The organism is Micromonospora sp. NBC_00362 (assembly GCF_026342155.1).
Classification (GTDB): domain Bacteria; phylum Actinomycetota; class Actinomycetes; order Mycobacteriales; family Micromonosporaceae; genus Micromonospora; species Micromonospora hortensis.
This window is the reverse complement of record NZ_JAPENH010000001.1, coordinates 3,321,914-3,378,781: the sequence shown is the minus strand read 5'-3', so window position 1 is coordinate 3,378,781 and position 56,868 is coordinate 3,321,914. Positions and strand designations below refer to the sequence as shown.

Here is a 56,868-nt window from a genome sequence, read left to right as displayed (position 1 = left end):
CGGCCTGGCGGAAACGCCGCGGCGGCAGGATGGCCCGGAGCTTGTCGGCAGCGTCAGCGAAGTCCGAGATCGTGGTGACGCAGCCGTGGCCGAGGTGGGCGAGCCGGATGACACCAGACCGCTCGACCACGAGTGCCTGGGACAGCGGGACGGTGTGCACGTTCCCGTCGTCATCCACTGTGGAAATCGCGTCGATGCCGATGACCAGCTTGCCCTTGTTGCGGAGCCGCTTGGAGAACGGCGGCCTGACGACCTCACCTGCGGGCACGAAGCGGGTGGTCGGGCAGGAATCCTCGGTGGCGCGAGGAAGGTCGGGTTTCGACCCGTACGGCACGACGATCATGGCGCTTGAGAGCCAGCCCGACACCATGTCCCGTGTCGCGTCCGGAGTAAGCCCAGTCAGCTCGCTGAGTGATTCCGAGCCGTAGATCTCAGCCGTGCCGAGCAGCTCCTGGTGGGCAAAGGATTGCAGCTCGTTGATCGACTGCATCCATTCGTTGTCGCCCTCAATGGCCATGCGCTGCGTTGGCACCCGGTCGGCGATCTCCACTCGATCGATTCCATCGGCGGCAAGCCGTTGCAGCTCGGCCCAGAGCAGCTCCGCCGCCACGGTGGCGTCGAAATTCTTGCCCTTCCTGCCGAAGTCTGGTGTGACCCTCAACCCGAGCTCGTGCCGCGTACCGTCGACGACCTCGCACATGAATTCCGCACCGGTGGCGACCCCGGCCTCGTCTACTGCCTCAGCGACTCGCGACCGCAGTGCCCACATCAGATCGACAGCTTCCGCGCTGGGTTCGACACCGACCGTCAGCGCGACGCCGCGGACCTCGTCGGCGTACCAGATCGGCCCCATGTGGTTGTTGACGAGTGGCGTGCTGCGGGTGACTCGCGGCCCGGCGGGCAATGGCAGTCGCATCGCCTGAGGCGGTTCGCCCGTCAGGGTGAGTACCGCGTTGCCGCTGGTGAAGAACCTTTCGACATGCCGTCGGATCTCGTCCGCCGTGAAGAGCTTGTAGTCCACTGCGGGCCAGCGCGACAGGCCGTATCCGCTCGGCCCGAAACGCCGCGACAGCAGCGCTCCCCACGGGTCGCGCAGACCATCTTCGATGTTCGAGACGTACCGGCTGTCCGCATTGAGGTCCGCGACCGCGTCTGACAGATCCTCGGGCGGAAGATTGCTGATGGCCGAGCAGATGGTGGCGAGATGCTCCGCTACCTGATCCGGTGGGCCGCCTGCGAGGAATGACGTGTCGTTCATCCACACGTTGTCCTCGTGCTTCTCCGCGACGTGATCCTCCGTCCAGTCCACCAGGTGCTGCACGAGATGGGTCAGGCCGATGGAGTCGATCTCTTCGTCGCGGGCACCGCACCCAAACGTCAGCGACGCGGCCAAGGTGCCAGGCACATCGCGGTGGATGACAGTAACTCCGTCTATCTCCTCGCGTCGCATGAGCGGATCGTAAGGTGACCGGTCAAGGCACGGGCTGAGGCGTTCGACAGTCAGAGGACGCGGTGCCGTTGGTGCGTCAACTGATGGTGTCGCCGTACTCGCGTACCCCGTCGACGTCCAGCGTGATCCGGTCGTTCTCGGTCCACTGGCCGGTGGCGGCGAGCCAGCTCGGGTCATCGCGTTCGTCGATACTGCTCCAGCTGTGCCGATGGTGCCGCAGTTGGATCGGCCCGGTCGACTTTCCCGGCGCGAGCGTGCCGTCGGTGAAGGTCAGCTCCACCCAGCCGGGGACCGGCGTTCCCGGGATCGGGTAACCCGGCGGCGCTGGCGTCGTCATCCCGCTGGGCGGCCCGCCCGGCGGGATGAAGAACTGCACGGTCTGCCGGATCCGATCGCAGCCCAGTGCTGCCCAGTCGCAGTTCGGCACCAGCGAGGTGTTGGCGCCCTCGAAGCGCAGGTGGTAGCGCACCCGCACCGTGCTCAGGTCGAGCGGCCCGGTGCCGGTGTTTGTCACCTTCAGGAGGTGCTGGATCTGGTTGTTGGTGGGCGACCAGTCCAGGTTGAGGTAGCTGACCGTCGCCTGACCGGACGCGGTGCGCACTGTGGTGGTGGGCGAGGTGTCGGAGTAGCCGCCGAGCGCACGGGCGGCAACCGCGATCCGGTACGTCGTGCCGGGTGCGAGATCAGTCAGCGTGATCGTGGTGTCGGTCGTGGAGCCGAGGAAGCGGTACGTGTTCGGGCCCAGCGGCACCTGCACCTCGTAGTTGATCGGCTGCTCGGCGCCGGGCTCGACCCAGGCGGAAGGCGTCCAGCTGAGGGTGAGCTGATGTGGTTCGTTTGCCACCACAGTGGGGGTGCCCGGGGTGCTGATCGCCGGCCCGTCGGCGCGGGCGGCGTTGACGGCGAGCAGGCTCGCCAGCGCGGCGAGGGCGATGGTGGCGGCGACACGGCGAGCAGGCATGACCGAATGGTATGCACAAGCATCGATGCCTGCGCATCGTCCGTCAGTCCAGAGACGTCGAACGCAGGTCCAGTCCGTTACGCGACGTAGTCGGCTTGGAGATAATGCCTGGTCACGCTGCTACCTAGCGTGAACCCGTCATCACGAACGGCCTCGACGTCGGCGTCGCACCTGCCGCCCCGTCGGCCTCAGACGGGAGAAACACATGCATGCTCAGAACAAGGGCCGGCGTTACGGCGCCCGCGCCTCCGTACTCGTGCTCGGTCTTGTCGCCACCGGAGCGGTGCTCGTCCCGGCGAGCCCGGCGTCCGCCGCGGTCCCCGGTCTGGTGCGGGTCGCCGCGACCAGCGTCAACAACTCGACCGACTACCACAGCGTCACGGCGACCTGTCCGGTCGGGAAGGTGCTCACCGGCACCGGCTACGAACTCAACGGCGTCACCGGCGAGGGCATCGTCGACGACCTGCGCCCCAACGGTGGCGTCGCCACGGCACCGACAGCTGTCACCGTCGGCGCCTACGAGACCGAGGCGTTCGCGGGCAACTGGTCGGTGACGGCGTACGCGATCTGCGCCAACCCGCTGCCCGGCCTGGTCCGGGTGGCCACCACCAGCGTCAGCAACTCGACCGACTACCGCAGCGTCACGGCGACGTGCCCGGTCGGGAAGGTCCTGACCGGCACGGGCTACGAGCTGAACGGCGTCACCGGTGAAGGTGTCGTCGACGACTTCCGGCCCAACGGTGGCGTCGCCACGGCACCGACAGCTGTCACCGTCGGCGCGTACGAGTCGGACGCCACGGCCCTGAACTGGTCCGCCACCGCGTACGCGATCTGCGCCAACCCCCTCGCGGGCCTGGTGCGCACCTCGGCCGTGGGGGCCAGCAACTCCCTCGACTTCCGCAGCGTCACCGCGACCTGCCCGGTCGGGAAGGTGCTGACCGGTGCCGGCTACGAGCTGAACGGGGTGACCGGCGAGGGCATCGTGGACGACTTCCGCCCCAACGGTGGCCCCGCGACCGCGCCGACCTCCGCCGCGTCCGGCGCGTACGAGGAGGACGCGTTCGCCGGGAACTGGTCCGACACGGCGTACGCCATCTGCGCCCTGCCGTAACGACGTTCCTCCGGTGTGGTCGCCCTGGCAGCATCGGGGCGGCCATGCCGTTTGTCCGTTATAGAGCCGAATGTCGCATCCGGATGGTTTAGTGGGGGCGGTAATCCGCAGACCAACAATGGTCGCTCGAACAATGGGCTGCTCACTTTCATGTCTCCGATTCGCAGGTCCCGGTCGTGGTGGTTCGGCTTCGCGGCCTCGGTGCTGGTCGCCTGCCTGGTCACCACCACAGTTGTCGCGCCCGCGCCGGCCCAAGCCGCCGTCAACCAGGTCGCGCTCACCGTCATCTCCGACGGCGCCGCGCCCTTCGACAGCCTGGACAGCGGTGCGAACAACGGGCGGGTACGCACCAAGGACGTGCTGACCTACGGCTGGGGGTACTCGTCCGATGGTGCCGGCGCGGGGTCGGTCACCTTCGTGCAGACGCTGACCGCCCCGTCGCTGGTCCGCTTCGACACGTCGAACCTGGCCCAGTGCACCGGCCCGGGCGGCGGCAACCTCAGCACCGACGGGCAGACGCTGACCTGCGCCGTCGCCGTGGACGCGACGGGCGCGGGCACCGTCCCGATCAGCGTCACCATCGGCGGCAGCGTGCCGAACGGGACGACCATCGGGGCTTCGCTCACCGCCAACGGCGGCGCCCTCAACGGCGGCACCCGGAGCACCACAGTGGTCGCTCTTCCCCAGCTCAACCTGCAGGCCAACCTCTTCGGCACCCCGACGCCCGCGTCGGTCGGCGGGGCCAGCGGCAGCGGGTACGCGTTCAGCTTCGTGGTGACAGTGCCGACCACCGCCAAGGGCACCGAGTTGGTGACCGCGCCACTGACGTTCACCGCCGACCTGAGCACGATCTCCGCCAACGCGGTCCTCGTCGCCGACTCCTGCGCCCCGGTCAGCAACGGCGGATACGGCGTGCCGTACGGCCGGATCGGGATCGTCGCCAACGCCACCGCGTCGAACTCGGTGGTCAACTCCGGCACCGTCGGGTGCACCCAGACCGGACGCACCGTGTCGATCACGATCACCGGCGCCGACCTCGCCGGGCGGACCAGCCCGACCTTCGGTGCCCAGGGCAACACCCTGCCGAGCACGCTCAGCTACCTGGCCTCCGGCACCTTCACCGTCTTCGTGCCCAGCGGCGACAGCACCTCGACGATCCAGTCCACCATCCAGTACCGGGGCTTCGACCCGACAAGCGTCACCGGGCAGTCCAACTTCGGCGCCGGGTACGAACCGGGCGGTGAGCCCGCCGCCGCCACCTGCACCTACGTCGCGGCCAACGCCACCCGAGCGAACGACAACTGCTTCTCGACGACCTTCGGACCCCGATCGGCCGGATACAACGGGTACTTCTGGACCACCGACACCCCCGCTGGGCTTCCCGCCGGCAACGCGACGAACGGGACCGCTGGCGACGGGATCGCCTCACCCGGGCAGACCTACTACGACCGGCTCCAGCTCTACTCCACCAGCGGACCGGCCCTTGTCGGCGCCGCGATCTGCGACAAGTGGAACCCCGCCGAAACCCGCATCGTCGGGGCCGGGCGGGCGTACCGCAACAACACTGTCGTCGCCGCCAGCGAATACCTCGTCGAGTACGGCGTGCTGAACCTGCCCGACGACAACGCCCGGCGGACCACCTCCTGCGCCACCGGAAGCTGGTACGGCTCGATCGAAGCCGCCGGCGGCGCCGCAGTGGTCAACGCCGTCCGCTTCACAGCCACCTGGACCATCGGCAACGGCGAGGTGAGTTACTTCCACCCGCAGTTCCAGGTCCAGCCCAACCCGACCGGCACGATCATCGCCAACTTCGACAGCGGACGCCTCGGCGGTGCCGAAACCTGGGGACCCTCCTACTACAACCGGGTGACCAACAACCCCTCGTACACCGGGAACCGGCTGACCCTGACCGACGGTGTGCTGCGGGTGACCCAGTCGAACGGACTGCCGGTCGGCCAACAGTTCCTGGCCGCCGGCAGCACAGTCACCTACACCCTGACGCCCACCGTCACCCGGGCGACGTCGGCCACCTCTCCGGTCGGCGGGGTGACCATCACCGACACCCTTCCCGCCTGCATGAGCTACGTCGCCGGCAGCGCCCGCTACGTCTCCGGCGCCGCCACGCTGGCCGTGGAGCTGACCGCCGCGCAGCACGGCGCGGACGGCATCCCGTGCACCGGCGACAGCGGCGAGACCGGGCCGAGGCTCCTGCTCAAACTCGGTGCGACCACCCCCGGCGTCACGATCCCGGCGATCACGTTCCAGGCCGTCGCGCTGCGCATCGCCTCGGACAACACCGCAGCGACCAACCTCGCGGTGATCAGCTCGGACGCGGCCGTCGCCATCGACCTCGCCCGCCGCACCACCAGCAACACCATCGCGGTACGCAACCAGACCCAGTTCGCCCTCTCGGAGTCGACCTCCACCCCGCAGGTCACCGCCGGCGATCCGATCAACTTCACGCTGGCGTACCGAAACATCAGTGGGCTGACAGTGCCCTCGCTGGTGCTGTTGACCGAGCTGCCGTACAACGGGGACGGCCGCTCCGCGTTCACCGGAACCCTCGCCTACACGGGCAGCGCCGCGCCGGCCGGCGTGCAGGTCCAGTGCACCAACCGGGCGCACGGCACCATCACCCCCAACCCCGGCGACTACACCCCGACCTGCGGGCCGGACACCACAGCGCTGCGCATCGTGGTCAGCAACCTGGCGAACGCGGCCGTCGACTCGGTGCGGATCACCCTCACCCCGAGCGGTAACGCGAGCGGGGACCGGTACGTGAACACCAGCACCGGCAGTTACACCCCCAGTGGCACGACGACGCCGGTGGCGTTGCCGACCACCGAGATCACCCAGGTCACAGTGGTCTCCTCCGGCATCAGCGGTCGGACCTGGAACGACGTGAGCGCGGACGGCATCCGCCAGGCTGGTGAACCGGCCGTGTCGGGCTTCCCGGTCACCCTGTCGGGCACCAACGACCAAGGCGCGTCGGTCACCCGCTCGACGACCACAGCGACCGACGGCACGTACGCCTTCACCGGGCTGCGGGCCGGCAGCTACACGGTGACCTTCTCCCCGGCCGCGCTGCGGGCCGACCAACGCTTCTCGCAGCGGTCGCAGGGCACCAACAGCGCCGTCGACTCCGACGGCGACCCGAGCACCGGCAGCACTGCACCGCTGACCCTCGGCACCGGGGCCAACCTGAACGACATCGACCAGGGCATCCGGCTGCTGCCGCCCGCGATCAGCATCACGGCGGCCAACGCCGGATCGGGTTCGGCCACACTGAGCTGGACCGCTCCCGACTACGTCGGCAGCCCGATCGTGTCCTACACGGTCACCCCGTACGTCAACGGTCAGGCGCAGAGCGCGCGCACCTTCGACGGCACCGCCACCACCCGAACGGTGACCGGGCTCACCCCGGGCACCACCTACACCTTCACGGTGGCGGCGACGAACGTCGTCGGTACCGGCCCGGCCTCGGCGGCCTCCGCGCCGGTCCGGGTGAACGCCCCACCGAGCCTGTCGTTCCCGGCCCCGCCAAGAGGGCAGGAGACCATCGCGTACAGCGTGCAGTTGGTAGTGACCGGCGGCACCGCGCCCTACGCCTGGACGGTGAGCGCCGGGACGCTCCCGCCGGGGTTGACCCTCGGCCCGACCACCGGGCTGCTGGCCGGCACCCCGACCACCCCGGGCAGCTACCCGTTCACGGTGCGGGTCACCGACGCCAGCGGGCTCTCCGCCACCCAGGCCGTCACCGTGCAGATCGAGGCCCTCGTCGGGCTCACCATCAGCGTGCCCGAACAGTCGGCGCTCGGGACGATCTCAGCGGGAGACGGTGACTTCTCCGGCCAGCTCGGCACCGTCACCGTGACCGACGACCGCGGACCGGCGGCCGGGTCGTGGCAGGCGACGGTGACCGTCACCGACTTCACCACCGATGCCGACACCGCGATCATCGGTCGGGGCCTGGTCAGTTACTCGTCCGGGCCGGCCACCGCCAGCAGCGGCAACGGCGTCTTCATCCCGCAGCCGGGGATCGGCCTGCCCGCGTCGCAGGTCGCCGCGGGCTGGTCCGGCACCGGCCCGAACGTGGTGTCGTGGAATCCGTCACTGCGGGTGGCCCTGCCGGTCGAGCGGGTCGCCGGCACCTACACGGCGGTGGTGACCCACTCGGTCGGGTAGGACGGTGGACCCAGTGCTCGTCCGGCTTCACGGGTTCCAGTAGACGAGGACGCTGGCCTGGTCGAAGCGGCGCTCCTTCAGGTCCGCACGCTGGATCACCCAGTGGATGCTCGCGCCGCCCTGTCTGCCGCCGTGGAACTCGGCCAGCACAACCCAGTCACCAGGGTCGGGTGTCCCACCATCGCGCCCCGACCCGTCGTCGCCGGAGCGGCCCGAGGGGTTGGCGCCCAACCACGCGGGGTTGAAACCGTTGCAGTCAGTGCCGTAGCCGCCCAACAGCAGCGGCGTCGTCCCGTCTTCATAGGAGAACGGGCCGTCGGGCACCTTGCCCAGGACGTCCTTCCACACGTCGGTCAGCTCTTCGAACGGGGGATCTCCCGGCAGCGGCGGAGACCACGGGGGCCCCGGGATCGTCTTGACGTAGGGCAGCGAGATGTCGACAGTGAGGTGCAGATCGCCCTGCGGGATCTCCGCGTAGACCTCGGCGAACTCCTCGTCGTCCGGTGGGAAGCCCGGCGGGTACTGCTCCCGTTCCTCGACCGCCACGCCTGCCGGCACGTACCTGACCTCGCCCCAGCCACTTTCCTCGGGCCAGCCGAACAGCAGCAGTTGGCCGTCGGACGGCAGTGGAAGGTCGGTCACGTCTGCCGGAAGGGCAGCGCAGTCGATGGTGGCGATCAAGGGGTACTCGGGGTCCTCGGCGTCGGCCGGAAGCATCACCGGCCCACGGATGGCGCCCACTACCGGCCCGTCACCCCTCTGCGTCAGGAAGGCGGACGGGCGGGCGAGCCCCAGCCAGCGCTCCACGTCGGCGGCGGGGATGCCGCGGCGCAGCGCCCCGGCGCGGACCTGATCGATGATTTTCACGTTTCGGGGAAGCACGGGAGCACCGTAGGTCAGCAGTGCGACGTTTCTCGACCCCGCCGGATGCTGGCTGCCCGCAAGAAAGGCGCACCTGCAATCGATACCGCGATTTGCCGTCGGCGGGCGGCAGGGGGAAGCACCCGACCATAGCGTCCGAATCGCAGGGTTCCGCGAGCGCGCGATCTGAGGGAGGCGACCATGCAGACGACCGAAGGTGTGGTGTTACCGGGGGAGCGGACCCCAGTCACAGTGAACGTCGACCGCTGGCGGGCGGGGCTACCGCCGCAGGCATGGCCCGAGGGCCTTCCGGTAACCGGCGTGATCTGGCGGCGCGACGTCTTCGCGGTGGCCGACGCGTACCGGGCGGGGTCCGCGAGCCCACGTCAACTACTGACGGCAGTGCTGGTCTGGGCCTACGGACCCATCGGGTACGGCCCGTGGCGCGCCGCCAGGTCGCTCGACGCCGATCCCGACGGCAAACGCCTGGCGTACGCGCTGGAAGAGGTGTCCACGCCAGCGCCCGACGAGGCCGCGCTGTGTACGGCGTACCGCCGCTTCCGCGACCCCGATCACGCTCGCCTGCCCTGGTTGGGGCCGGGCCTGTTCACGAAGGTCCTCTACTTCGTCGGCTACCGGCGAGGGGTGGGCGGCGTGCAGCCCCTGATCCTCGACCGTGTCGTGGCCGGCCTGCTCCCTGCCGAGGCGGGTGTCGGTCGGCGCAACGGCTGGTCGTCCGAGCAGTGGCTGGCCTACCTGCGGTGGGCGGCCGAGCAGGCTCGGGCCCGGGGAGTGGAGCCGGACGCGGTGCAGATGGCGGTCGTGCCCGAGAGGTGAGGTGGCTATCGGGCGCCGCGGAGGCGTGCGTCGAGCGCGTCGAGGTCGGGGACGAACCAGATCTGCCCGCCCTGGTTCGACTCGTGCACCAGGGCGCGCAACGCTGAACTCTCCGCGAGCTGCGCCGAGATGTCGCCGACGACGGCCAGCCGCACCCGGTAGTTGACGAACTTCTGCATCACGTCACCGGCGAAGCGGGTGCCCAGCGTGAAGAAGCGCGCGTCGAGTCGGTTGGCCGGCACGGCCACCACCTGGGCGCCGAGGAACGCCGCCCCGATCAGGTCCAGCGCGTCCTGCTCGGTGGCCACCGGCGGCCCCGCCGGGTCGCAGACCAGCACCGGCACTCCGGCCCGTTCCTGGATCTCGTCAGGCATCGTGAACCTCCCGGTCGAGCAGGCCGTTGTCGGCGTTGAGCACGGCGTCGAGCAGGTGCAGCAACTCGGCGGTGGCGGCCGGGTCACCCAGGATGATGATCTTCAGGCGGTGGCGCTGCTCGTCGTGCACGGTCTGCACCCGCAGCGGGTTGGCCTGGTCGTGGCCGGTGTTGGCGCTGGTGAGCACGAGCGTGCCGAGCCGGTCGGCGGCGGCCCTGTCGACACCGTCGATCTGGACGATGCTCGACACCTCCGCCTGTCTGGCGACGCCGGGCGTGGTCGGGGCCTGGCCGGTCAGCGCGTCGAGATCGCTGGCGGCGATCCGGTACTGCTTGCCGATCCGCACCCCGCGCAGCCGGCCCGAGCGGATGTAGCCGCGCACGGTGCGCACATGCAGGTTGAGCCGGTCGGCCACCTGCTCAACTGAGTACACTTCTTCCGTCATCGCTCCCTACGCTACCCGAATAGGGAAGCATAGGGAGCGATGGGATCGACTCGTTTACGGCATCAGCTCCAAAGGCTCCGAACACACCTGCGTCAGCGAGACCCAGCGAGGCGTTCGGCCGGTTAACACGCCCGCGCTGTCGGACGGTTCCAGTACCGTCTGGAAACCATGAACGCGCTCGGCGACGCCATCATCGGGCGGGATCACCCCGCGGGTCTGCTGCGCGCCGAGCTGGATCGCGCCACCACCAGCCACGGCGGTCTCGCCCTGGTCACCGGCGAGCCGGGCATCGGCAAGACGACACTCGTCACGTCGGCGGCCCGCGAGGCCCGGCAGCGAGGCGCGCTGGTGCTCGGCGCCGCCTGCTGGGATTCCGACAGCGCCCCCGGCTACTGGCCGTGGGTGCAGGTGCTGCGTGCCCTACGGCGCTCCGCCGACGACTGGGCGGTGGCACGGCAGTCCGCCGAGCCGGCCCTCGCGGCCCTGCTCGGCCAGTCCGGCGCCGGCGGCGACCAGGCCGGTCGCCTCGTCAGTTGGGCCGGCATCGACCCCGGCCCCGACGCCGCCGACCAGGAGGCGTTCGCGCTGTACGACGCGGTTACCGCAGCCCTGGTCGCCGTCTCCCAGCACCGGCCGGTAGTGGTCGTCCTCGACGACCTGCACTGGGCCGACCCGGCCTCGCTGCGGTTGCTGAGCTTCGCCGCCCAGCACACCTGGTTCGAGCGGCTCCTGCTGATCGGCACCTACCGCGACGCCGAGGTCGAGTCGGGCGAGCATCCGCTGCGTCCGCTGCTGATGCCGCTGGTCGCGAAGGCCACCACGATCACCCTCACCGGTTTCACCCGCGACGAGGTCGCCGCACTGATGACCCGGACCGCCGGCCGGGAGCCCGAGGCCAGCCTTGTCGACGAGGTGCACCGGCGCACCGGTGGCAACCCGTTCTTCGTCGAGCAGACCGCGCGGCTGTGGCACGCCGACGACGCGGTCGGCACGATCGCACCCGGCGTACGGGAGGCGGTGCGCCGCCGCCTGGCCCAACTGCCCGCCGCCGTGGTGGAGGCGCTGACCGTCGCCGCCGTACTGGGTCGCGAGTTCCACCGTCAGGTCCTCGCGGCCTGCGCGGCCGCACCCGCGGCGCAGGTCGACCGGCTGCTCGACCGGGCGGTGACCGCCCGACTGGTGGTCGCCCGGGGCGGTGGCCGCTTCGCCTTCGCCCACGACCTGGTCCGCGAAACCCTCTACGACGGGCTGACCGACGACGACCGGCGGGCCCGGCACGGCGCTGTCGTCAGGGCGGTCGACGACCTGCGGGAGCTCACCGACCGGCTGATCCCGGCCGACCTCGCCCGCCACGCCTACCTGGCCGGCCCCGCGCTCGACCGGGCCCGGGTGGCCACGCTGCTGGTCGCCGCCGGGCGGGACGCGTTTGCCCGGCTGGCCGGCGACGAGGCGGCGGTGCACTTCCGCCGAGCCCTCGAGGTCGTCGAAGACCCGGCACAACGAGTGCGGATCCTCGTCGAGTTCGCCGAGTCGCACTATCACCACGCCCGCCGCGAAGAGGTCACCCGACTACTGACCGAGGCCGCCACGCTGGCCCGTTCACTCGACGAACCGGTGTTGCTGGCCCGGGTCGCGCTCACAGTGAACCGCTCCCGCCAGGTCGATACCGCCCAGTCGCTCGAGGCGGCGGAGTTGGTGCGCGAGGCGTACCGCCGGTTGATCGGCGAACCGGACGCCAGCGCGCCGGTCGGCGCCCTGGTCGCGGACCTGATCACCGCCAGCGAGACGATCGCCCGTCGAGGGCAGGACGATGAGGCGCTCACCTTCAGCCTCTGGGCCCGCCACGACACGACCTGGGGGCTGGGCACCGCCGCGACCCGAGCCGCGCTCACCGCCGAGATCCGAGACGTGGCCCGGCGGACGGGCGACCGGGAGACCGAGCTGTGGGCCACCTCGCTGCGCTGGGTGGCGCTGCTGGAGCTGGGCGACCCTCGCTTCGCCGAGGAGCTCACCACCTTCGTCGACGCCGAACGGCAGGGTGACTTCGCCCGGCACCGGATGGCCGCGGCCGTCGACAGCGGGATCATCGCGGCGTTCCAGGGTGACTTCGCCACTGCCGACGAGCGGTTCGCCATCCTCACCGACCAAACCGACCCGGGTCACACCGACTTCGGGTTCATGGGCCACCACCTGCGCTGGTCCCGCCTGCTGCTCCAGGGTCGGGTCGCCGAGGCCGCCGTGCTGGTGGACGGGCTGGCCCCGATCGACTACCCCTACCGGGAGCTGCTGCGGGCGATCACCGCGGCCGAACGGGGTGACGGCGAGACGGCGATCCGGCTGACCGCCGGCATCGAGGTCGGCGCCATCCGGTACCCGCGCCCGGTGTCACCGCTCTGGCTACGGTTACGCGCGCAGGCCGCCGCCGCGTCCGCCGACCCGAAGCGCTGCGACGCCGCTCGGGCCGCGTTGGCCCCGCACCGCGGAGAGTGGACGGTAGGGCTCTTCGGCTGCGACATCAGTGGCCCCGTCGACCACTGGCTGGCGCTGATCGACGCCGCCCAGGAACGCTGGGACGACGCCATCGCCGGCTTCGCCGCCGCTCGGGACTCCGCCGACCGGCTGGGCTCGCGACCCTGGTCGCTGCTCGCCCGCACCGGCCTCGTGAACGCCCTCGCCGGTCGAGGTCACCCGGGCGACTCCGCGACGTCGACCGCGTTGCGCGCCGCCGCCATCCAGGAGGCGACAGCCCTCGGCATGACGCAGGTGCTCCACCGGCTCGCCGCCCCGACAGCCCTCGACGCCGACGTCCCGGCCCAGGCCGCCGGGTCGGCCCAGGCTGCCGCGCCTGGCCAGGCTGCCGGGTCGGGCCAGGCTGTCGCGCCCGGCCGGGCCGCGCCGGTCGCGGCTGCGGTCGAGGGGTACGAGTTTCGGCGCGACGGGCCGGTCTGGCAGCTCGCGTACGAGGGTGTCGTCGTGCACCTGCCCGACGCCAAGGGCCTACACGACCTGCACCTGCTGCTCAGCCGTCCCGGCAGCGACGTGCCCGCCGTGGAGTTGCTCGACCCGGCGGCCGGGCCGGAGCTGGTCGCCGCCCGCCGGTTGGGCGCCGACCCGGTCCTCGACGATGAGGCGAAGGCCCGCTACCGGCGGCACCTGGCCCGCCTCGACGAGGAGATCGACCGGGCCGCCGCCCGCGACGACGACCAGAAGGTGGCCAAGCTGGACGCTGAGCGGGGTGCGTTGCTCGACGAGCTGCGTGCTGCGGCCGGGCTGGCCGGCCGAAGCCGCCGACTGGGCGACGAGGCCGAACGGGCCCGCAAGACGGTGACCGCGCGAATCCGCGACACGTTCCGCAAGCTCGACGACCGGCACCCGGCGCTGGCGAGCCACCTGCGCGACGCCGTCTCCACAGGCACCACCTGCCGCTACCTGCCCCCCGGGCCGCTGCCCTGGAAGCTCTAACCCCACCCCACCCCACCCCGCTCCACCCCACCCCAGCCCTCCGCGATCTTGCACTTTCGGTCGCCGGTTCAGGTGGATTCGCCACCTTTGTCGGGACAGTAAGTGCAAGATCGCGGGGGCGGGGCGGGGCGGGGCGGGGCGGGGCGGGGCGGGGTGGGGTTAGCGGCGGTTGTACCTGTACATGGTCAGGGTGCCGAAGACCAGGACGAAGCCGGCGCTCCAGAGCAGCAGCCACATCGTGGCCGACGGGTCCGACTCGCCGCTCATCGCTCCGCGGATCGCGGCCACCAGTTGCGTCACCGGGTTGACCTTCACGAACGCCTGGAGCCAGCCGGGCATGGTGCTCGGCTCGACGAAGACGTTGCTCAGGAACGTCAGCGGGAACAGCACCATCATGCTGACCCCCATCACCGACTTCTCGCTGCGCAGGATCAGGCCGAAGAACGTCCACACCCAGGAGAACGCGAACGAGAAGACCACCAGCAGCCCGATCCCGACGACAGCCCCGACCACCCCGCCTTCGGGGCGGAACCCGAGCACCAGCCCGAGCCCCAGGATCACCACGGCGGCGAGGATGTAGCGCAGCACGTCGCCGAAGATCATGCCGACCAGGGCGGCCGGGCGCCAGATGGGCAGCGTCCGGAACCGGTCGAAGATGCCCTTCTCGATGTCGGTGTTGAGGCCGATGCCGGTGTACATGGTGATCATGACGACGCTGGTCACCATGATGCCGGGCAGGAAGAACTGCAGATACTCGCGCGGGCTGCCGGCGAGGGCGCCACCGAACAGGTACGTGAACATCAGCACCATGATGATCGGGAACGCGGTTACGTCGAAGAGCTGCTCCGGCACGTGCTTGATCTTCAGCATGGCCCGCCAGCCGAAGGTGAGCGACGCGCCCAGCGCGCTCGGCCGGGGCGGTCGGGAACCGGGCGCGAGCACTGTCGCCAGCGCCTCGGCGGACGGGACGTAGACGGTCGGCGCCCGTTCGGTAGTGGTGGTGGTGGTGTCGCTCATCGGGCTGCCTCCAGCTCGTCGTCGCGCTCGTCGGTCGGCACGGCGGGGTGGTCGGTCAGGGCCAGGAAGACCTCGTCCAGGCTCGGCTGGCCGAGGGAGAAGTTGTCGACCACGATGCCGGCGCGGGCCAGGTCGCCGAGCACGCGAGCGGCCTGGGAGCTGGCGTCGAGGTCGGTGCCGGCCTCGCCGACGCGGGCGGTCAACGCCACCGGATCGGCGGCGAGCTGCACCGGTACGTCGAGTGCCTCCCGGAGCACCCGCTCCGCCTCGGGGCGCTGAGCGGGGTCGCGCAGTCGCAGGTGGACGGTGCCGGAGCCGATCGACGACTTCAACTCACCAGGGGTGCCCTCCGCGATCACCCGGCCGTTGTCGACGACAGCGATCCGTCCCGCGAGCTGGTCGGCCTCGTCGAGGTACTGGGTGGTCAGCAGCACCGTCGTGCCGTGCGACACCACCGCCCGGACGATCTCCCACACCTGGTTGCGGCTGCGCGGGTCGAGGCCGGTCGTCGGCTCGTCGAGGAAGAGCAGATCCGGGGTGTTCAGGATGCTGGCGGCGATGTCGATGCGTCGCCGCATCCCGCCCGAGTACTTCTTCACCTGGCGGTCACTCGCCTCGGTCAGACCGAACGCGGCCAGCAGGGCCGCGGCGCGCTCCCGAGCGGCCGGCTTGCGCAGGCCGAGCAGGCGGGCGAGGAGCACCAGGTTCTCCGTGCCGGTCAGGTCCTCGTCGACGGAGGCGTACTGGCCGGTGAGGCTGACCCGGGAACGGACCTTGTCGGCCTCGGTGACCACGTCGTGCCCGAAGACCCGGGCCGAGCCGCCGTCGGGTCGCAGCAACGTGGCGAGCACCCGGACCGCTGTGGTCTTGCCCGCGCCGTTCGGGCCGAGCAGACCGTAGACGGTGCCGGCGGGCACCTGGAGGTCGATGCCGGCCAGCGCCCGGGTGTCCCCGAACGAGCGGGTGAGCCCCTCGGCCTCGATGGCCAGACCGGTGGTGCGTCTACTCATGATCCTTACCTTTCGTGTTGGACGTGTTCAGGAGACGTAGGGTCGAGCCGCCCGGCCGTCGCGCAGTGCCAGACCCCACCAGCGCAGCTGGTCGAGCAGGACGCCGACGTCGCGTTGCCGTTCGTCGGTGCACTGGGCGGTCGGCTCGCCGGCGAGCAGGTCGATCCCGACGACGTCGCGCACCGTCATCGCGTGCAGTGCGGTGAAGACGGTACGTAGTTGGTCGACCGCGTGCTGGCCGGTGGAGCGACAGCCGTACGACACGAAGCCGACCGCTTTGGCCTGCCATTCGTCGTACGCGTAGTCGATGGCTTGTTTCAAGGGCGCCGGGAAGCTGTGGTTGTACTCGGGGGTGACCACGACGAACGCGTCCGCCCGGCCCACCTCGCGGACGAACGCCCGGATGGACGCGGTCGGCTCGGCGGGGTAGGTGGCCGGGAAGTCGTACTCGGTCAGGTCAACGACAGTCACCGCCAGGTCGTCGTGCCGCACGGCCTGCTCGACGAACCAGGCCGCCAGCCGGTCGCCGACCCGTCCCTCCCGGGTGCTGCCGACGATCACGGCGATCCGCAACTGTGCCATGGGCCACCTCCCTTCCACACTGAAGGCGCGAGGTGACGTCACGCGCCCGCTAGATCCGATCTAGCGGGCGCGGTTCGGGGCGAAATGTCGGTGGGATCCGCTTGACTGGGGGTCGACGAACGGGGGCGCGATGGCACAGGTACGCATCGAGCCGTGGCACGAGGACGACCTCGACCTGCTGCGGCAGCTCAACTCACCGGACACCCGCAAGCACACCGGCGGCCCGGAGACCGACGAGCAGGTGCTCGCCCGGCACGACCGTTACGTGCACTTCTCGGGCACCGAGCAGGGCTGCATGTTCACGCTGGTGCTGGCGGACGGGGTGCGGGCGGGCAGCGTCGGCTACTGGGCCCGCGAGTGGCGCGACCAGCCGGTGTACGAGCTGGGCTGGGCGGTGCTGCCCGCGTACCGGGGGCAGGGGCTGGCGACCGCGGCGGTGCGCGCCGTGGTGGACGTGGCTCGCGCCCGACGGGACCGGCACTACGCCCACGCCTACCCCTCGGTCGACAATCCCGCCTCGAACGCTGTGTGCCGCAAGGCAGGCTTCACGCTGCTCGGCGAGACCGGTTTCGAATACCCGCCGGGGCAGATGATGCGGGCCAACGACTGGCAGCTCGACCTGACCGCCCCACCGACGGTGAGCTGAGGTCGGCGGGGCGGCCGGTGACAGGTCACCAGGTGGTGTCGAGGCGGTGCCGTTGCTCGGCGGTCAGCTCCAGGTCGACCGCTGCCAGGCTCTCCTCCAACTGCGCCACCGACGAGGCGCCCACCAGCGGAATGGACGGCAGCTCCCCGCCCAGCAGCCAGGCGAGCACCACCTGGTTGACGGTAGCGCCGCTCTGCTCAGCCACCTCCCGCAGCGCGGCCAGTCGCCGTGGCGCGCTCGGCAGGTCGTACGCCGAGCTGAGGGGCTTGTCCGCCCTGGTGAACGCCCCCTTGAGCAGCGGTGAGTACGCCACCAGGGTCAACTCGGGCTCGGCCCGCAGGTAGCTGAGCAGGTCACCGCTGACACCGCCCGGCTCGCCGTCCGGGTCCAGTTCGCTGATCAGGTCGGTGCGGTTCGGCAGGTAACTGCGGTGGTACTGGAGCACCTCGTACCCCGGCAGGCCGGCGGCGGCGGCCAACGCGCGGGCCCGCTCCACCCGCCAGGCCCGGTGGTTGCTGGCGCCCAGCAGACCCACGGTGCCCTCGGCGACCAGCTCGGCGAAGCCCTCCACGGTCTCCTGGAGCGGCACGGTTCGGTCCTCGATGTGCGCGTAGAGCAGGTCCAGCCGCTCCACCCCGAGCCGTTCCCGGCTGCGCTCCGCGGACTCACGGATCACCTTGGCGGAGAGGCCCTCGGCGTTGTCCAGGTAGCTGGTCCCCGGGGCCAGCGGTCGGGCGCCCAGCTTGGTGGCGATGACGATCTCGGCGCCGACGCCCCGGCTGCGCCGCCACCGGCCGAGCAGCTCCTCGCTCTGCCCGCCCTGCCCGCCGTCCACCCAGAACGCGTAGTTGTCCGACGTGTCGATGAATGTGCCGCCGGCCTCGACGTACCGGTCGAGGATCGCGTACGAGGTGGCCTCGTCGGTGGCGCTGCCGAAGAGCATCGCGCCGAGGCTGAGCACGCTGACCTCGCGCCGGGTCGCCGGGTCGGCGCCGATTGTGCGGTACCGCATGGGGGTCTCCTCTCGTGCGCCCTACCGGTGGGCGCACGAGTCACAGTGCCGGCTGGAGCGCACTCCAGGTCAAGCGCTCAGTGGCGGACCTGCGGGCCGCCTACGGCCGTTACCCGGCCGACCCGGCGATCCGTGAGCTGGTCACCGAGCTGCTCGGTATCTCGCCCCGGTTCGCGCGGCTGTGGGCGGAGCACGACGTCGCGGGTCGCGCCCTGACCTGGCCGGCAGCCGACCAGCCCGTCCCCGTGGTCGGACCGCCGGTAGAGCACGCTGTGCCGCTCCCTGGTGCGCACCACCAGACCGGAGCGCAACAGCACCCCCAGGTGGTAGGAGACGGTGGCCGGGGCCAGCCGGTGGCGCTCGCTGAGCTGCCCGGTGGACCGGGGCACGTCCAGGTCCGCCAGGATGGCCGCCCGGCTCGCACCGACCAGGTCACCGAGCCGACCCGCCCGGCGCTGGTCCGCCCGTCCGGCGCCGACCGGGTAGACCAGCACGGCGTTGCCCTCGTCGCAGAGCTGGGTGGACACCTGGGGCCAGGCCAGCGCGGACGGCGCGAGCACCAGCTCCGCGTCGGTCAGCGCCGTGGTGATCCGGTACGAGCTGTCGATGGTCAGCGACCTGCCGGTCCAGCCGACCTTCGGGTGCAGGCCGTTCAGCATGCTGCCCACCCCGGCGGTGGCCATCGCGGTGGCCCGCACGGCCAGTTCGGCCTCCAGCGTGGCCCGCACCGCCGGCCACTGCTCGGCGAGCGAGGTCCGCCAGAAGTGCCGCAGCCCATCGGTGACCCGCCGGGCGAGGGTGCCGTCCTCGACCGCCGCGCGGACCCGCGTCGGCATCGGGCCCGTCGGGAACCGCTCGTTCACCTGCGTCGCCACCTCGTTGGCAGGGGTCGCCGCCATGGCCGCCAACTGCTGCTCGAAGATCGCGTCGAGCGGGCCCAGCGGCGGCTTCGGCGTGAGCAGGTCCGGCGTGTAGCCGACCCGGCCGGGCGGGGTCACCAGCTCCGCGACCAGGGCTACGTCGGGGTGCCGCAGCGCGGCGCGGGCGGCCGGACCGGGATCGCCGTGCACCGGATGCCCGAATCGCGAGAGCGCGGCCCGCAGCCAGGACGTCACCTCCCAGGCCGGCGAGATCGCCAACCGGAGCCGGGCGAGGCTCGAACCGTCCAGATGCGTGACCATCACAGCGCGGATCGTACAAGCGGTGGCATCGATGTGCCGTCCGCATTCGAGTGGGTTCGAATCACTGGCCGACTGCGTCGCTGGCCGGGTTGGCTGCGACGGCAACACCACCCCTCCTGAGGAGAAACCGATGCGCCCACCCGCCTCCGCCCGTCCCGCCGGCCGGCTCGGCCGCACGATCGCCCTGCTCGGGCTCACCGCCGGCCTCCTCGCCGCCGCTCCTGCCGCGGTGTCGGCCGCCACCCCCGGCCCGGGCGACACCACAACCGGGGACGCGACGGCCCACGGCTGCGAGCGCGCCTTCGACCGCGCCGTCCGGGCGTACGTGGAGACCACCGCCCGGCGCGACCTGGACGGCTTCGCCGCGCTGCTGCACCCCGAGGTCACTTCCGTCTTCGCCTCCGACGGAGAGGTGCTCGACGGCAAACGGGCCACCGTGGACTGGCTGCGCGGGTTCTTCGCCGACGATTCCTGGACCCAGTCGTTCAGTGTGGCCAAACGGACCGTGGTGGGCTGCCGGACCGGGTTCGTGCTGTTCGACTCCGTCTACGCGGTGCCGGCCACCGGCACCAGGGTGCCGCTGTTGATCGGGGTCAGCTACACGTACCAGCACGGCCGGTGGCTTGTGCTGCAGAACCAGGACTCCGTGGGTCGCGTCTGACCAGGGGGGTCGCATCGGGGGGAGGGGCGGGCGCCACCGCTGCGGCGCCCGCCCCTCGGCGGCCCAGGTCAGTTGGGCAGGTAGGCGAAGGTGTCCGGGTTCGGGCCCTGCCGGCCCGCCTCGCCCTTGTCCAGCGCGGTGATCCGCTCCATCGCGGCGTCGTCCAACTCGAAGTCGAAGATCCGGGTGTTCTCCTCGATCCGCTTCGGGGTGGTCGACTTCGGGAAGATGATGTCGCCGCGCTGCACGTGCCAGCGAAGCACCACCTGCGCCGGGGTCCGGTCGAGCTGCCCGGCGATGTCGACGACCGTCGGATCGTCGAGCACCTTGCCCTGCGCGATCGGCGACCACGCCTCGGTGAGGATGTTGTGCTCACGGCCGTAGGCGCGGACCTCGTCGTTGGTGAAGTACGGGTGCGCCTCGATCTGGTTGACCGCCGGCACGACGCTCGCCTCGGCGGCCAGCCGCTCCAGGTGCGACACCTGGAAGTTCGACACGCCGATCGAGCGGGCCCGGCCGTCGCGCTGGAACTCCTCCAGCACCTTCCAGGTCGAGACGTAGTCGCCGTCGTAGAGGGTGGGCAGCGGCCAGTGGATCAGGAACAGGTCGATGTAGTCCATCTTCAGCGCCGCGAGCGTCGAGTCGAACGCCCTGCGGGCGTCGTCGGGGCGGTGGAAGGCGTTGTTCAGCTTGCTGGTCACGTAGACCGAACCCCGGTCGAGGCCGGACACGCGTACCGCCTCGCCGACCTCGGCCTCGTTGCCGTACATCTGCGCGGTGTCGATGTGCCGGTAGCCCACCTCGAAGGCGGCGGTCACCGCCGCGACAGTGTCCTTCGGCTCGATCTGGAACACCCCGAAGCCGAGCTGCGGAATGGTGGTGCCGTCGTTCAGGCTGATGTCGGGAATCGTGATTGCCACTGCGGCTCCTTCTCGTCTTCGTTTCCTGTCATCCATACCCGGGTGGGTGGACGATCCACCGCCCAATCGGGGGTGACGAACGCGACGGCCCGTCGGTTCACCCGGTCGTGTCGAACAGCACCGGCCACGGCCGTGCGGCCGGCACCGACGTCGCGGCCGGCGCGGGAGCTGTGGGCTCGGCGTCGGCCAGCACCTCCGCGGCGAGTTGGCCGAACATCGCCGCCGCCGGGTGCGCCGACCGATCCGGCCAGGCCGCCGAGGTGCGCTTGGTCAGCGGCGCGTCGCTGATCGGCCGCCAGGCCATCCGGGGTTCCCGGCGGGCCACCGCCGCCGGTTCCACTGCCACCCCGCCGCCGGCCAGCACCAGCCCGCACAGGAACTCCGGGTTGCGGGCCGGACGCACCCGGGCCGGGCGCCACCCGTGCTGCCGGCACACCGCCAGCAGGTGGTCGTGCCAGCCGGGGGCGGTGGCGCGGGGAGCGGCCACCAGGTCCAGACCGGCCAGCGACGCGAGCGTCACCTCGCGGCCGCGGGCCAGCGGCGAGGTGCGCGGCAGCAGCACCCCCAGGGGTACGTCGACCGGGGCGCCGAAGCGCAGCCCGTCCGCCGCCACCGGGTGATGCACGAGCCCCACGTCCAGGGTCCGCTCGGTGAGCATCCGCACCTGCTCGGCAGTGGTCAGCTCGTGCAGTTCCACGTCCAGGCCGGGCGCCCGGGTGGTGAGCCCGTCCAGCAGTGAGCGCAGCGTCACGGCGGGCGTCTCCGGTGGCACCCCGGCGCGGAGTACGCCCAGCTCACCGGCGCGGATCTGCCCCATCAGGCTGCGGAGCCGACCCTCGCCGGCGAGTAGTTCCTCCGCCTCGCCGAGCAGCAGCTCCCCGGCGGTGGTGAGGCGCACCTGCCGGCGGGACCTGTCGAACAGCTCGACAGTCAGCTCCCGTTCCAGCCGCTGGATCGACTGGCTCAGTGGCGGCTGGGCCATCCCGAGCAGCTCCGCGGCCCGCCCGAAGTGCAGTTCGTGTGCGACCACCACGAAGTGCCGCAGGTGCCGGAGCAGATCCACGGCCGGGACCCTACGCCAGCGCGACCACTGCGGCGCTGGATACCGTGCTGGCGTGGACGTGGAGGAACGGATCGAGGCCATCTTCGCCGCCGTCGGGGTGACGGCCAGCCTGCACGTCGTGGAGCTGGACGCCGTCGACCTGAGAGTCGTCGACGACGGCGGACCGGTCGGCGGGCCCGGTGAGGTCGGGGTGCGGGCCGACGAGCAGGTGGTGATCGCCTCGATCTTCAAGATCCTGCTGGTGTTGGAGTTCGCCCGGCAGGTCGAGGCCGGTCAGCTGGACCCGACCGAGCGGGTACTGGTCACCGCCGCCGACCGGCTCGGTGGGTGGGGTCTGGCCGGCTGTGACGACGACGCCGAGGTGTCGCTACGCGACCTCGCGTACTTCGCCATGTCGGTCACCGACAACACGGCCGCCGATCTGCTGCTGCGCCGGGTCGGCCCGGACCTGCTGCCGATGCTCGCCGTCGAGCTGGGGCTGACCCGTACCCGCGTCCTCGGTGGCCCTCGGGAACTGGTCGAGATGATGCTCGCCGACGTGGGCGCCCGGACCGAGGCGGAGTTCGCCCGGATCTTCCCCACGCTGCCGGCGGACCGGGTCCGGGCGATGCGGGTCTTCGACCCCGCGCACACCACGTCCAGCACCGCCCGGGAGATCACCCGGCTGCTCACGCTGATCTGGCGGGACGAGGCCGGGCCGGCGGCGGCCTGCGCGATGGTCCGCACCTGGATGGCCCGGCAGATCTTCTGGACCCGGCTGGCCGCCGGTTTCCCGCCCGGCGTCCGGGTCTCCGGAAAGACCGGCACCCTGCCCGGGTTCCACCTGGAGGCCGGGGTCGCCGAATACCCCGACGGCCGCAGGTACGCGATCGCCGTCTTCGCCCGCGCCGAACAGTTGACTGCGCGCCGCATCGACGTGGACCTGGCGATGGGGGAGGCCGCCCGGACGGCCGTCGAGGCGCTGCGCGGCGACTGATTTCGCGACCCTCCGGTGCCGCCGCACCCCCGCTGAGCAGGACCGATATCCGCTGGCGTATCAAAGCTGACGGCCCTTGATCTTGGACTGGCGCCCGGTGCCACTGGTTGGCTCGTGGTCGACACATCACCCGACCACGGGGAGTAGATCCGCATGCCCAGTCTCGACCGCCGACGCTTCCTGCGCGACGCCGCCGCCACCACCGCCCTGGTCTCCGCCGGTGGCCTCGCCGCCGGCGTCGCCACCCCGGCCCAGGCCGTACCCTCGACCGCCGCGCCCACGCCGACCGCTCGCCGCAAGGGCGCGGTCAGCTTCCGCTGGTGGGGTACGGCCGGCTGGCGCGTCGACATCGGCGACCGCACCGTTCTCGTCGACCCGTTCCTCAGCCGGATCGACACCGGGCTGTTCACCGGGGCGTTCAAGACCGATACCGCGTTGACGGTGCGCACCGACGTGATCGACCCGCGGGTCGACCGGGCCACGACGGTGCTGGTCACGCACACCCACTGGGACCACTTCATGGACGTGCCGTACATCGCCGAGCGCACCGGCGCACGGGTGTTCGGCACGCTGACCGCGTACCACCTGGGGTTGGCCTACGGGCTGCCGTCGACGCAGCTCAGCGCCGTCAAGGGTGGGGAGGTGCTGGACTTCGGCGACCACAGCGTCGAGGTGGTCGGCTCACTGCACAGCCGCAACCCGTCGTACTCGGTGGCCTTTCCCGGGGTGCGGGTCAGCCCGCCGCCGCAGCCGGCCACCATCGCCGACCTCCCGGAGGGCGACACGCTGGGCTACCTGCTGCGGGTCGACGGCGGACCGTCGGTCTACTTCACCGGGGCCAGCGACGTCGCCGAGCGGAACCTCACCGGCCTCGCGCCCGACGTGGCGATGGTGGCCATGCAGAACGCCACCACCACCGGCGACTACCTGCCCCGCCTGCTGGCCGGCCTCGACTACCCGAAGGTCGTGGTGCCGGTGCACTACGACAACTTCGAGACGGCGTTGCGGAACCCGCCGCCGGTCGCCCCGACCGATCGCACCCGGCTGAACGAGATGATCGCGGCGGTGCGCAGGATCTCGCCGCGCAGCCGCGTGCTGGTCCCCGAGTACGAGACCGCTTACCACTTCTGAGCAGCGTCGGTGGGGGTCGCCGAGCAGTGGCCCCCACCCCGGTCAGGAAGCGGTCATCTCCGCGAGGGCCCGCACCGACTTCCAGTTGCGGGAGGTGGCCACCACGCCGAGCTTCTTCTCCAGGTACGCGTTCGTGAACTTCGACCGCCCGTAGCCGCCGTCGACGTAGTGCAGGAACACCTCCCGGCCGGACACAGTGAACGACACGTTCTCGCCACCGGGCACAGCCAAAGCGTCCATACTGGACTTGCTCGGTGCGGTGGCGAGGAAGGCCACCAACAGTCGCGTCGGGTCGTCCTCCCGGTCGGCGTACGGGTTGCCGCCGGCGATCGCCGCCAACTCGCGGCCGCTGCGCACCAGCACCGGCACTGTCAACGCCAGCTCGTCGGTGAGCGCCCGCGCGATGCCGGCGGCCAGCTTCTCCGCGTCGCGCACCGAGCTGCCGAAGGCCACGTTGCCGCTCTGCAGGTACGTCGTGACGTCGGCGTGCCCGAGGTCGGTGACGATCCGGCGCAGGTCGGCCATCGCCAGTCGGGTGGTGCCGACGTTGATCCCACGCAGCAGGGCGACGTACCGGGTCATCCCGTCCTCCTCCGTCCACATGGGTCCGGCGTCAGCCTAGCGGTGTGAGCGGAGCTGTCGGACGGGATCGATAGGCTTCCACCGCCGGTCGCCACCCAGCGAATCACCGGTCTTTCCTGGAGGTCAACTCGCCCACGTCGAGACACGACCTCGCTACCCCGACCGGTGGGGACCCACAAGGCCCGTCTCGTACGCGACGATGACCAGTTGGGCGCGGTCGCGTACCGCCAGCTTGGTCAGCAGCCGCCCGACGTGCGTCTTGACGGTGGCCTGGCTGAGGTTGAGGTGCGCGGCCAACTCCGCGTTGGACAGGCCCCGGGCGATCAACGCGAGCACCTGCCGTTCCCGGTCGGTCACCCCGTCGAGGCGCCGGGGCAGCGGCCTGGTCGGCTCCGGCTGCCGGGCGAACTCGTCGATCAGCCGGCGGGTCACCGTCGGCGCGAGCAGCCCCTCTCCGGCGGCGACCACCCGGATCCCGGTCAGCAGGTCCGCCGGTGGGGTGTCCTTGAGCAGGAACCCGCTGGCCCCGGCGCGCAACGCCCCGTAGACGTACTCGTCGAGGTCGAACGTGGTCAGGATGATGACCCGGGTGTCGGCCGTCGCCGGGTCGGCGCAGATCCGCCGGGTCGCCTCGATGCCGTCCATCTCCGGCATCCGGACGTCCATCAGCACCACATCCGGCCGGTGCTGGCCAGTCAACGCGACAGCCTCCACACCGGTGCCCGCCTCGCCGACAGTGGTGCAGTCCGGGCTGAGGTCGACCAGCAGCCGGAAACTGCCGCGCAGCAGCGCCTGGTCGTCGGCGATCAGCACGCGGATCACGCGGCCACCCGGTAGGGGAGGCTGGCCGTCACCGTGAAGCCACCGTCGGAGCGGGGGCCGGCGCGGAACTCCCCGCCGTGCAACGCCACCCGTTCCCGCATGCCGATCAACCCGTGCCCCTCCCCGCCGAGCAGGACCGGCCGCTGGCCGTCGTCGGTCACCTCCACCCGCACCTCGTCGGGCCGGACGGTCACCGTAGCCCGGCAGGCGGCCGGCGCCGCGTGCTTCACCACGTTCGTCACCGCCTCCTGCACGATCCGGTACACAGCGAGGCCCACCGACTCCGGCACCGCGCCGGTCGGCTCGTCCCGCCGCACGTCGAGCTGAACGTCGACGCCGCCGATCGCCGCCTGCCGGGCGAGGAGGGGCAACTCGTCCAGCCCTGGTGTCGGCGCGTACGGGCTGTCCTCGCGGAGCACGCCGAGCACCCGACGGACGTCGGTCAGCGCGGTGCGGCCGGTCTCCTCGATGACCCGCAGCGCGGCGCCCGCCTCGCGGGGGTCGGCCTCGGCGACGTGATTGGCGACGGCCGCCTTCACCACTATGAGACTGAGCGTGTGCGCGACCACGTCGTGCAGTTCACGCGCCACCCGCAACCGCTCCTCGGTGGCGGCCTGACGGACCAGCTGATCACTCTGCCGGGTGGCGAGGGCGCGTCGCTCCCGGATCAGCCAACCGATCACCCAGGCCGGCGCGACCATGACTGTGGCGTAGACGACACCGCCGGTCCGCGACCAGAGGTCGCCAGCTGTCAGCGCCAGGCCGACGCTCACCAACGCCAGACAACCGGCGGCGCAGAGCATCGACCGGCGGGTGGGCGTCAACACGGCCACCGTGTAGAAGGACAGGCCGATGGCGAACGCCGGAGCGGCGGCCGCGAAGTTGGGTATCACCCCGGTGATCAGGGCAACGGTGGTGATCGAGCTGATCACGACGGCCACCGTCATCGGCCACCGTCGCCGGACGGCCAACGGCAGCCCGAGGGCCATCCCGACCAGCACCGACACCCAGAGCGGTTCGCGTACGCCGCCGTGCAGCGGCGATTCCAGCGCGGCGTACGGGCAGAGCAGCCCACCGACGGCCACCGCCAGCAGGGCGTCCACCCTGTACAGGTCCACCGGCCGCATCCGTCGGGTGAGCAGAAGAGCGGTCATCCGTCGAACGGTAACGGCCGACTGGGCTGGCCGCGTCCGCCTGCGGGTGGTCATCCCGCAGGACGACCCGCCGGCGGTTGCGGGCCGCCGCGTCCACCCGGGGGAGGGCCGGAAAGTGCCCGCCCCGGCACGACGCGCCGCACCCCCGGCATTCGGCACGGTAACGGTCATGACCACAGACACGGTGACCCTGACGGGGCTGCGCGCGGTGTACGGCACCGGGACCCGGCGGGTGACGGCGCTCGACGGCGTGACCACAAGCTTCGCGAGCGGCACGTTCACTGCGGTGATGGGCCCCTCCGGCTCGGGGAAGTCCACACTGCTGCACTGCGCGGCGGGGCTGGACCGTCCGACCGAGGGGACCGTCACGATCGACGGCACCAGCCTCAACGACCTCGGTGAGGACGAGCTGACCCGGCTGCGGCGGGACCGGATCGGCTTCGTCTTCCAGGCGTTCAACCTCGTGTCCACGCTGACCACCGCGCAGAACGTCGAGTTGCCGTCGCGTCTGGCCCGCCGCCGCCCGCCGGCCGGGGACGTGGCCGCCGCCCTCGACGCCGTCGGCCTCGCCGACCGGGCCGGGCACCGGCCGAGTGAGCTGTCCGGCGGGGAGCAGCAGCGCGTCGCCGTGGCCCGAGCGTTGATCACCCGTCCGGCGGTGGTCTTCGCCGACGAGCCGACCGGGGCGTTGGACAGCGCGTCCTCCCGGCAGGTGCTCCGGCTGCTGCGAGCGCTCGTCGACGACCACGGGCAGACCGTCGTGATGGTGACCCACGATCCCGCCGCCGCCGCGTACGCCGATCGGGTCCTCCTGCTGGCCGACGGCCGCGTCGTCGACGAGCTGACCGGCCCGATCACCGCCGCCGTCGTCGCCGCCCGGATCGCCGAGCGGGAGACCGTCGCGGAGTCGTCGTGCTGAGCGTCCGGCGGTCGGCGAGCGCGTTCGTGGCCGTCGCCATCGGGGTCACGCTGGTCGCGGCGGCCACCCTGCTGCTCGCTTCCGGCCGGCCGCAGGTGCCGGACCGGCTGACGCGGGCGGCGGTCGTGGTGCAGAGCCCGGAGGCGGGTGCGTCAGCTGACGAGTTCGTGCCGACCCGGCCCTGGTCCGCCAGCGCGGCGGCGGAGTTGACCGGCAGGCTGGCCGGTCTGCCGGACGTGGTGGCGGCGGTGCCGGACCGCACCTTCTACGCCCAGCCGCTCGTCGACGGCCGGCCCTCGGCCGCCGACACCCGGCGGGAGGACTCCTACCAGGGGCACGGTTGGTCCAGCGCCCAACTCGGTGGGCTGCGCCTCACCGCCGGCGAGCAGCCCCGCCGGCCCGGCGAGGTGGTCGTCGACAGGGCGCTCGGACTGCGCGTCGGCGCACCGGTCACAGTGCTGACCGCGGCGGGCCCGGAGTCGTACACAGTCACCGGTCTGGTCGACGGACCCGGCGTCCATGTCGCGGACGAGGTCGCCGCCGCGCTCGCGCCCGGCGTGCGGGCCATCGGGCTGGTGCTCGCCCCGGACGCCGACCCCGAGCGCGTCGCCACTGCGGCTCGCGGAGTCGTCGCCGGGGACGGACGGGTGCTCACCGGTGCCGCCCGTGGTGCGCTGGAGCCGCGCGGCGACGCCCGTACCCGGTGGATCGGCATGCAGGTGCTCACCGCCACGGCAGCCCTCGCCGGCTTCGTCACTGTGTTCGTGGTCGCCTCCACCTTCGCGTTCACCATCGCGCAGCGCCGCCGTGAGCTGGGCCTGCTGCGCGCCGTCGGCGCCACCGGACGCCAGGTCCGCCGCATGGTGTACGCCGAGGCGCTCGCCGTCGGCGTGTCGGCGGGGCTCGTCGGCCTGCTGGTGGGCGCGGCGCTCGCCCCGTTGCTGGGCCGGCTGCTGGTCGACGTCGGCTACGAACCGTCGACCTTCCGGGTCCGCTACGAACTCTGGCCGGTCGCGGTCTCGCTCACCGCCGGGCCGGTGATCGCGTTGCTGGCCGTCTGGTCGGCGTCCCGCCGGGCGGCGCGGGTCCGCCCGTTGGAGGCGTTACGCGAGGCTGCTGTGGAGCAGCGACCGATCGGGCGGCTGCGCGCCGCCACCGGGGTGCTGCTTCTCGCGGCGGGGGCCGCGCTCAGTGTGGGGACGGCGACCGCCGACGAGGCGCGGGTGGGGGCGCAGTACGCGCTCTACGCGGTGATGGCGCTGGTGGCCGGCACCACTGTGCTCGCCCCGGTGGTGGTCGGGCCGCTGGTGTGGCTGCTGCGTTCTCCGGTGCGCCGCCCCGGTGGCGCGATCGGGATGCTGGTCCGGGGCGGGGCGTTGACAGCGACCCGGCGGACCGCCGCCATCGCCGCGCCGGTGCTGCTCACTGTCGCGTTCGCGGTGCTGGTGTCCGGAATGGTGCGCACCAGCACCGCCGCGTACGCCGCGGGTCGGGCGGACAACGTGAACGCCGGCTGGATCGTCGTGCCGGACCGTGCACCCGGCCTGTCCGATCGGGCCGTCACCGCGACCGGTGGCACCGCCCTCCTGCCGACCACCGTCTACCGCACCGACCCCGGAACGTCGCCGCCGAACCGGCCGATGACCGCGCTCGGCGTGGACCCGGAGGGCTTCGCCGCCGCGAACCGGGTGCTCACCGTCGTCGCCGGTTCACTGAGTGATCTGAGGGGTGACGACACGGTGGTGGTAACCGCCTCGGCGAATCGGCTGCCGTCCGAGCCGTACCCGGTGGTGTTCGCCGACGGGACGACTGTGTCGTTGCGCGTCGTCGCCGTGGTCGACGACACCTCGATCCCCGGCGACCTGCTCGTACCCCGGGCCGTGGTGCGGGCGCACGACCCGTCGGCGCTGACGTCGACCGTGTTCGTCCGGAATCGCATCGATCCACCGGTCGGCGCGCGGATCCTCGACGTCCCGGGCTGGGCGGCCGAGGCGGACGCCGCCGAGGACCGGCTCGTCTGGCTCTTCACACTGCTGCTGATCGGGGTGTCCGCCGGCTACGGCGCCATCGCGGTGGCCAACACGCTGCTGCTGGCCGCCGCCGGCCGCGCCGCGGACCTGCGGCTGATCCGGATGGCCGGGGCGACCCGACGGCAGGTCATCTGGCTGGTCACGGCGGAGTCCGCACTGGTGGTCCTGACCGGCGCGCTGCTGGGTGGTGCCGTCGCGTTCGTCGGTCTGCTCAGCATCAGCGCCGGCCTCGCCGAGCAGGTCGGTGCCCCCGTCGACCTGGTGATGCCGTGGTCGGTGGTCGCCGGTGTGGTGGGGCTGTGTCTGTTGCTCGCGGTGCTGTCCAGTGTGCTGCCGACGTGGCGGCTGCTGCGCCACAGTCCCGTCCGGTCACCGGTCGGCGGATGACCGCGCCCTCCCGCACTGGCGGTTGGGCCGCTACCGTCCACTGATGCGATTCGCGCGGCCGGTCGGGCTGCTCCTCTCCGCCGCCGCCGTCGTGCTCTGGGCGTACGGCATGACCACGTGGCAACCGCTGACCGAGCCGCTCGGCCCGTGGTCGGAGCACCTGCCGGGCAACAACACCTACTGGGCGCGCGACCTGCGGTTCATGGCGATCATGGCGGTGCCGCTCGGGTTGGTGCTGGCCGGGCGAGGGCTGATGCGGTGGGGCGGCCCGGCGGTGGTGCTGGGCGGCTGCTGGGTCGCCGCCGACGTGGCGATCGACCGGGCCGACCCGATCGGCTCCGACGCGACGGTGCTGCTCGCCGTCGCCGGGTGCGCCGTGCTCGGCGTGGTCACGGCGCTTCTGCTCTGGTGGGAGCGCCGCACGCTGCCAGCGCGGGAGCCTGGTACGTCGTCGGGACGGGAGCGCGGCACGCCTCCGGCTTCCGACCGGCGGGTGCTGACCGGGGCGGCCTGCGTGGCCGGGGTGCTGACGCTGGTGGCGGCCGCGATGGAGTCACCGACCGACCGGGAGCCGGAGCTGAACCAGGGTGCCCTGGTCACCGCGGCGCTGCTGGTGGCAGTGGCAGTCGGTGCCGCGCTGGCGGCGGCTCCGGCGCGGACCCGGGTTCGTGTCGGGCTGGCGGTCGGCCTCACAGTGGTGGCCCTGCTCGGCGTCGGGCTGGTCCGTGCCACAGCGCCCGGCACACGACTCCTGCCGGAGGTCGCTCTCGGGGCGGTGCTGCTCACCGGGGTCACACTGCTGGCGTGGGACTGGCCGGGCGGTCGGCCGATCTGGTGGCACCACGCCCTGGCCGCGCTCATCGCGCTTGTGGGCCCGGTGGTGTTCCTGGTGGCCACTGCCATTCCCATGATGATCATGATGCCGGTCGGCGCGACGTTCACCGCCCTGGCCGGCAACAGCCCGATCCACGCCGCCGACTCCGATCTGCTGGCCTCCCTGGCCGGGCTGCTCTCCGGGCTGGGTATGGCAGTGCTGCTGGCGCGGCCCAGCGTCGAGGATCGTCGGCAGCTCCGCTAGCTCATTCGACGACCGGCAGCACCACCTCGTTGCGGCGCAGGAACCACGGCTTCCACGGCGGGTCGAAGCGCGCGTACCGAATCGCGCCTGTCGGTTGCAGCCCGGCCGCGGTCACCGACCGGCCAAGCATTGTGGCCCGCTGGCTGAACGCCTGCTCCGTCCACCGCCCGGAGAACCGCATCGCCGCAGCCAGCCGCGCCGGAACCGCGTGGATCCGCACCCGGGCGTCCACCGGTTCGGGCAGGGTGGCGGTGGTGAAGCTGGCCGGCATGACGAACTGGATCAGGTACGCGCCCGGCCACTCACCCTCGATCTGCACCACCGGCACGGTCATGGCGATCTTTTCCGAGCCGCCGGCCGCCGCCATCGCCGGAGCGGCGGAGCCGATCGGGTGCCGGGCCCGATTGGCGCCACCGATGTACGCGGCCAGCGGCCGGAACGCCTCGATCGGCGCCCGGGTGAACGATGCCTGGATCTGCATCTCGGCCACCAGGTGGGCGGGGTACCGACGCAGCTCGAAGCCGGGGTGTCGGGACACCACCCGGTACGGCTGCTGTTCGGTCATCGCGCGGCTCCCAGGGTCTGCTGGGACAGACGCTACCGCCCGTCCGCCTTCCGCTCGGCCGAAGTCGGCCGCTCCGGCCCGGGGGCGAGGGCCTTTGTGGTCAACCGCCAGTACTGCCGCTTGCCCTCGTCGCGCAGCACCACCCCGATCTGGCCCAGCTCGCGGCGCAGCTCCCGGGCGTCGTCGCGGCGGTCCCGCTGGATGGCCCGATCCCGGGCGCGCAGCAGCGCGTCCGCGCCGGCCGGCAATCCGGGCAGGTCCGGAACCCACAGCCGGTACGCCGACCGGTGCGGGTCGTCGTCCGCCCAGCCCCAGCCGTGCTCCCGGAACGCCGCCGCCAGTTGGGCGGCCGGAAGGTCCGTCGACTCCCGGACCAGTTCCGCGCCGTCGGCGTCGAGCAGCACCAGGTGCTTGTCGGCGAGGAAGGCCACCCGGGTGTCGACCCGGGCGATGGTCCGGTTCTCATCGGAGCGGCGCAGCTGGACCTGCGCCCCGTCGACGGTGACGATCAACCGTTCGGCGGTGCCGATCCCGGCGATGACCAGGCCGGCCAGGACGCCCACACCGATGGTGCCGGCGGTGGCCTGCGGCTCGGGCAGCCGGTCCAACCACTCGATCAGGTCGCTGAACGGCACCCAGGGCAGCCGGGCGAGCCAGCCCGTCGCCGCCGCGAGCAGCCATCCGGCGCCCGCGCCGAGCAGCGGGAAGCCACCCCACATGACCGCCAGCTCCAGCGGGCCACCGCTGACCACGGTGCGCGGACGGTAGCCGGCCACGTCCATGATCAGGACACCTCGCGGCGCAGCGTCCGGAACAGGCCGGCGGCCAGCGGGAGGACCATCCAGACCAACAGGGAGACCGCTACCCGCCCCCACTGCTCGCCGGTGATGGCGTCGCTGCTGAACAACGGTTCCATGGTCTTGCTGGTGTCCAGCCATTCGGACGGACCGCGCAGCGGCTTGACCATCTCGCCGAGCACCCCCCACAGGGTGGGCAGCAGCAGGTAGCCGACGATCGCCAGCGGCGGGTTGAGCAGCAGCAGACCGAAGGCGGCACCCATCAACACGCTGGTGACCTGGAGGATTCCCGCGTTCAGGACCAGCGACCAGTCGAACTCCCAGGTGCCCGCCCCGCCGGTGGCGGACGCCACCAGCGTGCCGACGGCGGCGACGGCGAGACTGGCCAGCACCGAGGCGAGCGCTGTCAGCGACACGGCGATCAGCTTCGCGGCGACCACCCGCTCCCGGCGGGGCACCAGGGCGTACGTGGTGAGGGCGGTGCGCTGCGACCACTCACTGGTGATCGACAGGATGCCCAACACCGGCAGCAGCACCGACACCGGCAGCAGCGAGGGGACGAAGAAGTTGGGGAACGTCTGGTCGGCGTCCCCGGCGTAGATCAGTTGCAGGGTGACGATCGCGGCGGTGACCAGGCCGATGGTGATCAGGAGCCAGCGGCCGGCCCGGGTGTCGACGAGCTTGCGCACCTCCACGGCGGTGAGCCGGAGAAGCGACGGTCGGCGTACCGGCGTGTGGTGCCGGGGCGCGACGGCGCCGGCGGCGGGCGCGGTGGTGGTGGTCATCGGACGGCCTCCTTGGTCGATTCGCCGGCGGTCAGGGTGAGGAAGAGCTGTTCGAGGCCACCGCCGGTGGCGGGGCGCAGTTCGGCCAGCGCGACGCCGGCATCGGCGGCGGCCTGGCCGACCGCCTCGGCGTCGGCCTGGACGAGCAGCCCCTCCGAGCTGTCGGCGGCGCTCAGGTTGGCCACCTCCAGCGCCCGGCGCAGCGCCGCACCGTCGCGGGCCCGGACCACGGTGCCGCCGCCGGCCAGCAACTCGTTCTTGTCGCCCTGAGCCACGATCCGGCCACCCCCGATCACCACCAGCCGGTCCGCGACCGCCTCCACCTCGCGCAGCAGGTGGGAGGAGAGCAGCACGGTGCCGCCCCGGTCGGCGAAGTCGCGCAGCAGGCCGCGCATCCAGAAGATCCCCTCCGGGTCCAGGCCGTTGGCCGGCTCGTCGAGGATCAACACCCGGGGGTCGCCGAGCAGCGCGTGCGCCAGCCCGAGCCGTTGGCGCATGCCCAGGGAGTACGCCCGGACCCGGCGCTTCGCTGCCACCGCGTTCAACCCGACCAGGTCGAGCTTCGCGGCGACCTCGCGCCGGTCCAGACCCATTGTGTACGCGGACAGCGTCAACGCCTCGCGGCCGGTGCGCCCGGCGTGCTGGGCGGAGGCGTCCAGCAGCACGCCGACCTCCCGCCCCGGGTTGGGCAGATCCTGGTACGGGTGCCCGGAGACGGTCGCGCGGCCGGCGGTCGGCGTGGTCAGCCCGCAGATCATGCGCATGGTGGTCGACTTGCCGGCGCCGTTGGGGCCGAGGAAGCCGGTGACGGTGCCCGGCTCGCACTGGAACGACACGTCGTCCACGGCCGGGTGTGGCCCGTATCGCTTGGTGAGGTTCTCCACGGTGATCATGCGGTTCAGACTGCCCGCGCCGCCCGGCCATCCGCTGCGGCCACCGGTCGGTGCCCCGTCGACCTTGGTCGATCATCGGATCTCGACTTTGGTAGCTGGTCGTGTCGCCCCTCGGCTGCCTAGCATGGCGTCGTGACCAGCATCGCCGTCCCGGAGCACCCCTGGCTGCTGCCCGGGGCGCTGGCCGGCGCGGTCAGCCCGGACGCGGCGACCCGACGGCCGCGCCGCACCACCCGGGACTGGGCGGTCGACACCCTGGCCTTCCTGGTCTCCCTGCTCTGGGTGCTGTTCGTCACCGCGGACGCCCTGTCGCCGGATCCGGCGATGGCGGTCCCGCTGCCGTACGACTGGATGACCGGCGTTGACGCGCTGCTCGGTCTTGTCTGCTGTGGGTTGCTCTGGCTGCGCCGACGGTGGCCGCTCGGGCTGTTGGTGGCCACGACACCGCTGACCCTGTTTGCGCTGGCCGCCGCCATTCCACTTCTCATCTTCTACTTCACGGTGGTGGTGCATCGACGGACGGCCGTCGCGATAGCGGTCACCGGTGCCGGCCTTCTCACGAACCTGGTCTTCAGTTGGGTGCGTCCGGATCCGCACATGTCGTACTGGGAGACCGCGTCCTGGGGTGTGGTGCTCAGCTTCGCCGTGCTGGCCTGGGGGATGTTCGTCCGGGCCCGCCGGCAGTTGATCATGTCGTTGCGGGAGCGGGCCGAGCGGGCCGAGGCGGAGCAGCAACTGCGGGTCACCCAGGCCCGCCACCTCGAACGCACCCGGATCGCCCGGGAGATGCACGACGTGCTGGCCCACCGGATCTCGCTGCTCAGCCTGCACGCGGGTGCGCTGGAGTTCCGCCCGGACGCGCCGGCCGACGAGGTGGCCCGTGCCGCCGGGGTGATCCGGGGCAGCGCGCACGCCGCCCTCCAGGACCTGCGGGAGGTGATCGGGGTGCTCCGGGCCGAGGACGACGGTGCCGGCGACGCCCCCGAGCCACCGCAGCCGACCCTCGCCGACCTGCCGGCCCTGATCGCCGAGTCGCGGTCGGCCGGGGTGCGGGTGAACGTCAGCGACAGCGTCACCAGCCCTGGGGAGGTGCCGGCTGCGCTGGGCCGGGCCGCGTACCGGATCGTGCAGGAGGGGCTGACCAACGCCCGCAAGCACGCCGCCGGCGCGGCCGTCACAGTGGACGTGGCCGGCGGGCCGGGCGCCGGGTTGACAGTGGCGATCGGCAACCGGTGGCCGGTCGGGGCGCCGGCCGGCGACACTCTGCCCGGTGCCGGCACCGGCCTGGTCGGCATCAGCGAACGGGTGACCCTGGCCGGCGGTCGACTCGCCTACGGTCGGGACGACAGCGGTGACTTCCGGCTGGCCGCCTGGCTGCCGTGGCCGGCGTGACCAGCCCTGCCGGCGCAGCCGGACCGCCGGACGCGACCGGGCCGGCCGGCGGGGCCGCGCCGCCGGTACGCGTGCTGATCGTGGACGACGACGCGTTGGTCCGGGCCGGGCTCTCGATGATCCTCGGCGGTCTGCCGGACCTGGCAGTGGTCGGCGAGGCGGCCGACGGTGGCGAGGTGCCGGCGGCCGTCGCCGCGTACACCCCGGACGTGGTGCTGATGGACATCCGAATGCCTCGGGTCGACGGGCTGACCGCCACCGAGGCGCTGCGTGCCCAACCGCACCCGCCGGAAGTGCTGGTGCTGACCACCTTCGACGCCGACGAACAGGTGCTGCGGGCGCTCCGCGCCGGGGCGGCCGGTTTCCTGCTCAAGGACACCCCACCGGCGGAGATCGTGCGAGCCGTACGCCGGGTCGCGGCGGGCGAGGCGACGCTCTCGCCGACGGTGACCCGGACGTTGATCGCCCACGTGACCGCAGCCGCCCCCGGCCCGGTCGGCCCGGACCCGCGCCGCGAGCGGGCGTTGCGGCTGCTCACCGGGCTCAGCGAGCGGGAGCGGCAGGTGGCTGTCGCGCTGGGGCGGGGCCACACCAACGCGGAGATCGCGGGGGAGTTGTTCATGAGCGTGGCGACGGTGAAGGCGTACGTCTCCCGGCTGCTGACCCGACTGGAGCTGAACAACCGGGTCCAGGTGGCGCTGCTCGTGCACGACGCCGGCCTCGTTTGACGAGCGGTTTCACACGCGCCGAATGATCGGGCACACCAACACGGATGAGGTTACACTCAAATTTGGTTGTTCCATCGTTGGTTGTGTCAGGGGTGATCGTGGACGGCTTTGTCGGGCGGGACCGTGAACTTGATCTCCTGGGCGGCATGCTCTCTCGGGTGCGACGGGGTGGCCGTGCCGGTCGGCCTGGGCGGGCCCTGCTCATGCGCGGTCGCCGGCGGGTAGGCAAGTCCCGACTGGTCGAGGAGTTCGTGGAGCGGGCCGAGGTGCCGTACCTCTTCTTCACCGCCTCCGCGCAGCCGAGCGTCGCAGCCGAGCTCGCCCTCTTCGTGGAGGAGGCGGCCGCCTCGACGCTGCCGGGTGCGCAGATCCTTCGGGAGCAGCAACCACAGACCTGGGACGCCGCGCTGACCCTGCTCGCCGCCGCGCTGCCGTCCGACCGGCCCAGCGTCGTCGTCCTGGACGAGATGCCGTACCTCATCGCTGGCGACCCGGGCTTCGAGGGAACGCTGCAGAAGGTCTTCGATCGCGAGTTGTCCCGACGGCCGGTCCTGCTGATCTGCGTCGGATCGGACCTGGCCATGATGGAGGCCCTCAACGACTACGGCAGGCCATTCCACCAGCGAGCCACGGAAATGGTCATTCCGCCGCTGAGCCCGGCCGACGTCAGCGACATGCTCGGCCTGTCCGCCGCCGACGCGTTCGACGCCTACCTGGTGTCCGGCGGTCTGCCGCTGATCCTCGACGAGTGGCCGACCGGTGCGTCCGTCCGCGAGTATCTGACCGACGCGGTACGGGATCCGACCTCTGCCCTGCTGGTGAGCGGCGAGCGGGCCCTGGCGGCGGAGTTCCCGCCCCAGTCCCAGGCGGGTCTGGTGCTGCGTGCCATCGGTTCCGGTGAGCGGACCTTCTCGCTGATCTCCCGCGCGGCAGGGGATCTTCCGCAGGCGTCCCTCAACCGCGCCCTGCGCCTGCTGACCCAGAAGCGGGCAGTGGAGGTCACCGTTCCGCTGTCGACCAAGCCGTCGCGGGAGACCCGGTACGCGGTGGCCGATCCGTACCTGCGCTTCTGGTTGTCGTTTCTCGGACCGCACCTCTCCGAGATCGAGCGGGGGCGTGGCGACCTGACCCTGGACCGGATCGACCGGTCGTGGACGTCCTGGCGGGGGCGGGCCATCGAACCTGTCGTCCGGGAGGCGCTGCGCCGACTGCCCGGTGACCATCTGCCGGCGGAGGCGGCGACGATCGGCGGCTACTGGACCCGGACCAACGACCCGGAGATCGATATCGTCGGCGCCGACCGTGCGCCAGTCGCTCAGAGGATCAGCTTCGTGGGATCGGTCAAGTGGCAGGAGAGCCGACCCTTTGACGCGCATGACCTGGGCCGGCTGCTCCTGCACCGCTCTCTGCTGCCCGGCGCCGACGAGTCGGTGCCGGTCGTTGCCGTGTCGCGCAGTGGCACCGCCGTGGACGGCATCCGGGTGCTGTCGGCGGAGGATCTGCTTACCGCGTACCGGAATTGAACTTTCGTCCGGTGTCCGCCGTACCCATGGCCGAGGATGTCGGTGCGGTAGGTCCGCCGTACCGCTGCCGAACTGCGGGAGGCCTGCCGTGCGAGTTGGTGAGCAGTCGACGGATCCCATCGATCAGGTACTGGGTGAGGTGCCAATGCCGGCACCACTGACCCCGGAGGATGTCCGGCTCGCGGTCCGGGCGGTGGTCGTGCACACCGCCGAGGAGTGGCCCACCGGGCCGCTGTGCCGCAACGACGGCGCTTCCTACCCGTGCCGTCTGCACCGCTGGGGGCGTCGGGTGTTGGAGACACACGGGCTCAACGAGCGGCAGATCGAGGCGTTGATCCGGCATGGCAATCCGTTCGTGCACGTGCCGTTCCCGTTCACGGCGACCGGGCCGTCGCGGCAACAGGCCGCGCGGGTCGTCCCCCAGGGGGTACGGCCCACCGTTGCTGGCCGGCCGGTGACTCCCCCCGTCACCGCGCCGCGCTGGCCCCGGGCGAGCTGAGCGCGCTACCCCTCCGCCCACCCGACCCGGGGCGACACGACGTCGGCCCGACGCGAGGATTCCCCCTCCGCGTCGGGCCGACGTCGCTACGAGCGGGTGGGCTCAGTTGCCGACCCCGCAGTCCGGGGCGGACCAGCTCGTCGTGTTCGAGCTGTCGTCGCTGTTGTTCTCCCGACGTGAGTCGACGTGCACGTGGTCGTCGTGGTCGGGGTAGCCCGGCCCGTAGATCCCACTGAAGCCGCTGTTACGGGCGCCGCGGGCGACCTGGCACAGCGAGGACGTCCGTGAGGTCACGTCGGCCGCGTTGCCGTACAGGTGTTGGCTGTCGGACGCTCCGCCGACCTGGTTGTTGCAGGCGCGACTGCGGAAACCGCTCGACACGTTGAGCGGTTTGTCACCGAGGCTCTTGCGCAGCGCCTCAAGCTTCCACATGGTGCGCAGCGCGTTCTGCTTGGTCTGGTTCGCCGACAGCGGGCCGCCGCTCCACCCGCTCCCGCCGCACCCGTTGTCCAACTCGCCGTAGGTGAAGTGCGCGGGCGTGCAGTCGTTGTCCTGGAGTTGGTACAGCTTGGCGAAGGTCTGTGGGCCGGCGATGCCGTCGGCGCGCAGCCCGTACGCCTGCTGGAACCGCTTGACCGCGGCGGCGGTCTTCGGCCCGTAGCGGCCGTCGTTCTCCACGATGTCCCGGTAGCCGGCCCACCCGGCGACCCGGATCTGCAACTGGCGGACGTCGTCGCCGGAGCGCCCCTGGGTCAGGGTGCGGTTCCAGGTGTAACAGCCGTCCGCGTACGCCGCCGGTGCGGCGATCACCGTGGCGATTGCGGCCCCGGGCAGTGCCAGGGCGAATGCGACGGCGACCCGCTTCAAGGTGTTTACGCGCACAGAAGTCCTCCCGATAGGAGAGCGAATGGGGTGGCTCCAGGACATCGACCGAGAAGTCCCGTGATTTCCACCCTCGCACTGATCAGTGCGGTTGGAGGTGGTTAACGAGAATCGTGCTCACAATCCGCTGTCCCTGGGTATTGCCTGGGAATTCGGCTGATTTGCGAAACAGCCATTTCCGGCCGATCGCCCCTCGTGCGGTCAAGGGCACCGAACGTCGCAATCTGCCACACGGCGGGTGATGTTCCCGGGGTGATGGCGGCCGGTAACGTCAGCCCCCGGGCGGCGGACTGGCGGAGGTGCGCGTGGCACGCGGTGGCGTCTTCTGTGTCGAGGGTCAGTGGCACCGTGACCTCAACGAACGGGGCTCGGTGCTGCCCACGCTGGAGCTGCTGGAGCGGCTGGGCAAGATCCGCTTCATCCACAAGGACGCGGCCACCCGCGACGAGTTGTTCTACTTCCTGGACCGTTGGCTGCTCAAGCAGTACGCCGACCACCGGGTCGGCTTCTTCGCCATGCACGGTGAGCCGAGCCGGCTCTGCCTCACCGACTGGCAGTCAGTGGAGTTGAACGAGGTGGCCGAGCTGATGGCCGGCCGCGCCGAGGGCCGGCGACTCTATTTCGGCAGCTGCTCGGTGCTGCGCGCCTCGGACGCGGTGCTGCGCGAGTTCCTGGAGGTCACCGGAGCCGCTTTGATCTGCGGTTTCACCCGGGAGGTCGACTGGGTCGAATCGGCAGCCTTCGAAACAGTGCTCCTCGACGTGCTCGCCAACGGCCAGCGACACAATGCCGCCGAGCTGCGGATGGGCTCCGCCCACTGGGCGCCGCTCGCGTCGTACCTCGGTTTTCGGGTGATCTACGCCAACGGTCGGGCCTGGCGTCCGTCCGGCCGCCCCCGGGTGCCCACCCAGGCGGTTCACCGCGCCGCGGCCCGACCCCGCTGACCCGCCGCCACCGTTGCGCCCGCACCCTGGTAGGAACGGGGAATGGCACGCAGCATCGCAAGGAACACCCGGGTCGACCGGGACGGCCTGCTCGACTTCCTCCGGCCGCGACACCGCGTCGTGCTGATGACCACCCGGGCCGACGGGCGACCGCAGTCCTCCCCGGTCTCCGCCGGGGTCGACGGGCAGGGGCGGCTGGTCGTCTCCACCTACCCCGAGCGGGCCAAGGTGACCAACCTCCGCCGCGACCCCCGGGTGTCGGCCTGCGTGCTCAGCGACGACTGGAACGGCCCCTGGGTGCAGATCGACGGCACCGCAGAGGTGCTCGACCTGCCCGAGGCGCTGGAGCCGCTGGTCGAATACTTCCGCGGCATCTCCGGCGAGCACCCGGACTGGGACGACTACCGGGCGGCGATGGTGCGTCAGGGCAAGTCGCTGATCCGGGTCACCATCGACGCCTGGGGTCCGATCGCCACCGGTGGCTTCCCGGCACGCCTCGCCGACTGACCGTTCCTTCGCCGGGCATTCCGTCGATCTTGCAGTTTCTGTCCCGACAAACGACTCATCACGGTCATCTAGACAACACAAAGTGCAAGATCGGCAGGGCTGGGGTGGGGTCCGTCAGCGCCTCCGGCGGGGTCAGTCGACCAGGGCGGCGTAGACGAGCTGGCGCAGCTGGGAGCGGAGCGGGTAGGTGCTCGACGGCATCAGCTGCGTGAACAGCAGCGCGGTGATCTCCTCGGCCGGGTCGACCCAGAACGCGGTGCTGGCCACCCCGCCCCAGTAGTACTCGCCGACGCTGCTGGGCACCCGGCTGGGGATCGGGTCGTCGACCACCGCAAAGCCGAGGCCGAAGCCGATCCCGTCCAGGGTGGTCTCGGCGAAGCCGCCGGTGGACAAGGTGCCCAGGTCCTGACCGCCGGGCAGGTGGTTGCGGGTCATGAACCGCACCGTGCGCGGCCCGAGTAGCCGGACGCCGTCCAGCTCGCCGCCGCGCAGCAGCAACTGCGTGAACCGGTGGTAGTCGGCGGCGCTGGAGATCAGGCCGCCACCGCCGGAGAGCAGCGCCGGCTTGCCGAACGCGAGCGACCCCAGGCTGTCGTAGCGGACGGCCCGGCCGCTGCGCGGTTCCGGTACGTAGAGCGCGGCCAGCCGGTCGGCCTCGTCGCCCTCCACCCACCAGCGGGTGTCGGTCATGCCCAGTGGGTCGAAGATCCGGTCGGCGAAGAACGCGTCGAGGCTCTGCCCGGAGATCACCTCGACGAGTCGGCCCAGCACGTCGGTGGCGACGGAGTAGCCCCACGCCGAGCCGGGCTGAAACAGCAGCGGCAGTTCGCCGAAGGCCGCGCAGGCGCCGGCCAGGTCGACGTCCGCCGGCGGGTACAGGTCGTAGCCGGCGGCCCGGTAGAGCCCGTCGACCACCGAGGTCTGCATGAAGCCGTACGTCAGGCCGGCCGTGTGGGTGAGCAGGTGCCAGACCCGGATCGGCTCGACCGCCGGCACCGTGTACGGCTTGAGCGCCGACCCCTTGGAGTAGACCCGCAGGTCTGCGAACTCGGGCAGCCAGCGGCTGATCTCGTCGGTCAGCTCGAACCGGCCCTCCTCCCACAGCATCATCGCCGCGACCGAGGTGACCGGCTTGGTCATCGAGTAGATCCGCCACAGAGTGTCGGCCTCGACCGGTGCGCCCGACTCCCGGTCGCGCAGCCCGTACGTCGAGGAGTGCGCCACCTCACCGCGACGGGTGACCACCACCTGCCAGCCGGCCAGCCTGCCGTCGTCGACGTACCGGCCGAAGTGCTCGTCGATGCGTGCCAGCCGCGCCGTGTCGAAACCGATCTGATCCGGGTCCCTGCTCCGAGCCACACTCACGCCGCCGAACGTACTCGCCGGTACACCGACACCGGAAGGGGGTCGGCGTCGGCCCGCCGGCCGTCGGCTGTCGGCGACGCCCACTAACCTGGCCGGATGCCGGAGTTGACCGAGGACGTGACCTTCCGCAACGAGGACTGGTACGGCGAGGAGCTGACCGACCGGCACTTCGTGGGTTGTGAGTTCTTCGGTGTGGACCTGACCGAGGCGGTGAGCAGAGGTGCGGTCTTCACCGGGTGCACGTTCGGCAACGTGGCGTTCAACGCCTCCCGGCATGTCGACTCCGCCTTCACCCGTTGCGTGTTTCGGCGGTGCAACTTCTTCGAGGCCGAGTTCACCGGCTGCAAGCTGGTCGGCAGCACCTTCAGCGAGTGCGATCTGCGTCCGTTGACGGTGGACGGCGGTGACTGGTCCTTCGTCGCGTTGCCCGGTGCCGACCTGCGTGGCATCCGGCTGACCGGGGTGCGCATGCGCGAGGTGGACCTCACCAGGGCCAACCTCACCGGTGCTACGGTCACCGGTGTCGATCTTTCCGGGGCGCAGCTGACGAACGTCCGGCTCGGCGGCGCCGACCTGCGGGGCAGCGATCTCACAGCGCTCGATCCGACGGTCGTCGAACGGGCCGGTGCCGTGATCGACGTCGAGCAGGCAGTGGTCGTCGCGCAACTGCTCGGCTTCCGGATCGGCTGACCCCGGAAGCACTGGTGGTCTGCCCAGGTGCCTGGGCGGGCGGCCGGGTTGTCCGACAGCGTCCCATTGTGGGCTGGACACGTCCGGTAGTCCGGATCTAGCGTGTCGTCCACGCCCGGGCAAACGTGAAACTGCCCACAGTGGATGGTGTGGTCCTCGGCGGTCCATAACGGCCGGGCGGCGGAGTTGGAGGGGTCGGTGGCGGACGAAGACCGCACGCGGGCTGGTTCGAGGGCTGGCGACGCGCCGCCGAAGCACCGTCCGCGTGCCATTACCGCCGGGGTGACCCGCAGCGTGTTGCGCCGCGCCCGACAGCGGCGGCGCTGGGCGGTGGAGGGAGCCGCCGTCCTCGTCTGCCTGGTGGTGTTGATCTCGTACCTCGCCACCCGGTCCGGTCCGGCGCCGGACGACGACCAGGCGGGCCCGGGCAGTGTGCCCGCACGTCCCCCCGGTGTGCCGGCCGCCGACGGGCGCACCGGCGAGGCGGGGCCGGCGACGCCCGGTCTGCGTCCGCGCCAGCGACCACCCTCGCCGGACCCGACGCCGTCGGCCAGCACGCCCGCCCCGCCACCGCCGAAGCCCGATTCGCCGGCGCTGACGGTGAGCCGGGGCGAGATGCCCGCCATCGTCGACCTCACCGCCGTTGGCGCTCGGGACTGGGTGCACTGGGGGGAGCGCGGCGGCAGGTCGATGAACCGCAAGCGTTCCGGCTCCGGCGAGATCATCGACGGAGGTGGCCCAGGCCGGCGGGTCGGTTGGGACGGCAACCAGGAGTACGTGCGCTGGGCCGACGGCACGCCGGAGCGGTCGACGAGCGGCAGCTCCAACGGCGTCTACGCCTGCGGTGCCGGGAACGGGTTCAGCGTCGCCGTCGCCGGCAGTGGTGAGCCGCGCACGGTCCAGCTCTACGGTGGCATCTGGATGGCTCGGGGGCGACTGGAAGCGCGGCTGTCCACCGGCGGGCCCGCCAGCATCGCCCGACTCGAAGACCCCTACACCAGCCAGAGCGCCCAGTTCACCATCCGCTTCACAGCGCCGAAGGGTGCCCGGCTGCTGCTGACCTGGACCGTCGAGAAGGTCTTCACGTCGCACTGCGGCAACGTCGGCCTCCAGGCCGTGACGGTGCGGTGACTGACTGACTGATCGCTGTGCGTTCGGAGAGCGGGACAGTTTGTCCGTCGCAGACCGTCGAATGCGCCGTAACTTTCTGCTGTCCCCATCCGACCATCCAGTGTGGAGGCAGCGGAGATGAGTAGCATCGCCCACCGCGACCGTCGTGCCGCTTCGTCCGGCATCGGCGAAGCGTCCGGGGAGGTTCTTCGCGACATCCCCCTGCCGCCGTACGTCACGGGCGAGGACACCCAGTTCGCCGTACGGGCGGTGGTGGTGCACGCCCCCCGACGGTGGTCCGGGGGTGTGGTCTGCCGTAACGATGCCAGCCCGCACCCGTGCCGCCTGCACCGCTGGGGCACCCGGGTGCTGGCGCTGCGCGGGCTGCGGGCCGCTGAGATCGCCGCGCTCATCGAACGTGGTGACCCGACGGCGGTGGTCCCCCCACCGGACCGTCCGGCCTGAGCGCTCGCCGGGCCGGGAGGTGCTTCCGCGCCTCCCGGCCGTCGCTCAGCAGGTGATCGGTTTGATCCAGGAGCACTCGATGCCCTCCGGGGTGCGCGGCGTCTCCGGCACCGCCGGCGGGGCCACCCGTGCCGTCGACGCACCACCCTCGCGGAAGCCGGCCAGCGCCACGGCGATCTGGTCCTCCATCGACTTCACCGACGCCGTGAGGTAGTTGTTCAGCAGGATGGAGAACGCCAGCAGTCGACCATCGGCGCTGGTGACGTAGCCGGAGAGCCCGGAGACCCCGGTCAGGCTGCCGGTCTTGGCGTGCACGTTGCCTGCGGCTGGCGTGTCGGCCATCCGGCTGCGCAGGGTGCCGCCGACGAACCGCTCGGGCTGACCGGCGATCGGCAGCGCCGCGTACCAGGTCGCGAACCACGGTTCGGCGCGGACGGCGCTCAGCAGGTCGACGAATTCCGCCGCCGGAATCAGGTTGCGTCGGGACAATCCTGAGCCGTCACGCTGGCGCAGTCTCCCGGTGTCCATTCCGGTGTCGGCGACGTACTCGCTGATCGCGGTGAGCCCGGCGGTCCAGGTGCCCGAGCCGGAGAGCACCCGACCGATCTCCTTGGTCAACACCTCGGCGTGCCCATTGTTGGACAGCTTCAGGAATGGCGTCATCAGCTCGCCCAGACTCATCGAGTCGTGGCGCGCCACCGGGTCGGCCGTCTCCGGGGTGGGCTGGCCGAGCACGGTCCGGCCGAGCACCCGGACGCCGTGTCGGTGCAGCGCCGCCCGGAACACGTCGGCCGCGTAGCCGGTGGGTTCCCAGACGGTGACCCAGTCGCTGGCGGGTTCGTCGCCGACGGCGATCTGACCGGTCACCACGACGGTGTTGCCGCCGTGCTCGCGCTCGATCGAGATCGAGGTCTCGCCGTCGCTGACCGTCTGGGCGCGGTTGTCGACGCGGACGTACCCGGTGGCGGGGGTGGTGGTGACCACCGGCGGGGCGCCGGCCCGGCCCGCCGGTGCGGCGTGCACGATCACGGTGCCCGCGTCGTAGTCGGTGTCCGGGGCGACTGTCAGCGCCGAGACCTGCGCGGCGTAGTAGTAGGGCTCGTCGTCCCAGGTCCAGTCGGGGCCGAGTCGGGTGCGGTCGTAGCGGGTGTCGTCGGCGACCAGGTTTCCGGTGACCACCCGCACGCCGTCGGCGGCGACCTGCGCGGCGAGCGCGTCGTAGTCGGCGGCGAGCATCGTCGGATCGCCTCCGCCGCGCAGGTAGAGGTTGCCGGACAGCAGGCCCGCACGGCGCTTGCCGCTGGCCCGTACGTCGGTGCTGAAACGGTGACCCGGGCCGAGCAGCTCAAGGGCGGCCGTCGAGGTCAGCAGCTTGGTGTTTGACGCCGGAACCAGCCGGCGGTCACCGTTGCGGTCGTAGAGCGTCTGTCCCGTGCTGGTGTCGACCACGACCACCGAGGCCTGCGCGCCGGCCAACCGGGTGTCGGCGAGGATCGTGTCGATGGTGGCACGCAGCTGGGTCGTCGCGGGGGTGGGCGACTCGGCGGTGGCACTGGGCGCGGCGGCGGTGGCCGCTGTGGCTACCAGCGCGAGCAGCGCGACGGCCCGGGGAAAGTGACGGCGATGCATCCGCTGATGCTGTCACGGAGATATTCGCCGGAGAAGGCCCTCAAGCGAAAGATATTGCCGTGTGGGCTACTTCGGCCCACCGACCGTCTTCTCGTGGCCACCCCAGTAGTGCCGCTGCGCCCCCATCACCAGCGGTGCGACCAGCGCGGCGAGCGCCCCACCGAGCAGCGGGAAGACGATGAACACCCAGAGTTGGCGTAGCGCCACGCCGCCCTCGAAGACCGCCGGGCCGAACGCGCGGGCCGGATTGACCGCGGCGCCGGTCAGCGTCACGCCCACCAGTTGGGTCACGGCCAGGGCCAAACCGATGGCCAGTCCGGCGGTTCCCGGATTCTCACTCCGACTCGTCACCACCAGCACGACCAGCACGAAGAGGAAGGTCAGCACGACTTCCAGCACCGCCGCGCCGCCCCGGTTGATGTGCGCGCCGTAGCCGTTCGTGCCCAGGGCTCCGGTCTGGTCCGCTACGTCACCCCATCGGGTCAGCGCCCAGAGCACGAAGCCCGCCACGGTCGCGCCGACGAACTGCGCGATCCAGTACGCCACAGCCCCGAGCACCGAGATCTTGCCGGAGAGCAGCACACCGAGTGTCACCGCTGGGTTGACGTGGCTGCCGGAGAGTGGGCCGATCGTGTAGACGAGGGCCACCATCACGAACCCGAAGGCCAGCGCCACCACCACCACGCCGCCCTGGACCCGTGCGGCGACCGCGCTGCCCACCCCGAAGAACACCAGCAGCAGGGTGCCGAGGAACTCGGCCGCGTACCGACGGAAGTCGCTCATTCACTCAGCGTAAGTGCAGCTCAGGCGGCCGAAGCCGTAATGGCCGTCTGTGATCGGCGCGACGGTCGAGGACGGGCACAGCGGTGACGTCCGGCGCGTTGTAGCCCACGTGGACACCCACTCCGCGGACGTGGTGGTGATCGGTGCCGGGCAGGCAGGCCTGAGCGCCGGCTACCACCTGCACCGCACCGGCTTCGCACCCGGCAGCGGCTTCGTCATCCTCGACGCCGACAACGGGCCCGGCGGCGCCTGGCAGCACCGCTGGCCGACGCTGGTCTTCGACCGGGTGCACGGCTTCCACGACCTGCCCGGGTTGCCGCTCCCGCCCACCACGCCGCATCGCCCGGCTTCCGAGCAGGTCAGCGCCTACTTCGCCGCGTACGAGAGGGCCTTCGACCTGCCGGTGCGGCGGCCGGTGCGGGTCCGGGGGGTGCACTCCCGCCCGGATGGGCGACTGGACGTGCACACCGACCGGGGCACCTGGACCGCCCGCGCCCTGATCAACGCCACCGGCACCTGGACGCGGCCGTTCTGGCCGCACTACCCGGGCCGGTCGACGTTTCGCGGACGCCAGTTGCACACCGCCGACTATCGAGGGCCGGCCGAGTTCACCGGCTTGCGCGTGGTGGTGGTCGGCGGCGGCACCTCGGCCGTGCAACTGCTCGGTGAGGTCTCCACAGTGGCGGCGGCCACCACCTGGGTGACCCGCCGGCCGCCGACGTTCAACGACGGGGAGTTCGGCCAGGAGCTGGGTCGGGCCGCTGTGGCCCGGGTGGACCAGGCGGTCCGGGCTGGCCGACCGCCGGGCAGTGTGGTGGGCGTGACCGGGCTGCCGGTCACCCCGGAGGTACGCCGACTGCGTGAGCGCGGCGTCCTCGACCGGCTACCCATGTTCGAGCGGATCACGCCCGACGGGGTGGCCTGGACGGACGGGCGGTTCGTGCCGGCTGACGTGATCCTGTGGTGCACCGGCTTCCGGGCGGCCATCGACCACCTCGCCCCGCTGGGGCTGCGCGCGCCCGGCGGCGGTATCACGATGGACGGCACCCGGGTGGTCGCCGACGCACGGGTTCACCTGGTCGGGTACGGCCCCTCGGCCAGCACGATCGGAGCCAACCGGGCCGGCCGTGCGGCGGTCAACGAGATTCGCGCCTGGCTGGAGCCGGCCGCCGCTCTCCACTGACCTGGCTCTATTTGACGGATGGTCGGCCAGCGGGCACGGTGGGAGTGACGGGGCCGTCAGCTGCCCCGATCCGATGCGACGGCGATGACCGTTCGCCCCTCTGTCGCCTCCCACGTGTGCTCGTACGCGGGCCGACTGTCCGGTCCGCGCGGTATCCGACCGCGAGCCGACAATTCACGAGGAGTTCCATCAATGCTCACCATGACCGATAACGCCGTGCTCGTCATCCGTGACCTCGCCAACCAACAGGACGTCGCCCAGGACGGCGGGGTGCGTATCGCCGCCGACACCGAGGCGGGCTCGCTCACCGTCGAGCTGGTGCCCGAACCGGCGCAGGGCGATCGGGTGGTCGACAACCAGGGCGCCCGGATCTTCCTGGACGAGGACGCCGCCGAGCTGCTCGGCGACGCGTCGGTGGATGCCACAGTCGACGACGAGGGCATCATCCAGTTCGGCTTCACCGAGAGGCAGTAGACCCGGCCTCACCGCAGCGATCGTCCCCGCTGCGGTGGCCCCTGCCCGGGGTGCCACCGCGGCGTGCCCTCCCCGGCCGGGTGCAGCAGCGTGGCCAGCACGTGGGCCAGGTGGTGCGAGGTGCTCCACGCCGCCCAGTTGGCGGTCGAGCCGGCCCCGGCGCCCCGGCGGGCCCGCCGCAGCAGCTCATGGTCACCCCAGGAGAAGGCCGCCCCGGTGGTGGGCCAGTGCGGTGCCGACACCAGCGTGCGACACAGGTCGGCGAACCGGTCGTCGCCCCGGCCGCCGCGTCGCGCCCAGCGGTAGACCCACCAGCGGCCGTCGTCGGTGTAACGCACCGTCGGCAACCGGTCGCCAGGGTCACCGGTGCCCGGCCCGGCCGGGTGGACGCCGTAGTCGCCGTAGTCGACCCCGGCGTCGGCAAGTCGCCGCCACAGTTGCCAGTCCCAACGGTCCAGCGGGACCGGCTCGTCGGTGGGCAACCGGGACAGCGTCGGCGGCATACCACCTGCCGCCACCGTCACCGACCGCCAGGCGTGTCGACGTGCCCAGTCCAGCAGGTGGCGTACCCGGGGCTCGGCGGTCCGCACGTCCGCCGGGCAGCAGACGTCCCCCGCGTCCACCAGCAGGTCGCACTCCTCAGGGGCGAGGCCGGTGAACCGCCAGATCCGTTCCACGGCTGTGGTGCTGGCGTCCGGTCCGGCCCGGTCCCGGCCGGTCCGCAGCCGGATGAGCGCGCTCCGGCCGTACGCCCGTGCCGCCGCGCCGTGCGCTACCAGCCGGTGGTCGCTCTCGGAGAGCCCGATCACCGGCACCACGGGTACGCCCCAACGGGTCAGCTCCGCCTCGGGAATGTCGGGCAGTGCGCTGACGTCGATGGCGGGCAGCAGCCCGGATGGCAACCGGCGAATGGCGTCCATCGTGGACCGACCTATGGCGCCGATCTCCAGGATCGGGGCGACCAGCGCGGCGTACGCGGGATCGAGGTGGCTCAGGGCCTCAAGCTCGCCTCGTCGGTTGGCGAGGATGGGGCGGTAGACCGGTGCCGCCGCCCGGCCCCCGCGGGCGGGCACCATACTTCAATCTAGCCAGGCATACGCACAGGCCCCAGGAATGTAAGCCGGAATTCGGCTGCTCGACTGTCGGTTCGGCGACTACCATCCACCGATGCTCACGCCGATTCACCGTTACCAGTCCGACGAAGAGGACAGCGCGCGGTGGACCGGTTTCCCGTTCCGCGACGGCGACCTCGTGATCAGCACCCGATCCAAGAGCGGCACCACCTGGATGCAGATGATCTGTGCGCTCCTGGTGCTTCGTACCCCGGAGTTGCCGGCACCGCTGACAGTGCTGTCGCCGTGGCTGGACTGGTTGGGCGAGCCGCGGGCCACGGTGTACGACCGGCTGGCCGCCCAGCCACACCGGCGGTTCATCAAGACGCACACTCCGCTGGACGGGGTGCCGCTCGACCCTCGGGCGCGGTACGTGGTGGTGGCCCGGCACCCGCTGGACATGGCGGTCTCCCTCTACCACCAGAGCGCCAACCTGGACCGGGCGCGCATCGCCGAGCTGACCGGCCAACCCGCCCCGGCCGGGCCACCCCGGGAGCGGCCTCCGGTACGCGAGTGGTTGCTGAGCTGGGTCGACCGGGAGGTGGACCCCCGCGTCGAGCTGGACTCGCTGCCCGGGGTGCTGATGCACATTGGTGACGCGTGGGCGCGCCGGCACGAGCCGAACGTCGAGCTGGTGCACTACGACGACCTAATGGCGGATCTGGGCGGTGAGATGCGCCGGCTGGCCGACCTGTGGAACCTCCCGAGCCCGGGGCCGGAGTTGGTCGAGGCGGCCACCTTCGGTCGCATGCGGGAGCGCGCCGACCAGCTCGCACCGGACACGCTCGGCGTGCTGCGTGACCGGCAGGCGTTCTTTCGCCGGGGAGGCTCAGGCCAGGGACGCGACCTGCTGGACGAGACCGGTCTGGCCCGCTACCGGCAACGGGTCGCGGCGCTGGCCCCACCCGACCTGCTCACCTGGCTGCACCGCTAGGCCCCGGGCACACAAGAGCGCACGGCGCCGTTTCGACAGTTGTCGGAACGTCGCCGTGCTCTGGCCGTCTCCCACCACCGCAGCCGTTCGGCGGTACGTCGGCGGGGACCTGGCTCGACCGGCCGTTCGCGCCGGTCAGCGTTGTCGATCCCCGGTCCGCGCGGATCCAAACCCGCCACCCGTGGGGAATTGCACCATCCGCCAGTCCCGGCGTGGCGCGCCGCCAGACGGGGTATGAGCGTGGACATGGAGCATTTCACTATCGCGACTGTCGCCGAGAAGAGCCCGGATTTCCGGCGCGTGCTGTGGACCGGTGAGCACACCCAGCTGGTCATCATGACCATCCCCGCCGATGGGGAGATCGGCGAGGAGGTGCACGAGGACATCGACCAGATCCTCACCTTCGTCAGCGGCGTCGGCGAGGCGCGGGTCGCCGGCGCGAAGCGGAAGGTCGTCGCTGGCGACCTGGTAGTGGTGCCGGCGGGCACCAAGCACAACTTCGTCAACACCGGCCCCAACCCGCTGGTGCTCTACACGGTCTACGGGCCGCCGGAGCACGCCGACAAGGCCGTGCACAAGACCAAGGAAGAGGCCGACGCGGCAGAGGCGGCGGGCGAGGACGAGCCACCGACCGAGTGATCGTTCCGGCCTGATCCGGGCCGAGGCGGGTACCCCCGGCGGGTGGAGCAGCAGCCGCAGATCTCCGACTACGGGTTCCTCTCGGACTCTCGTTCGGGTGCCCTGGTCGGCAAGGACGGCTCGATCGACTGGTGGTGCCCGCACCGGTTCGACGGATCGTCCGTGTTCGCGCGGTTGCTCGACCCGAGGGCCGGCCACTTCCGGCTGGCGCCGGTCGGGTTCGGTGGTCCGGGTCACCGGGTGGAGCGTGCGTACCTGCCGGACACGTTGGTGCTGCGGACTGTGCACCACACCCCGCACGGCAGCGTGGCGGTCACCGACGCGCTGGCCGCCGAGGTCGGCGCCCGCGCCCACGAGCTGGGCAAGAACTCACCCGCGGTGCTGATCCGGGTGGTCGAGGGGCTCTCCGGGCGGGTACGGATGGCGTTGGACTTCGCGCCCCGCCCGGAGTACGGCCTGCTCACGCCGTACCTGCACGAGCAGCCGGACGGCGGGGTGCTGGCCGGCGCCGGCCCGGTGGTGCTGATGTTGCGCGCCGGGGGCCTGCACCTGCGGGCGGGCACCGACCGGGTGACCCACGAGTTCGAGGTCTCCGCCGGTCAGGTCATCGGGATGGACCTCGCGTTCGGCGAGGCGTACGGCGACCCGCCGGCCCGGGTGAACCCGCTGACCACCCTCGCCGAGACGACGGAGGCGTGGCAGGCGTTCCGGGAGACGCACGGGTACTCCGGCCGATACCCCGAACTCGTCAAACACAGCTCGACCGTCCTGACCGGCCTCACGTACGCCCGCAGTGGCGCGGTCGCCGCCGCGTTGACCACCTCGTTGCCGGAGCAGATCGGTGGCGACCGGAACTACGACTACCGCTACTCCTGGCTGCGGGACTTCTCGTTGACCATGCGGGCTCTCTGGGTGGCGGCCTGCCCCGACGAGACGTCCCGGTTGTTCGCCTGGGCGACCCGTTCGATCGGCCGGTTCGGTGATGAGCCAGTGCCGGTGCTCTTCGGGCTGGAGGGGGAACGCGACCTCTCCGAACACCACTGCAACCACCTGCGCGGCTACCGTGACAGTCGACCGGTGCGGGTCGGCAACGACGCCTGGCGGCAGCGGCAGCTCGACGTGCCGGGTGAGGTGATGTCGGCGGTGTGGCGGTTGCGCGACTACCTCGGCGCACGGTTCGAGGACGAGCTGCGGGAGATGGTGCTCGGGCTGACCGAGCAGGTGGCCGCTACGTGGCACCTGCCGGACCGGGGCATCTGGGAGACACGCGACGAGGAACGCCAGTACGTCTCGTCCAAGGTGTCCTGCTGGTTGACGATGGACCGGGCGGTGGGGCTCGCCGACCGGCTCGGTGATCGGGCCGACCCGCATCGCTGGGCGCGGGTACGCGACGAGATCCGCGACACCGTGCTGCGCGAGGGGTGGAACGAACGGATCGGGGCGTTCACCGGCGCGTTCGGATCGGCGGAGCTGGACGCCTCGGTGCTCGCGCTGCCGGTCACGCACTTCCTGCCGGCCACCGATCCGCGGATGCGCTCGACGATCGCGATGGTCGAGCGCGAGCTGGGCACCGAGGACGGTCTGCTGCGGCGTTGGACGACCGACCCGGCCGGATTCCTGCTGTGCTCGTTCTGGCTGGTGGAATGTCTGGTGATGACGGGTGAGCCGCAGCGCGCCGAGGCGCTCTTCGAGCGAGTCGTCGGGTACTCCAACGACGTGGGGTTGTTCAGCGAGCAGATCGACCTGACCACCGGCACGCAGCTCGGCAACATCCCGCAGGCGCTCTCGCACATCGGGCTGATCAACGCGGCGTGGCGGATCACCGAGCCGGAGAGCTACTGAGCGGTCGGCGTTGCGCCCCGGGAATCCTGCAACAGACCTGCAAACGCCAGGCATTGACGTTGATGGTTGGACAGTCCTAGCCTCGAAGCATCGGGAAAGCCCTTTCCCCAGGGTCTTGAACCCGCCTCACCCCGCCTCGGATCCGGGCGTCCGACGGGGGCGCACACCGATCCCGTTCAGCGCAGCACGCCGTGCGAGCACGTCTCGGTACGGCGGCCGAGGGATCACCACCACATGCGTCAAGGAGGACACCTGTGCAGAAAAGACGACTCTCCGGCCGCCGACCACTCCTGCTGGCGGTCGGTGCCGGGGTGACCGCTGCGGCCCTCGCCGCCGGCATGACCTCGGCCTTCGCGGCCACCGTCTTCAGCGACGACTTCACCGACGGCGACACCTCCGGCTGGTCCAAGTCCGGCGGCACCTGGGCCGTCGACGGCTCGGGCGTGCTCAACCAGTCCAACGCCGGCAGCGAGCTGGCCCGGCAGTTCGCCGGCCAGACCAGCTGGACCAACTACTCCGTGCAGGCCCGGGTCAGGCCCACGAGCTTCGGCTCGTCCGGTGCCCTGGTCGGGCTCGCCGCCCGCTCCACCAGCAGCACAAAGATGTACCGGCTGGCCCTGCTCGGCTCGGGCCGGGCCGAACTCCAGGCGGTCAACGGCAGCTCCGTCACGGCGATCGGTTCCGCAGCTCTGGGCGTCGGCACCGGCACCTGGTACAACCTGCGCATCGAGACCAGCGGCAGCACCATCCGCGGCTTCGTCAACGGCACCCAGATCGCGTCCGGCAGCAACAGCCTGGCCGGCGCGGGCCGGATCGGCCTGGTCACCGCGTACGCCAGTGGCGGCTTCGACGACGTGTCGGTCGACTCGTCCGGCGGCGGCACCCCGACGACTCCGCCACCGACGACCACTCCGCCACCCACCACCACGCCGCCGCCGACCACCACACCTCCGCCGGCTGGCTGGCCGACGCCCACCGGCAGCCAGAAGGTGGACGCCACGATCCCGGTCTCCGGCTCGTTCGACGGTGGGCTCAAGCGCTACTACGGCATCGGTGACGGCGGGCAGGGCGAGAGCCAGGACCCGATGTTCGAGCTGGCCGCGGGCGCCACCCTGCGCAACGTGATCATCGGTGCTCCGGCCGGCGACGGCGTGCACTGCGAGGGCAACTGCACCCTGATCAACGTCTGGTGGGAGGACGTCGGCGAGGACGCGGCGACCTTCCGCGGCGGCACCACGTACACGGTCGACGGCGGTGGAGCCCGTTCCGCCAGCGACAAGGTCTTCCAGCACAACGGCTCGGGCACCGTCTACATCAAGAACTTCCGGGTGGAGAACGCCGGCAAGCTCTACCGTGCCTGCGGCAACTGCTCCACGTCGTACCAGCGGCACGTGGTGATCGACAACGTGATCGTCCGGAACACCGACGCGATCGCCGGCATCAACACCAACTGGGGCGACACGGCCCGGTTCAGCCGGATCACCATCGTCGGCGACCCGGACCGGGAGACGTCGATCTGCGTGAAGTACAAGGGCGTGCCGAAGGGCGGCGAGCCGACCGAGATCGGCGAGGGCGCCGACGGCGTCAACTGCCTCTACTCACCCTCGGACATCACCTACCAGTAGACCGGCACGACGGCGTCCCGCGTACCGCCCGGTCCGCGGGGCGCCGTCACCTCAACCCATCACTGGTACGCCGGAGACGTCGACAGTGTCCGGGTACTTCAACCCGGCACCGGTGTTGAGCACCACCACCCGTTCGCCGGCCCGGATCCACCCGCCCGCGCGCAGTTGCCGGGCCGCCGTGAGGCAGGCCGCCCCCTCCGGGCAGAGCAGCAGCCCCTCCCGGGCGGCGAAGTCCCGCAGATCGGCCAGGATGTCCGCGTCGTCGACGGCGACTGCCGTACCGGAGGACTCCCGCAGCGCCGCCAAGATCAGCTCGTCGCCCAGCGGGGCCGGCACCGTGATGCCGAACGCCACAGTGTGCGCGTCCGCCCACGGCTGGGCCCGATCCTCGCCGGCGGCGAAGGCCCGCACGATCGGCGCGCAGCCGGTGGACTGCACCGCCACCAGCCGGGGCAGCTTGTCGCCGATCCAGCCCAGCTCGCGCAGCTCGTGCAGCGCCTTGTGGATGCCGATCAGGCCGACCCCGCCGCCGGTGGGATAAATGATCACGTCCGGTGTCTGCCAGCCGAGCTGCTCGACGATCTCGTACCCCATCGTCTTCTTGCCCTCCAACCGGTAGGGCTCGCGCAGCGTGCCGGCGTCGAAGATCGCCCCGTTCGACTCCGCGATCAGCTCGGCCACCCGCCGACCGGCGTCGCCGATCAGCCCGTCGATCAGGCGCAGGTCGGCACCGGCGGCGACGCACTCGCGCCGGCAGATGGTCGGCGCCTCCAGCGGCATGACGATCGTCGCGCCCATTCCGGCCCGCGCGGCGTACGTGGCCCAGGCCGACCCGGCGTTGCCGTTGGTAGGCATCGCGATCCGCTCGACGCCCAGCTCGCGGGCCCGGCTCACCCCGACCGCCGCGCCCCGGGCCTTGAACGAGCCGGTCGGGACCAGCCCCTCGTCCTTGACCATCAGGTCCGCGATGCCGATCTCCGTGCCGTACGCCGGAGCCCGCAACAGCGGCGTCCAGCCCTCACCCAGCGTGGTGACGTGCCGAGGGTCGGCTACCGGCAGGACCTCCCGGTAGCGCCACAGGTCGGCCGGGCGCAGCGGAAAGCGTTCCGGGGTGACCGCCTTCGCCACGGCCGGCAGGTCGTAGCGGGCCAGCAGCGGCGACCCGCACTCGCAGAGATTCTGTAACCGGTCGGCGGCGTGTTCCTTGCCGCAGCGCGGGCAGTCCAGGTGAGTCAGGTACACGTTGCTCCTCGCCGTCACACCGCGTCGATGCTCAGCCAGTGCCGGCTGCGCCGCCCCGGCTGGTAGACCGAGTCCAGTCGCTTGGCGACCACGCCCGGCAGGCCCTGTTCCCGCCCGGCACGCAGGGCCTCGTCGCCCGCGCCCGGGAACCACGGCGGAGTCTGCCAGTGCATACCGGACAAGACCAGCCCATCGAGCAGCTCGCGGCGTTGCGTGTACGGCACGTCGACGCTGCTCACGCCCTCCAGCCACAGCAGGTCGACGATCAGGTACTGGGCGCCGGCGGGGACCCGGCTGCCGGTGGCCGGCCGTACCGGGCGGACCCGCCCGGCACCGTCGATGCGGACCAGCACACCGTCGAGCACCGCCTCGGTGGGCGCGAGCGCCTCGGCCATCGCGCGCAGCCACTGATACCCGCCGGTGATCTCCTCGTCGGTCTCGGAGAGCAGCCGCAGTCGCCCGCCGGAGACGTACGCCATCGCCCGGACGCCGTCCCAGCGCAGCTCGTACCCCCAGGCGGCGCGGTCGCGGGGGAGCCCGGCGGCGGGCGTGGTGTGCATCGGTCGGACCACCTCCGGCATCGGCGTCCAGCCCGGCGGCGCGGGGTCGGTGCGGCGGACCATCCAGTCCCGTCCTCCGGTGGCGAAGAGGACGTAGCGGCCGGCGGTCCGCTCACCGGAGAGCGTCACGATCACCTCGTCGTCGCGCCACTTCTCACAGCGGTAGGTGCCCCGGTCGTGAATCAGCATCCGGCCGCCGCCGTACTCACCGGAGGGGATCTCACCGGCGAAGTCGAGGTACTCCATCGGGTGGTCCTCGGTGTGCACGGCGAGGTGGTTGCGACCCGGATCGCGGGGCAGACCGCGTGGTACCGCCCACGAGGCGAGCACACCCTCGCGCTCCAGGCGCAGGTCCCAGTGCAGGCTGCGAGCGTGGTGCTGCTGAATGACGAAGCGTTCGGCGTCAGCACCGGACGGCGGCGGGCTCGCCGACGGCACCGGCTCGGGTGTGCGGGCCGCGTCCCGCCGTCGCCGGTACTCGTCCAGCCGGTCGGTCACACAAGCATTCTCCGGCAATCCGGACCGGTGCGCTGGAGGCCGGAGTGTCCGGTTCGCTCGGCGGCCGAGGGCGCGGCGGGGTAGAACGGACCTCATGGACCTCACCGACCAGCCCACCGCCCTGCTCCCCGGTGACGTGCGGATGCCCCTGCTCGGCTTCGGCACCTGGCAGGCCACCGGCCAGGCCGGTTACGACGCCGTGCTGGCCGCGCTCGACACCGGCTACCGGCACCTCGACACCGCCACCGTTTACGGCAACGAGCGGGAGGTCGGCCGGGCGGTACGGGAGAGCGGGTTGCGCCGGGAGGACCTCTTCATCACCACCAAGATCCCGCCGGACCGGGT

52 protein-coding genes and 2 pseudogenes (2 of these 54 only partly in view) are annotated in these 56,868 nt (G+C 71.6%); 28 read left to right on the top strand and 26 right to left on the bottom strand.

Going from position 1 to position 56,868, the window contains the following annotated elements; genetic code table 11:
* Together OG992_RS15350 and OG992_RS15345 are read right to left on the bottom strand one after the other, a co-directional pair.
* Window positions 1-1,450, bottom strand: partial view of a hypothetical protein gene (locus tag OG992_RS15350; protein ID WP_266303567.1) — the 5' portion only. It extends 17 nt beyond the left edge of the window; only the first 1,450 of its 1,467 coding nucleotides appear in the window; it begins with the start codon at window positions 1,448-1,450; the stop codon falls past the left edge of the window.
* A gap of 76 nt (window positions 1,451-1,526) precedes the next feature.
* The gene (locus tag OG992_RS15345; RefSeq protein WP_266303566.1) at window positions 1,527-2,411 is read right to left on the bottom strand and encodes a fibronectin type III domain-containing protein; all 885 of its coding nucleotides are present in this window, start codon (window positions 2,409-2,411) and stop codon (window positions 1,527-1,529) included.
* A gap of 205 nt (window positions 2,412-2,616) precedes the next feature.
* On the opposite strand from OG992_RS15345, the gene OG992_RS15340 reads away from it, so the two are divergent.
* Together OG992_RS15340 and OG992_RS15335 are read left to right on the top strand one after the other, a co-directional pair.
* The gene (locus OG992_RS15340; protein WP_266303565.1) at window positions 2,617-3,522 is read left to right on the top strand and encodes a hypothetical protein; all 906 of its coding nucleotides are present in this window, start codon (window positions 2,617-2,619) and stop codon (window positions 3,520-3,522) included.
* 150 nt (window positions 3,523-3,672) lie between these two features.
* Window positions 3,673-7,707, top strand: coding sequence for an SdrD B-like domain-containing protein (locus tag OG992_RS15335; protein ID WP_266303564.1), 4,035 nt, complete (start codon window positions 3,673-3,675; stop codon window positions 7,705-7,707).
* Window positions 7,708-7,734: 27 nt separating this feature from the next.
* On the opposite strand, the gene OG992_RS15330 is transcribed toward OG992_RS15335, so the two are convergent.
* Window positions 7,735-8,589, bottom strand: coding sequence for a hypothetical protein (locus OG992_RS15330; RefSeq protein WP_266303563.1), 855 nt, complete (start codon window positions 8,587-8,589; stop codon window positions 7,735-7,737).
* Between the two features lie 180 nt (window positions 8,590-8,769).
* On the opposite strand from OG992_RS15330, the gene OG992_RS15325 reads away from it, so the two are divergent.
* Entirely contained in the window at window positions 8,770-9,405 is a 636-nt protein-coding gene (locus OG992_RS15325) for a hypothetical protein (RefSeq protein WP_238683466.1), read from the top strand.
* 5 nt (window positions 9,406-9,410) lie between these two features.
* Here the strand turns inward: OG992_RS15325 and OG992_RS15320 are convergent, their stop codons facing one another.
* Window positions 9,411-9,779 (bottom strand): DUF4180 domain-containing protein, encoded by a 369-nt coding sequence (locus OG992_RS15320; protein ID WP_238683465.1) that lies wholly within the window; start codon window positions 9,777-9,779, stop codon window positions 9,411-9,413.
* Entirely contained in the window at window positions 9,772-10,224 is a 453-nt protein-coding gene (locus tag OG992_RS15315) for a helix-turn-helix domain-containing protein (RefSeq protein WP_266303562.1), read from the bottom strand. Before OG992_RS15315 ends, OG992_RS15320 begins: the two co-directional genes overlap by 8 nt.
* A 168-nt stretch (window positions 10,225-10,392) precedes the next feature.
* Here OG992_RS15315 and OG992_RS15310 point away from each other — a divergent pair, with 168 nt between their 5' ends.
* Window positions 10,393-13,686 (top strand): AAA family ATPase, encoded by a 3,294-nt coding sequence (locus OG992_RS15310; RefSeq protein ID WP_266303561.1) that lies wholly within the window; start codon window positions 10,393-10,395, stop codon window positions 13,684-13,686.
* A 159-nt stretch (window positions 13,687-13,845) separates the two neighbouring features.
* Here OG992_RS15310 and OG992_RS15305 read toward each other — a convergent pair whose 3' ends face one another.
* From OG992_RS15305 to OG992_RS15295, 3 genes are read right to left on the bottom strand one after another with little or no spacing between them, the layout of a single operon-like run.
* Window positions 13,846-14,703: an ABC transporter permease gene (locus tag OG992_RS15305; RefSeq protein ID WP_266303560.1), complete on the bottom strand. Its 858-nt coding sequence runs from the start codon at window positions 14,701-14,703 to the stop codon at window positions 13,846-13,848.
* Window positions 14,700-15,713: an ATP-binding cassette domain-containing protein gene (locus tag OG992_RS15300; protein ID WP_238683461.1), complete on the bottom strand. Its 1,014-nt coding sequence runs from the start codon at window positions 15,711-15,713 to the stop codon at window positions 14,700-14,702. Before OG992_RS15300 ends, OG992_RS15305 begins: the two co-directional genes overlap by 4 nt.
* Before the next feature lie 27 nt (window positions 15,714-15,740).
* A complete protein-coding gene (locus tag OG992_RS15295) occupies window positions 15,741-16,295 on the bottom strand; it encodes an NADPH-dependent FMN reductase (RefSeq protein ID WP_238683460.1) in 555 nt (184 codons plus the stop codon).
* A gap of 130 nt (window positions 16,296-16,425) precedes the next feature.
* Between OG992_RS15295 and OG992_RS15290 the strand changes: the two genes are divergently transcribed.
* Window positions 16,426-16,941 (top strand): GNAT family N-acetyltransferase, encoded by a 516-nt coding sequence (locus OG992_RS15290; protein WP_238683459.1) that lies wholly within the window; start codon window positions 16,426-16,428, stop codon window positions 16,939-16,941.
* A 25-nt stretch (window positions 16,942-16,966) separates the two neighbouring features.
* On the opposite strand, the gene OG992_RS15285 is transcribed toward OG992_RS15290, so the two are convergent.
* A complete protein-coding gene (locus tag OG992_RS15285) occupies window positions 16,967-17,953 on the bottom strand; it encodes an aldo/keto reductase (RefSeq protein WP_238683458.1) in 987 nt (328 codons plus the stop codon).
* A gap of 14 nt (window positions 17,954-17,967) precedes the next feature.
* On the opposite strand from OG992_RS15285, the pseudogene OG992_RS33800 reads away from it, so the two are divergent.
* A pseudogene (locus tag OG992_RS33800) lies at window positions 17,968-18,105 on the top strand (transcriptional regulator); the annotation flags it as partial.
* 150 nt (window positions 18,106-18,255) lie between these two features.
* Here the strand turns inward: OG992_RS33800 and OG992_RS15275 are convergent.
* Window positions 18,256-18,789, bottom strand: a pseudogene (locus OG992_RS15275) (DUF5937 family protein); the annotation flags it as partial.
* Between the two features lie 475 nt (window positions 18,790-19,264).
* On the opposite strand from OG992_RS15275, the gene OG992_RS15270 reads away from it, so the two are divergent.
* Entirely contained in the window at window positions 19,265-19,795 is a 531-nt protein-coding gene (locus tag OG992_RS15270; protein ID WP_238683457.1) for a nuclear transport factor 2 family protein, read from the top strand.
* Window positions 19,796-19,863: 68 nt separating this feature from the next.
* Here OG992_RS15270 and OG992_RS15265 read toward each other — a convergent pair whose 3' ends face one another.
* Window positions 19,864-20,715 (bottom strand): aldo/keto reductase, encoded by an 852-nt coding sequence (locus OG992_RS15265; protein ID WP_238683456.1) that lies wholly within the window; start codon window positions 20,713-20,715, stop codon window positions 19,864-19,866.
* 97 nt (window positions 20,716-20,812) lie between these two features.
* Window positions 20,813-21,778 carry a LysR family transcriptional regulator gene (locus tag OG992_RS15260; RefSeq protein WP_238683455.1) on the bottom strand — a complete coding sequence of 322 codons (966 nt, stop codon included), beginning with the start codon at window positions 21,776-21,778 and terminating at the stop codon, window positions 20,813-20,815.
* 52 nt (window positions 21,779-21,830) lie between these two features.
* Between OG992_RS15260 and OG992_RS15255 the strand changes: the two genes are divergently transcribed.
* Both OG992_RS15255 and OG992_RS15250 read left to right on the top strand, forming a co-directional pair.
* Window positions 21,831-22,754, top strand: a complete 924-nt coding sequence (locus tag OG992_RS15255; protein WP_266303559.1) for a serine hydrolase — start codon at window positions 21,831-21,833, stop codon at window positions 22,752-22,754.
* Between the two features lie 153 nt (window positions 22,755-22,907).
* Entirely contained in the window at window positions 22,908-23,885 is a 978-nt protein-coding gene (locus OG992_RS15250) for an MBL fold metallo-hydrolase (protein WP_266303558.1), read from the top strand.
* Between the two features lie 42 nt (window positions 23,886-23,927).
* Here the strand turns inward: OG992_RS15250 and OG992_RS15245 are convergent, their stop codons facing one another.
* The 3 genes from OG992_RS15245 to OG992_RS15235 all read right to left on the bottom strand — a co-directional run bounded on the left by OG992_RS15245 (window position 23,928) and on the right by OG992_RS15235 (window position 26,443).
* Entirely contained in the window at window positions 23,928-24,467 is a 540-nt protein-coding gene (locus OG992_RS15245) for a DUF1697 domain-containing protein (RefSeq protein WP_266303557.1), read from the bottom strand.
* Between the two features lie 153 nt (window positions 24,468-24,620).
* A complete protein-coding gene (locus OG992_RS15240) occupies window positions 24,621-25,289 on the bottom strand; it encodes a response regulator transcription factor (protein WP_238683451.1) in 669 nt (222 codons plus the stop codon).
* A complete protein-coding gene (locus OG992_RS15235; RefSeq protein ID WP_238683450.1) occupies window positions 25,286-26,443 on the bottom strand; it encodes a sensor histidine kinase in 1,158 nt (385 codons plus the stop codon). Before OG992_RS15235 ends, OG992_RS15240 begins: the two co-directional genes overlap by 4 nt.
* Window positions 26,444-26,612: 169 nt before the next feature.
* Here OG992_RS15235 and OG992_RS15230 point away from each other — a divergent pair, with 169 nt between their 5' ends.
* Genes OG992_RS15230 through OG992_RS15220 form a run of 3 tightly spaced genes read left to right on the top strand, consistent with a single transcriptional unit; the run spans window position 26,613 to window position 30,857 of the window.
* Window positions 26,613-27,362, top strand: coding sequence for an ABC transporter ATP-binding protein (locus OG992_RS15230; RefSeq protein ID WP_266303556.1), 750 nt, complete (start codon window positions 26,613-26,615; stop codon window positions 27,360-27,362).
* Window positions 27,356-29,779, top strand: a complete 2,424-nt coding sequence (locus tag OG992_RS15225; RefSeq protein WP_266303555.1) for an ABC transporter permease — start codon at window positions 27,356-27,358, stop codon at window positions 29,777-29,779. The genes OG992_RS15230 and OG992_RS15225 overlap by 7 nt, the downstream gene beginning before the upstream one ends.
* Window positions 29,780-29,822: 43 nt before the next feature.
* Window positions 29,823-30,857: a hypothetical protein gene (locus OG992_RS15220; protein ID WP_266303554.1), complete on the top strand. Its 1,035-nt coding sequence runs from the start codon at window positions 29,823-29,825 to the stop codon at window positions 30,855-30,857.
* Between the two features lies 1 nt (window position 30,858).
* On the opposite strand, the gene OG992_RS15215 is transcribed toward OG992_RS15220, so the two are convergent.
* Genes OG992_RS15215 through OG992_RS15200 form a run of 4 tightly spaced genes read right to left on the bottom strand, consistent with a single transcriptional unit; the run spans window position 30,859 to window position 33,897 of the window.
* On the bottom strand, window positions 30,859-31,422 hold the full coding sequence (locus OG992_RS15215; RefSeq protein WP_238683446.1) for a heme-binding protein: 564 nt from the start codon (window positions 31,420-31,422) through the stop codon (window positions 30,859-30,861).
* Between the two features lie 32 nt (window positions 31,423-31,454).
* On the bottom strand, window positions 31,455-32,204 hold the full coding sequence (locus tag OG992_RS15210; RefSeq protein WP_266303553.1) for a hypothetical protein: 750 nt from the start codon (window positions 32,202-32,204) through the stop codon (window positions 31,455-31,457).
* 2 nt (window positions 32,205-32,206) lie between these two features.
* Window positions 32,207-33,004 carry an ABC transporter permease gene (locus OG992_RS15205; RefSeq protein WP_238683444.1) on the bottom strand — a complete coding sequence of 266 codons (798 nt, stop codon included), beginning with the start codon at window positions 33,002-33,004 and terminating at the stop codon, window positions 32,207-32,209.
* Window positions 33,001-33,897, bottom strand: a complete 897-nt coding sequence (locus tag OG992_RS15200) for an ABC transporter ATP-binding protein (RefSeq protein ID WP_238683443.1) — start codon at window positions 33,895-33,897, stop codon at window positions 33,001-33,003. The genes OG992_RS15205 and OG992_RS15200 overlap by 4 nt, the downstream gene beginning before the upstream one ends.
* A gap of 132 nt (window positions 33,898-34,029) precedes the next feature.
* Here OG992_RS15200 and OG992_RS15195 point away from each other — a divergent pair, with 132 nt between their 5' ends.
* From OG992_RS15195 to OG992_RS15180, 4 genes are all read left to right on the top strand, one after another.
* The gene (locus OG992_RS15195) at window positions 34,030-35,289 is read left to right on the top strand and encodes a sensor histidine kinase (protein ID WP_238683442.1); all 1,260 of its coding nucleotides are present in this window, start codon (window positions 34,030-34,032) and stop codon (window positions 35,287-35,289) included.
* Complete coding sequence (locus tag OG992_RS15190; protein ID WP_266305209.1) at window positions 35,268-36,017, top strand: response regulator transcription factor; 750 nt, start codon at window positions 35,268-35,270, stop codon at window positions 36,015-36,017. The genes OG992_RS15195 and OG992_RS15190 overlap by 22 nt, the downstream gene beginning before the upstream one ends.
* A gap of 83 nt (window positions 36,018-36,100) precedes the next feature.
* The gene (locus OG992_RS15185; RefSeq protein WP_323181864.1) at window positions 36,101-37,540 is read left to right on the top strand and encodes a DUF234 domain-containing protein; all 1,440 of its coding nucleotides are present in this window, start codon (window positions 36,101-36,103) and stop codon (window positions 37,538-37,540) included.
* A gap of 145 nt (window positions 37,541-37,685) precedes the next feature.
* Window positions 37,686-38,039 carry a hypothetical protein gene (locus tag OG992_RS15180; RefSeq protein WP_266303551.1) on the top strand — a complete coding sequence of 118 codons (354 nt, stop codon included), beginning with the start codon at window positions 37,686-37,688 and terminating at the stop codon, window positions 38,037-38,039.
* 102 nt (window positions 38,040-38,141) lie between these two features.
* Here the strand turns inward: OG992_RS15180 and OG992_RS15175 are convergent, their stop codons facing one another.
* Complete coding sequence (locus OG992_RS15175; protein ID WP_238683440.1) at window positions 38,142-38,921, bottom strand: D-Ala-D-Ala carboxypeptidase family metallohydrolase; 780 nt, start codon at window positions 38,919-38,921, stop codon at window positions 38,142-38,144.
* Window positions 38,922-39,226: 305 nt separating this feature from the next.
* Here OG992_RS15175 and OG992_RS15170 point away from each other — a divergent pair, with 305 nt between their 5' ends.
* Window positions 39,227-39,865 (top strand): DUF6642 family protein, encoded by a 639-nt coding sequence (locus OG992_RS15170; RefSeq protein WP_091393643.1) that lies wholly within the window; start codon window positions 39,227-39,229, stop codon window positions 39,863-39,865.
* A gap of 42 nt (window positions 39,866-39,907) precedes the next feature.
* Complete coding sequence (locus OG992_RS15165) at window positions 39,908-40,372, top strand: PPOX class F420-dependent oxidoreductase (RefSeq protein ID WP_266303550.1); 465 nt, start codon at window positions 39,908-39,910, stop codon at window positions 40,370-40,372.
* Window positions 40,373-40,504: 132 nt separating this feature from the next.
* On the opposite strand, the gene OG992_RS15160 is transcribed toward OG992_RS15165, so the two are convergent.
* Window positions 40,505-41,737 carry a serine hydrolase gene (locus OG992_RS15160; RefSeq protein WP_238683438.1) on the bottom strand — a complete coding sequence of 411 codons (1,233 nt, stop codon included), beginning with the start codon at window positions 41,735-41,737 and terminating at the stop codon, window positions 40,505-40,507.
* 96 nt (window positions 41,738-41,833) lie between these two features.
* Between OG992_RS15160 and OG992_RS15155 the strand changes: the two genes are divergently transcribed.
* The 3 genes from OG992_RS15155 (at window position 41,834) to OG992_RS15145 (ending at window position 44,002) form a co-directional block, all read left to right on the top strand.
* Window positions 41,834-42,427, top strand: a complete 594-nt coding sequence (locus OG992_RS15155; RefSeq protein WP_238683437.1) for a pentapeptide repeat-containing protein — start codon at window positions 41,834-41,836, stop codon at window positions 42,425-42,427.
* A gap of 198 nt (window positions 42,428-42,625) precedes the next feature.
* On the top strand, window positions 42,626-43,558 hold the full coding sequence (locus tag OG992_RS15150) for a hypothetical protein (protein WP_266303549.1): 933 nt from the start codon (window positions 42,626-42,628) through the stop codon (window positions 43,556-43,558).
* Window positions 43,559-43,675: 117 nt separating this feature from the next.
* Window positions 43,676-44,002: a hypothetical protein gene (locus OG992_RS15145; protein ID WP_238683435.1), complete on the top strand. Its 327-nt coding sequence runs from the start codon at window positions 43,676-43,678 to the stop codon at window positions 44,000-44,002.
* Between the two features lie 45 nt (window positions 44,003-44,047).
* On the opposite strand, the gene dacB is transcribed toward OG992_RS15145, so the two are convergent.
* Both dacB and OG992_RS15135 read right to left on the bottom strand, forming a co-directional pair.
* The gene (gene dacB / locus OG992_RS15140) at window positions 44,048-45,631 is read right to left on the bottom strand and encodes a D-alanyl-D-alanine carboxypeptidase/D-alanyl-D-alanine-endopeptidase (protein WP_266303548.1); all 1,584 of its coding nucleotides are present in this window, start codon (window positions 45,629-45,631) and stop codon (window positions 44,048-44,050) included.
* A gap of 66 nt (window positions 45,632-45,697) precedes the next feature.
* Window positions 45,698-46,414, bottom strand: coding sequence for an MIP/aquaporin family protein (locus OG992_RS15135; protein ID WP_238683433.1), 717 nt, complete (start codon window positions 46,412-46,414; stop codon window positions 45,698-45,700).
* A gap of 109 nt (window positions 46,415-46,523) precedes the next feature.
* On the opposite strand from OG992_RS15135, the gene OG992_RS15130 reads away from it, so the two are divergent.
* Together OG992_RS15130 and OG992_RS15125 are read left to right on the top strand one after the other, a co-directional pair.
* Complete coding sequence (locus tag OG992_RS15130) at window positions 46,524-47,597, top strand: NAD(P)-binding domain-containing protein (RefSeq protein ID WP_238683432.1); 1,074 nt, start codon at window positions 46,524-46,526, stop codon at window positions 47,595-47,597.
* Between the two features lie 192 nt (window positions 47,598-47,789).
* On the top strand, window positions 47,790-48,071 hold the full coding sequence (locus OG992_RS15125; RefSeq protein WP_088946415.1) for an adhesin: 282 nt from the start codon (window positions 47,790-47,792) through the stop codon (window positions 48,069-48,071).
* Between the two features lie 8 nt (window positions 48,072-48,079).
* On the opposite strand, the gene OG992_RS15120 is transcribed toward OG992_RS15125, so the two are convergent.
* Window positions 48,080-49,147, bottom strand: coding sequence for a beta family protein (locus tag OG992_RS15120; RefSeq protein WP_266303547.1), 1,068 nt, complete (start codon window positions 49,145-49,147; stop codon window positions 48,080-48,082).
* 91 nt (window positions 49,148-49,238) lie between these two features.
* Here OG992_RS15120 and OG992_RS15115 point away from each other — a divergent pair, with 91 nt between their 5' ends.
* From OG992_RS15115 to OG992_RS15100, 4 genes are all read left to right on the top strand, one after another.
* Window positions 49,239-50,117, top strand: a complete 879-nt coding sequence (locus OG992_RS15115; RefSeq protein ID WP_238683430.1) for a sulfotransferase domain-containing protein — start codon at window positions 49,239-49,241, stop codon at window positions 50,115-50,117.
* A gap of 246 nt (window positions 50,118-50,363) precedes the next feature.
* Window positions 50,364-50,756 (top strand): cupin domain-containing protein, encoded by a 393-nt coding sequence (locus OG992_RS15110; protein ID WP_091397116.1) that lies wholly within the window; start codon window positions 50,364-50,366, stop codon window positions 50,754-50,756.
* Between the two features lie 42 nt (window positions 50,757-50,798).
* Entirely contained in the window at window positions 50,799-52,598 is a 1,800-nt protein-coding gene (locus tag OG992_RS15105) for a glycoside hydrolase family 15 protein (protein ID WP_238683429.1), read from the top strand.
* Window positions 52,599-52,852: 254 nt separating this feature from the next.
* Window positions 52,853-54,223, top strand: a complete 1,371-nt coding sequence (locus OG992_RS15100; RefSeq protein WP_238683428.1) for a pectate lyase — start codon at window positions 52,853-52,855, stop codon at window positions 54,221-54,223.
* Window positions 54,224-54,274: 51 nt separating this feature from the next.
* Here the strand turns inward: OG992_RS15100 and OG992_RS15095 are convergent, their stop codons facing one another.
* Window positions 54,275-55,465, bottom strand: coding sequence for a threonine synthase (locus tag OG992_RS15095; RefSeq protein WP_266303546.1), 1,191 nt, complete (start codon window positions 55,463-55,465; stop codon window positions 54,275-54,277).
* A 14-nt stretch (window positions 55,466-55,479) separates the two neighbouring features.
* Complete coding sequence (locus OG992_RS15090) at window positions 55,480-56,523, bottom strand: DNA polymerase ligase N-terminal domain-containing protein (RefSeq protein ID WP_266303545.1); 1,044 nt, start codon at window positions 56,521-56,523, stop codon at window positions 55,480-55,482.
* A gap of 94 nt (window positions 56,524-56,617) precedes the next feature.
* On the opposite strand from OG992_RS15090, the gene OG992_RS15085 reads away from it, so the two are divergent.
* Window positions 56,618-56,868, top strand: the 5' portion of a protein-coding gene (locus OG992_RS15085; protein WP_238683425.1) for an aldo/keto reductase. 538 nt of this gene lie beyond the right edge of the window; 251 of the gene's 789 nt are visible here — the first part of the coding sequence; its start codon is at window positions 56,618-56,620; its stop codon lies off the right edge, out of view.

Coding starts and splice junctions, on each gene's coding strand:
- OG992_RS15345 (WP_266303566.1), bottom strand. CDS start 2,411: ATGCCTGCTCGCCGTGTCGCCGCCACCATCGCCCTCGCCGCGCTGGCG.
- OG992_RS15340 (WP_266303565.1), top strand. CDS start 2,617: ATGCATGCTCAGAACAAGGGCCGGCGTTACGGCGCCCGCGCCTCCGTA.
- OG992_RS15335 (WP_266303564.1), top strand. CDS start 3,673: ATGTCTCCGATTCGCAGGTCCCGGTCGTGGTGGTTCGGCTTCGCGGCC.
- OG992_RS15325 (WP_238683466.1), top strand. CDS start 8,770: ATGCAGACGACCGAAGGTGTGGTGTTACCGGGGGAGCGGACCCCAGTC.
- OG992_RS15320 (WP_238683465.1), bottom strand. CDS start 9,779: ATGCCTGACGAGATCCAGGAACGGGCCGGAGTGCCGGTGCTGGTCTGC.
- OG992_RS15315 (WP_266303562.1), bottom strand. CDS start 10,224: ATGACGGAAGAAGTGTACTCAGTTGAGCAGGTGGCCGACCGGCTCAAC.
- OG992_RS15310 (WP_266303561.1), top strand. CDS start 10,393: ATGAACGCGCTCGGCGACGCCATCATCGGGCGGGATCACCCCGCGGGT.
- OG992_RS15305 (WP_266303560.1), bottom strand. CDS start 14,703: ATGAGCGACACCACCACCACCACTACCGAACGGGCGCCGACCGTCTAC.
- OG992_RS15300 (WP_238683461.1), bottom strand. CDS start 15,713: ATGAGTAGACGCACCACCGGTCTGGCCATCGAGGCCGAGGGGCTCACC.
- OG992_RS15295 (WP_238683460.1), bottom strand. CDS start 16,295: ATGGCACAGTTGCGGATCGCCGTGATCGTCGGCAGCACCCGGGAGGGA.
- OG992_RS15290 (WP_238683459.1), top strand. CDS start 16,426: ATGGCACAGGTACGCATCGAGCCGTGGCACGAGGACGACCTCGACCTG.
- OG992_RS15285 (WP_238683458.1), bottom strand. CDS start 17,953: ATGCGGTACCGCACAATCGGCGCCGACCCGGCGACCCGGCGCGAGGTC.
- OG992_RS15270 (WP_238683457.1), top strand. CDS start 19,265: ATGCGCCCACCCGCCTCCGCCCGTCCCGCCGGCCGGCTCGGCCGCACG.
- OG992_RS15250 (WP_266303558.1), top strand. CDS start 22,908: ATGCCCAGTCTCGACCGCCGACGCTTCCTGCGCGACGCCGCCGCCACC.
- OG992_RS15245 (WP_266303557.1), bottom strand. CDS start 24,467: ATGACCCGGTACGTCGCCCTGCTGCGTGGGATCAACGTCGGCACCACC.
- OG992_RS15235 (WP_238683450.1), bottom strand. CDS start 26,443: ATGACCGCTCTTCTGCTCACCCGACGGATGCGGCCGGTGGACCTGTAC.
- OG992_RS15230 (WP_266303556.1), top strand. CDS start 26,613: ATGACCACAGACACGGTGACCCTGACGGGGCTGCGCGCGGTGTACGGC.
- OG992_RS15220 (WP_266303554.1), top strand. CDS start 29,823: ATGCGATTCGCGCGGCCGGTCGGGCTGCTCCTCTCCGCCGCCGCCGTC.
- OG992_RS15215 (WP_238683446.1), bottom strand. CDS start 31,422: ATGACCGAACAGCAGCCGTACCGGGTGGTGTCCCGACACCCCGGCTTC.
- OG992_RS15210 (WP_266303553.1), bottom strand. CDS start 32,204: ATGGACGTGGCCGGCTACCGTCCGCGCACCGTGGTCAGCGGTGGCCCG.
- OG992_RS15205 (WP_238683444.1), bottom strand. CDS start 33,004: ATGACCACCACCACCGCGCCCGCCGCCGGCGCCGTCGCGCCCCGGCAC.
- OG992_RS15200 (WP_238683443.1), bottom strand. CDS start 33,897: ATGATCACCGTGGAGAACCTCACCAAGCGATACGGGCCACACCCGGCC.
- OG992_RS15180 (WP_266303551.1), top strand. CDS start 37,686: ATGCCGGCACCACTGACCCCGGAGGATGTCCGGCTCGCGGTCCGGGCG.
- OG992_RS15165 (WP_266303550.1), top strand. CDS start 39,908: ATGGCACGCAGCATCGCAAGGAACACCCGGGTCGACCGGGACGGCCTG.
- OG992_RS15155 (WP_238683437.1), top strand. CDS start 41,834: ATGCCGGAGTTGACCGAGGACGTGACCTTCCGCAACGAGGACTGGTAC.
- OG992_RS15145 (WP_238683435.1), top strand. CDS start 43,676: ATGAGTAGCATCGCCCACCGCGACCGTCGTGCCGCTTCGTCCGGCATC.
- dacB (WP_266303548.1), bottom strand. CDS start 45,631: ATGCATCGCCGTCACTTTCCCCGGGCCGTCGCGCTGCTCGCGCTGGTA.
- OG992_RS15135 (WP_238683433.1), bottom strand. CDS start 46,414: ATGAGCGACTTCCGTCGGTACGCGGCCGAGTTCCTCGGCACCCTGCTG.
- OG992_RS15125 (WP_088946415.1), top strand. CDS start 47,790: ATGCTCACCATGACCGATAACGCCGTGCTCGTCATCCGTGACCTCGCC.
- OG992_RS15120 (WP_266303547.1), bottom strand. CDS start 49,147: ATGGTGCCCGCCCGCGGGGGCCGGGCGGCGGCACCGGTCTACCGCCCC.
- OG992_RS15115 (WP_238683430.1), top strand. CDS start 49,239: ATGCTCACGCCGATTCACCGTTACCAGTCCGACGAAGAGGACAGCGCG.
- OG992_RS15110 (WP_091397116.1), top strand. CDS start 50,364: ATGGAGCATTTCACTATCGCGACTGTCGCCGAGAAGAGCCCGGATTTC.